The 57,671-nt window shown below is 38.7% G+C and carries 51 protein-coding genes and 4 tRNA genes (1 of these 55 running past the window's edge); 21 read left to right on the forward strand and 34 right to left on the reverse strand.

The annotated features are described in order from the left end of the window. Window positions 1-201: 201 nt before the first annotated feature. Window positions 202-768, reverse strand: a complete 567-nt coding sequence (gene gmhB / locus CBE70_RS06735) for a D-glycero-beta-D-manno-heptose 1,7-bisphosphate 7-phosphatase (protein ID WP_100158738.1) — start codon at window positions 766-768, stop codon at window positions 202-204. Between the two features lie 192 nt (window positions 769-960). On the opposite strand from gmhB, the gene metN reads away from it, so the two are divergent. From metN to proS, 6 genes are all read left to right on the forward strand, one after another. Continuing rightward, window positions 961-1,992, forward strand: coding sequence for a methionine ABC transporter ATP-binding protein MetN (gene metN / locus CBE70_RS06740; RefSeq protein ID WP_100158739.1), 1,032 nt, complete (start codon window positions 961-963; stop codon window positions 1,990-1,992). After that, window positions 1,985-2,638 (forward strand): methionine ABC transporter permease MetI, encoded by a 654-nt coding sequence (locus CBE70_RS06745; RefSeq protein ID WP_023582692.1) that lies wholly within the window; start codon window positions 1,985-1,987, stop codon window positions 2,636-2,638. Before metN ends, CBE70_RS06745 begins: the two co-directional genes overlap by 8 nt. Before the next feature lie 66 nt (window positions 2,639-2,704). Continuing rightward, window positions 2,705-3,520 (forward strand): MetQ/NlpA family lipoprotein, encoded by an 816-nt coding sequence (locus CBE70_RS06750; RefSeq protein ID WP_100158740.1) that lies wholly within the window; start codon window positions 2,705-2,707, stop codon window positions 3,518-3,520. Between the two features lie 130 nt (window positions 3,521-3,650). Next, window positions 3,651-4,061: an Rcs stress response system protein RcsF gene (gene rcsF / locus CBE70_RS06755; RefSeq protein WP_100158741.1), complete on the forward strand. Its 411-nt coding sequence runs from the start codon at window positions 3,651-3,653 to the stop codon at window positions 4,059-4,061. Next, the gene (gene tsaA / locus CBE70_RS06760) at window positions 4,058-4,765 is read left to right on the forward strand and encodes a tRNA (N6-threonylcarbamoyladenosine(37)-N6)-methyltransferase TrmO (protein ID WP_100158742.1); all 708 of its coding nucleotides are present in this window, start codon (window positions 4,058-4,060) and stop codon (window positions 4,763-4,765) included. The genes rcsF and tsaA overlap by 4 nt, the downstream gene beginning before the upstream one ends. 479 nt (window positions 4,766-5,244) lie before the next feature. Then, window positions 5,245-6,960: a proline--tRNA ligase gene (gene proS, locus CBE70_RS06765; protein WP_100158743.1), complete on the forward strand. Its 1,716-nt coding sequence runs from the start codon at window positions 5,245-5,247 to the stop codon at window positions 6,958-6,960. Between the two features lie 90 nt (window positions 6,961-7,050). Here proS and nlpE read toward each other — a convergent pair whose 3' ends face one another. After that, complete coding sequence (gene nlpE, locus CBE70_RS06770; protein ID WP_100158744.1) at window positions 7,051-7,731, reverse strand: envelope stress response activation lipoprotein NlpE; 681 nt, start codon at window positions 7,729-7,731, stop codon at window positions 7,051-7,053. 262 nt (window positions 7,732-7,993) lie between these two features. Between nlpE and CBE70_RS06775 the strand changes: the two genes are divergently transcribed. Next, the gene (locus CBE70_RS06775; protein WP_100158745.1) at window positions 7,994-8,254 is read left to right on the forward strand and encodes a Rho-binding antiterminator; all 261 of its coding nucleotides are present in this window, start codon (window positions 7,994-7,996) and stop codon (window positions 8,252-8,254) included. 33 nt (window positions 8,255-8,287) lie between these two features. Here the strand turns inward: CBE70_RS06775 and tilS are convergent, their stop codons facing one another. The 19 genes from tilS to rpsB all read right to left on the reverse strand — a co-directional run bounded on the left by tilS (window position 8,288) and on the right by rpsB (window position 30,314). Further along, a complete protein-coding gene (gene tilS, locus CBE70_RS06780; protein WP_100158746.1) occupies window positions 8,288-9,619 on the reverse strand; it encodes a tRNA lysidine(34) synthetase TilS in 1,332 nt (443 codons plus the stop codon). A 171-nt stretch (window positions 9,620-9,790) separates the two neighbouring features. Continuing rightward, entirely contained in the window at window positions 9,791-10,534 is a 744-nt protein-coding gene (locus tag CBE70_RS06785; protein WP_100158747.1) for an SDR family NAD(P)-dependent oxidoreductase, read from the reverse strand. Between the two features lie 238 nt (window positions 10,535-10,772). Beyond that, entirely contained in the window at window positions 10,773-11,732 is a 960-nt protein-coding gene (accA, locus tag CBE70_RS06790; protein ID WP_100158748.1) for an acetyl-CoA carboxylase carboxyl transferase subunit alpha, read from the reverse strand. Between the two features lie 12 nt (window positions 11,733-11,744). Further along, window positions 11,745-15,227 (reverse strand): DNA polymerase III subunit alpha, encoded by a 3,483-nt coding sequence (gene dnaE / locus CBE70_RS06795; protein WP_100158749.1) that lies wholly within the window; start codon window positions 15,225-15,227, stop codon window positions 11,745-11,747. A 21-nt stretch (window positions 15,228-15,248) separates the two neighbouring features. Further along, window positions 15,249-15,839: a ribonuclease HII gene (rnhB, locus tag CBE70_RS06800; RefSeq protein WP_006535883.1), complete on the reverse strand. Its 591-nt coding sequence runs from the start codon at window positions 15,837-15,839 to the stop codon at window positions 15,249-15,251. Next, a complete protein-coding gene (gene lpxB, locus CBE70_RS06805; protein WP_100158750.1) occupies window positions 15,839-17,011 on the reverse strand; it encodes a lipid-A-disaccharide synthase in 1,173 nt (390 codons plus the stop codon). Before lpxB ends, rnhB begins: the two co-directional genes overlap by 1 nt. A 7-nt stretch (window positions 17,012-17,018) precedes the next feature. Further along, entirely contained in the window at window positions 17,019-17,822 is an 804-nt protein-coding gene (lpxA, locus tag CBE70_RS06810) for an acyl-ACP--UDP-N-acetylglucosamine O-acyltransferase (RefSeq protein WP_088494703.1), read from the reverse strand. A gap of 3 nt (window positions 17,823-17,825) precedes the next feature. Further along, window positions 17,826-18,278, reverse strand: coding sequence for a 3-hydroxyacyl-ACP dehydratase FabZ (gene fabZ / locus CBE70_RS06815; protein ID WP_006535887.1), 453 nt, complete (start codon window positions 18,276-18,278; stop codon window positions 17,826-17,828). A gap of 123 nt (window positions 18,279-18,401) precedes the next feature. After that, the gene (lpxD, locus tag CBE70_RS06820; RefSeq protein WP_100158751.1) at window positions 18,402-19,430 is read right to left on the reverse strand and encodes a UDP-3-O-(3-hydroxymyristoyl)glucosamine N-acyltransferase; all 1,029 of its coding nucleotides are present in this window, start codon (window positions 19,428-19,430) and stop codon (window positions 18,402-18,404) included. A gap of 3 nt (window positions 19,431-19,433) precedes the next feature. Then, window positions 19,434-19,931 (reverse strand): OmpH family outer membrane protein, encoded by a 498-nt coding sequence (locus tag CBE70_RS06825; RefSeq protein WP_036934019.1) that lies wholly within the window; start codon window positions 19,929-19,931, stop codon window positions 19,434-19,436. A 92-nt stretch (window positions 19,932-20,023) separates the two neighbouring features. Further along, window positions 20,024-22,429, reverse strand: coding sequence for an outer membrane protein assembly factor BamA (bamA, locus tag CBE70_RS06830; protein WP_100158752.1), 2,406 nt, complete (start codon window positions 22,427-22,429; stop codon window positions 20,024-20,026). A gap of 39 nt (window positions 22,430-22,468) precedes the next feature. Beyond that, window positions 22,469-23,821, reverse strand: a complete 1,353-nt coding sequence (gene rseP / locus CBE70_RS06835) for a sigma E protease regulator RseP (protein WP_100158753.1) — start codon at window positions 23,819-23,821, stop codon at window positions 22,469-22,471. A gap of 9 nt (window positions 23,822-23,830) precedes the next feature. After that, window positions 23,831-24,694 (reverse strand): phosphatidate cytidylyltransferase, encoded by an 864-nt coding sequence (cdsA, locus tag CBE70_RS06840; protein WP_100158754.1) that lies wholly within the window; start codon window positions 24,692-24,694, stop codon window positions 23,831-23,833. A gap of 1 nt (window position 24,695) precedes the next feature. After that, window positions 24,696-25,397 (reverse strand): polyprenyl diphosphate synthase, encoded by a 702-nt coding sequence (gene uppS / locus CBE70_RS06845; protein WP_023582707.1) that lies wholly within the window; start codon window positions 25,395-25,397, stop codon window positions 24,696-24,698. A 283-nt stretch (window positions 25,398-25,680) separates the two neighbouring features. After that, window positions 25,681-26,874: a 1-deoxy-D-xylulose-5-phosphate reductoisomerase gene (gene ispC / locus CBE70_RS06850; RefSeq protein WP_100158755.1), complete on the reverse strand. Its 1,194-nt coding sequence runs from the start codon at window positions 26,872-26,874 to the stop codon at window positions 25,681-25,683. 192 nt (window positions 26,875-27,066) lie between these two features. After that, on the reverse strand, window positions 27,067-27,624 hold the full coding sequence (gene frr / locus CBE70_RS06855; RefSeq protein ID WP_099074409.1) for a ribosome recycling factor: 558 nt from the start codon (window positions 27,622-27,624) through the stop codon (window positions 27,067-27,069). 112 nt (window positions 27,625-27,736) lie between these two features. After that, complete coding sequence (gene pyrH / locus CBE70_RS06860) at window positions 27,737-28,465, reverse strand: UMP kinase (RefSeq protein ID WP_023582710.1); 729 nt, start codon at window positions 28,463-28,465, stop codon at window positions 27,737-27,739. Window positions 28,466-28,601: 136 nt separating this feature from the next. Beyond that, a complete protein-coding gene (gene tsf, locus CBE70_RS06865; protein ID WP_075671706.1) occupies window positions 28,602-29,453 on the reverse strand; it encodes a translation elongation factor Ts in 852 nt (283 codons plus the stop codon). Between the two features lie 135 nt (window positions 29,454-29,588). Then, window positions 29,589-30,314 (reverse strand): 30S ribosomal protein S2, encoded by a 726-nt coding sequence (rpsB, locus tag CBE70_RS06870; RefSeq protein WP_023582712.1) that lies wholly within the window; start codon window positions 30,312-30,314, stop codon window positions 29,589-29,591. A 597-nt stretch (window positions 30,315-30,911) separates the two neighbouring features. On the opposite strand from rpsB, the gene map reads away from it, so the two are divergent. From map to CBE70_RS06890, 4 genes are all read left to right on the forward strand, one after another. Next, window positions 30,912-31,709: a type I methionyl aminopeptidase gene (map, locus tag CBE70_RS06875; RefSeq protein WP_075671708.1), complete on the forward strand. Its 798-nt coding sequence runs from the start codon at window positions 30,912-30,914 to the stop codon at window positions 31,707-31,709. A gap of 159 nt (window positions 31,710-31,868) precedes the next feature. Then, the gene (gene glnD, locus CBE70_RS06880; RefSeq protein WP_100158756.1) at window positions 31,869-34,514 is read left to right on the forward strand and encodes a bifunctional uridylyltransferase/uridylyl-removing protein GlnD; all 2,646 of its coding nucleotides are present in this window, start codon (window positions 31,869-31,871) and stop codon (window positions 34,512-34,514) included. Window positions 34,515-34,548: 34 nt separating this feature from the next. Beyond that, entirely contained in the window at window positions 34,549-35,373 is an 825-nt protein-coding gene (gene dapD, locus CBE70_RS06885) for a 2,3,4,5-tetrahydropyridine-2,6-dicarboxylate N-succinyltransferase (protein ID WP_100158757.1), read from the forward strand. Between the two features lie 70 nt (window positions 35,374-35,443). Then, entirely contained in the window at window positions 35,444-35,830 is a 387-nt protein-coding gene (locus CBE70_RS06890) for a DUF3461 family protein (protein ID WP_006535910.1), read from the forward strand. 144 nt (window positions 35,831-35,974) lie between these two features. Here CBE70_RS06890 and CBE70_RS06895 read toward each other — a convergent pair whose 3' ends face one another. The 6 genes from CBE70_RS06895 to syd all read right to left on the reverse strand — a co-directional run bounded on the left by CBE70_RS06895 (window position 35,975) and on the right by syd (window position 42,142). Next, window positions 35,975-36,418 (reverse strand): flavodoxin, encoded by a 444-nt coding sequence (locus CBE70_RS06895; protein ID WP_100158758.1) that lies wholly within the window; start codon window positions 36,416-36,418, stop codon window positions 35,975-35,977. A gap of 276 nt (window positions 36,419-36,694) precedes the next feature. Continuing rightward, window positions 36,695-38,155 (reverse strand): hypothetical protein, encoded by a 1,461-nt coding sequence (locus CBE70_RS06900; protein WP_100158759.1) that lies wholly within the window; start codon window positions 38,153-38,155, stop codon window positions 36,695-36,697. A 126-nt stretch (window positions 38,156-38,281) separates the two neighbouring features. Beyond that, window positions 38,282-39,727 (reverse strand): PTS glucose transporter subunit IIBC, encoded by a 1,446-nt coding sequence (ptsG, locus tag CBE70_RS06905; RefSeq protein ID WP_100158760.1) that lies wholly within the window; start codon window positions 39,725-39,727, stop codon window positions 38,282-38,284. Between the two features lie 301 nt (window positions 39,728-40,028). Then, window positions 40,029-40,793, reverse strand: a complete 765-nt coding sequence (truC, locus tag CBE70_RS06910; RefSeq protein WP_100158761.1) for a tRNA pseudouridine(65) synthase TruC — start codon at window positions 40,791-40,793, stop codon at window positions 40,029-40,031. An 8-nt stretch (window positions 40,794-40,801) separates the two neighbouring features. Next, window positions 40,802-41,125, reverse strand: a complete 324-nt coding sequence (locus tag CBE70_RS06915; RefSeq protein ID WP_100158762.1) for a YqcC family protein — start codon at window positions 41,123-41,125, stop codon at window positions 40,802-40,804. A gap of 465 nt (window positions 41,126-41,590) precedes the next feature. Beyond that, window positions 41,591-42,142, reverse strand: coding sequence for a SecY-interacting protein (gene syd, locus CBE70_RS06920; RefSeq protein WP_198585701.1), 552 nt, complete (start codon window positions 42,140-42,142; stop codon window positions 41,591-41,593). A gap of 156 nt (window positions 42,143-42,298) precedes the next feature. Here syd and queF point away from each other — a divergent pair, with 156 nt between their 5' ends. The 3 genes from queF (at window position 42,299) to xni (ending at window position 45,358) form a co-directional block, all read left to right on the forward strand. Beyond that, window positions 42,299-43,144: an NADPH-dependent 7-cyano-7-deazaguanine reductase QueF gene (gene queF, locus CBE70_RS06925; RefSeq protein ID WP_100158763.1), complete on the forward strand. Its 846-nt coding sequence runs from the start codon at window positions 42,299-42,301 to the stop codon at window positions 43,142-43,144. 90 nt (window positions 43,145-43,234) lie between these two features. Next, the gene (gene ppnN, locus CBE70_RS06930; RefSeq protein ID WP_036913815.1) at window positions 43,235-44,602 is read left to right on the forward strand and encodes a nucleotide 5'-monophosphate nucleosidase PpnN; all 1,368 of its coding nucleotides are present in this window, start codon (window positions 43,235-43,237) and stop codon (window positions 44,600-44,602) included. A gap of 6 nt (window positions 44,603-44,608) precedes the next feature. Further along, the gene (xni, locus tag CBE70_RS06935; RefSeq protein WP_098941999.1) at window positions 44,609-45,358 is read left to right on the forward strand and encodes a flap endonuclease Xni; all 750 of its coding nucleotides are present in this window, start codon (window positions 44,609-44,611) and stop codon (window positions 45,356-45,358) included. Between the two features lie 132 nt (window positions 45,359-45,490). Here xni and rlmM read toward each other — a convergent pair whose 3' ends face one another. Genes rlmM through CBE70_RS06950 form a run of 3 tightly spaced genes read right to left on the reverse strand, consistent with a single transcriptional unit; the run spans window position 45,491 to window position 47,940 of the window. Then, window positions 45,491-46,588 carry a 23S rRNA (cytidine(2498)-2'-O)-methyltransferase RlmM gene (gene rlmM, locus CBE70_RS06940; protein WP_100158764.1) on the reverse strand — a complete coding sequence of 366 codons (1,098 nt, stop codon included), beginning with the start codon at window positions 46,586-46,588 and terminating at the stop codon, window positions 45,491-45,493. Continuing rightward, the gene (locus tag CBE70_RS06945) at window positions 46,581-46,976 is read right to left on the reverse strand and encodes a DUF423 domain-containing protein (protein WP_036913817.1); all 396 of its coding nucleotides are present in this window, start codon (window positions 46,974-46,976) and stop codon (window positions 46,581-46,583) included. The genes rlmM and CBE70_RS06945 overlap by 8 nt, the downstream gene beginning before the upstream one ends. A 43-nt stretch (window positions 46,977-47,019) precedes the next feature. Continuing rightward, the gene (locus tag CBE70_RS06950) at window positions 47,020-47,940 is read right to left on the reverse strand and encodes a transcriptional regulator GcvA (protein ID WP_023582728.1); all 921 of its coding nucleotides are present in this window, start codon (window positions 47,938-47,940) and stop codon (window positions 47,020-47,022) included. A 662-nt stretch (window positions 47,941-48,602) separates the two neighbouring features. On the opposite strand from CBE70_RS06950, the gene csdA reads away from it, so the two are divergent. Further along, window positions 48,603-49,814, forward strand: coding sequence for a cysteine desulfurase CsdA (gene csdA, locus CBE70_RS06955; protein ID WP_100158765.1), 1,212 nt, complete (start codon window positions 48,603-48,605; stop codon window positions 49,812-49,814). Between the two features lie 5 nt (window positions 49,815-49,819). Then, window positions 49,820-50,260, forward strand: coding sequence for a cysteine desulfurase sulfur acceptor subunit CsdE (gene csdE, locus CBE70_RS06960; RefSeq protein WP_100158766.1), 441 nt, complete (start codon window positions 49,820-49,822; stop codon window positions 50,258-50,260). A gap of 891 nt (window positions 50,261-51,151) precedes the next feature. Here the strand turns inward: csdE and tcdA are convergent. Both tcdA and mltA read right to left on the reverse strand, forming a co-directional pair. After that, window positions 51,152-52,000 carry a tRNA cyclic N6-threonylcarbamoyladenosine(37) synthase TcdA gene (gene tcdA / locus CBE70_RS06965; protein ID WP_100158924.1) on the reverse strand — a complete coding sequence of 283 codons (849 nt, stop codon included), beginning with the start codon at window positions 51,998-52,000 and terminating at the stop codon, window positions 51,152-51,154. Window positions 52,001-52,110: 110 nt separating this feature from the next. Beyond that, window positions 52,111-53,205 carry a murein transglycosylase A gene (mltA, locus tag CBE70_RS06970; RefSeq protein ID WP_100158767.1) on the reverse strand — a complete coding sequence of 365 codons (1,095 nt, stop codon included), beginning with the start codon at window positions 53,203-53,205 and terminating at the stop codon, window positions 52,111-52,113. 419 nt (window positions 53,206-53,624) lie between these two features. Between mltA and CBE70_RS06975 the strand changes: the two genes are divergently transcribed. The 4 genes from CBE70_RS06975 to CBE70_RS06990 all read left to right on the forward strand — a co-directional run bounded on the left by CBE70_RS06975 (window position 53,625) and on the right by CBE70_RS06990 (window position 54,006). Further along, window positions 53,625-53,701: transfer RNA gene (locus CBE70_RS06975), tRNA-Met, on the forward strand. Between the two features lie 30 nt (window positions 53,702-53,731). Continuing rightward, window positions 53,732-53,808 (forward strand) — tRNA-Met (locus CBE70_RS06980). Window positions 53,809-53,830: 22 nt separating this feature from the next. Next, window positions 53,831-53,907: transfer RNA gene (locus CBE70_RS06985), tRNA-Met, on the forward strand. Window positions 53,908-53,929: 22 nt separating this feature from the next. Next, window positions 53,930-54,006, forward strand: a tRNA-Met gene (locus CBE70_RS06990). Window positions 54,007-54,218: 212 nt separating this feature from the next. Here the strand turns inward: CBE70_RS06990 and amiC are convergent. Further along, window positions 54,219-55,481, reverse strand: coding sequence for an N-acetylmuramoyl-L-alanine amidase AmiC (gene amiC / locus CBE70_RS06995; RefSeq protein WP_100158768.1), 1,263 nt, complete (start codon window positions 55,479-55,481; stop codon window positions 54,219-54,221). A gap of 240 nt (window positions 55,482-55,721) precedes the next feature. Here amiC and argA point away from each other — a divergent pair, with 240 nt between their 5' ends. Continuing rightward, window positions 55,722-57,056, forward strand: a complete 1,335-nt coding sequence (gene argA / locus CBE70_RS07000; protein WP_099074429.1) for an amino-acid N-acetyltransferase — start codon at window positions 55,722-55,724, stop codon at window positions 57,054-57,056. Between the two features lie 73 nt (window positions 57,057-57,129). Here the strand turns inward: argA and recD are convergent, their stop codons facing one another. Beyond that, a protein-coding gene (gene recD / locus CBE70_RS07005; RefSeq protein ID WP_100158769.1) for an exodeoxyribonuclease V subunit alpha crosses the window boundary here: on the reverse strand, window positions 57,130-57,671 show its final stretch. Its footprint extends 1,369 nt past the window's final position; the window shows 542 of its 1,911 coding nt (coding positions 1,370-1,911); its start codon lies off the right edge, out of view; its stop codon occupies window positions 57,130-57,132.

Genomic DNA, 57,671 nt, shown 5'->3' on the forward strand with positions numbered 1-57,671 from the left:
CGAGGAGGTGCATTCTACATCTTCCTCATTCAGTGTCAAGCGTTTATTTTCAAGGCTTTTCACTTTTTTTCTTCGTTCTCTCAGTCAGTTCGCTTAGCGCCCTGTGCCGTGACAACGAGGACGCATTATAGGGAGTTTTCTGAGGCTGGCAATAGTTTTTTTAAAAAAAATGTTCGTTTGTTGGTAAATTAAACGAAGTGCCTATTTTTTGTGGCTTTTTAGCCATTTTGGCAATTCTGCAAGGCTATCGAGAACAAAATCTGCACACTGTTGTGCCTCTTCTGTTATCTCTTTTCCTGTGCGAACAAGAATTTTATGACCCACTCCCGCAGTTTTTGCTGCCAACATATCTTCTTTTTTATCGCCAACCATATAAGAAGAAGCCATATCGATGTTTAATTGTGCTTTTGCATCCATAAACATACCTGAAGCTGGTTTGCGACAATCACATTCTTTCTTATATTCTTCTACAGTGGCATCAGGATGATGAGGACAATAATAGATACCATCTAAATCAACACCTCTGTCTGCCAAAGACCAATCCATCCACTCTGTTAGATGTAAAAATTGATCTTCACTATAGTAGCCACGGCCAATGCCCGATTGATTAGTCACTAGGACCAAGGCATATCCCATCGCTTTTAATTCAGCCATTGCCTCAATCACGCCATCGATAAATTCAAAGTTATCAATTTCAGACACATAACCATGGTCTATATTAATAGTTCCATCGCGATCTAAAAAAATCGCAGAAATCCCCTTGCTCACAGCATTACTCCATTTAGATATTTTTATTAGTATCGCATGTTTTTTCTTATATAGAGAATGATATCCACGGCTTTCTTTCTTTATTACTCTTCAACTCTTTTTTATTGACTTAGCCGTCTAGACGCCTTAACATCTATTTTAACTCGGGCAGAATAGTCTTTATGTCCCATATCTACTTATATAAAGAAAAACATGATTAAACTGACGAATATAAACAAAGTGTTTAAGCAGGGAGAGCGTTCCATACAAGCGCTATCAAACATTAACCTGCATGTGCCACAAGGGCAGATTTTTGGTGTTATCGGATCGTCAGGAGCGGGTAAAAGTACACTTATACGTTGTGTGAATATGTTAGAAAAACCAACTTCGGGTGAAGTACTTGTTGATGGTCGTGATCTAACTAAGTTATCTGATAAAGAATTAACAAAAGCACGTCGCGGCATTGGTATGATTTTCCAACATTTCAACTTACTGTCTTCTCGTACAGTGTTTGATAATGTGGCACTACCATTAGAACTTGATAGCACACCTCGTACTGAAATTAATAAGCGTGTTAATGAATTACTTGAATTAGTTGGTTTGTCAGATAAGAAAGAGTATTACCCAGCAAACTTATCTGGTGGACAAAAACAACGTGTTGCAATTGCACGCGCATTAGCAAATTCACCAAACGTTTTATTGTGTGATGAAGCAACTAGTGCACTTGATCCAGCAACAACACGTTCTATTTTAGAATTACTAAAAGATATTAACCGTCGTTTAGGCCTCACCATTTTATTAATCACTCACGAAATGGACGTTGTAAAACGCATTTGTGATCAAGTTGCAGTAATAAGTGGTGGTGAATTAGTTGAAAGTGATGCAGTGAGTGAAGTTTTCTCTCATCCAAAAACACCTGTTTCTCAGGCTTTTATCCAATCAACACTACAATTGGATATTCCTGAAGATTACAAAGAACGTATGAAACCAGAGTGGGAGGAAGGTTTATTCCCATTATTGAAACTTGAATTTAACGGTCAATCCGTTGATGCACCATTAATGTCCATCGTTGCTCGTCGTTTTGATGCAGATATTAATATCTTAAGTTCACAAATGGACTATGCCGGCGGTGTGAAGTTTGGCGTGATGTTAGCTGAGCTACACGGTAAGAATGGTAATACTGAAAAGTCGATTGCGTTTTTAGAAGAGCATCATGTGAAAGTAGAGGTTCTCGGTTATGTCTGAAGGAATGGTTTATTTATTAATTAGTGGGATCTGGGAAACCTTAGTCATGACCTTCGTTTCAGGCTTCTTTGGTTTTGTTATCGGGCTGCCACTTGGTGTTTTACTTTATGTCACACGTCCTGAACAGATTATGGCAAATCCACCTGCTTATCGTGTTATTTCAGCACTTGTGAATATTTTTAGGGCTATCCCTTTTATTATCTTACTTGTATGGATGATCCCTTTTACTCGCTTGGTTGTAGGAACATCTATTGGCTTGCAAGCAGCCATCGTGCCATTAACTGTTGCCGCAGCACCTTTTATTGCTCGTATGGTCGAAAATACATTATTGGAAATCCCACAAGGATTAATTGAAGCATCTCGTTCTATGGGTGCAACACCAATGCAAATTATTAAGAAAATTTTATTACCAGAATCTTTACCAGGCTTGATTAACGCTGCAACCATTACACTAATTACATTAGTAGGTTACTCCGCAATGGGTGGTGCTGTTGGTGCAGGTGGTTTAGGTCAAATTGGCTATCAATATGGTTACGTTGGCTATAATGCAACAGTAATGAATATTGTGATTGTTCTACTCGTTATTCTTGTTTTTATCATTCAGTTTTTCGGCGATCGCTTAGTGAAGCTGACAACACATAAATAATTAGATTGAAGGTTTCAATTATTAAATCGAAACCTTTTAATTAACGGATCAAATAAGGGTAAATGTATGTCATTGAAATTTAAATCGCTCGCAGTCGTAAGTGCTTTAGTAGGCGCATTAGCATTAGCTGGTTGTGGTGAAAAAGAAAAAGATCCAAACCATATTCGTGTTGGTGTTATTTCTGGCTCTGAGCAACAAGTTGCAGAAGTAGCAAAACAAGTTGCTAAAGATAAATATGGTCTTGATGTAGAACTCGTTACTTTCAATGACTTCGTAATGCCTAATGAATCATTAAGTCGTGGTGATATCGATCTTAATGCATTCCAACACAAACCTTATTTGGATCAGCAAATTAAAGATCGTAATTTCAAGATTACTGCGGTAGGAAATACCTTTATTTACCCTATCGCGGGTTACTCTAAAAAAATTACTGATTTAGCTGATTTACCTGAGGGCGCTCAAGTGGCTATCCCTAACGATCCAACTAACTTAGGTCGTTCACTGCTGTTATTAGAAAAAGTAGGATTAATTAAATTAAAAGACGGTGTAGGCTTATTACCAACTTCTTTAGATATTATTGAAAATCCTAAAAATCTAAAATTAGTAGAATTAGAAGCACCTCAATTACCACGTTCATTAGATGATCAAAAAATCTATTTGGCGGTAATCAATACCACTTATGCAAGCCAAGTAAACTTAACACCAGCAAAAGACGGTATTTTTGTTGAAGATAAAGACTCTCCATATGTAAATATCATTGTTGCACGCGAAGATAATAAAGACAGTGAAAATGTGAAGAAATTTATTCAAGCTTACCAAACTGATGAAGTGGATAGTGCTGCAAATAAAATCTTTAACGGCGGTGCTGTAAAAGGCTGGTAATACGTTAAAATTTAACTTAATTATAAAAAAGGCGGACATTTGTTCGCCTTTCTCTTTTTTACTTGACTAATTTGCATTAAATTAGTGCCGTTTAATTTTTGTATAGACAATAATAAAGAGGATATTACCCATGCACATGCGCTTGCTACTTATTGGCATCATGGCGCTGTTTATGACAGGCTGTTCAATGCAAAAATCATCTGATGTTGATCAGTCTAAATTTACGGATATGCGTTTAAATAAACCAGGACAGCCCCAAAAACCCAAATCACAAACACTGCCTTCAGTGAAAATAGTTGAAAAAACAGAAGATCTACTTGGCGCGCCTTTTAAAGATCTTGGTATCGTTGCAGGTGAGTCTTGTCGTCAAACATTACAAGATCCACCAGCCAGTTTACCTATTGCTAAAAAAAGAATGGCAACAAAAGCAGCTTACAAAAATGCGAATGCCGTTTTGTTGCATGAATGCCAGATTGTCACAGGCTTAGGTTGCTATCAATCCGCTATTTGTGAAGGCACAGCTCTACTCATTACAAAATGAACACCTACCAAATGAATCCTATAGGGTATATTTCGAGCCCTTATAAAGAAAAATTTGCCGTTCCACGCCAACCTGGATTAATCCAGGATGGCGGCGGTCAACTTATTCTACATACACCTTATAATCACCCAGATGCGGTTCGAGGCTTAGAGCAATTTAGTCACCTTTGGTTAATCTTTGTTTTTCATCAAACAGCACAACAAGGTTGGCATCCTCTCGTTCGCCCTCCAAGATTAGGCGGAAACGCCAAAATTGGTGTATTTGCAACTCGCTCAACCTTTCGCCCTAACCCAATTGGTATGTCATTGGTTGAACTGAAAAAAGTAAATACAGCGAATCAGTCTGTTATTTTAGAACTAGGTAGCCTTGATTTAGTGGATGGCACTCCTATTCTTGATATCAAACCTTATTTACCGTTTGCAGAATCTCGCCCAAATGCGATTGCAGGATTTGCACAAGAAGCTCCCAACAACGAAATGCCTGTTTTCTTTTCATCGGTTGCATCAGAGCAACTGCAACACTATGCCAATGAGTACCCTCATCTTTCACGTTTTATTACCCAAGTATTACAGCAAGATCCTCGTCCTGCTTATAAAAAGGGAGAACAAAGTGATAGAATTTATGCGGTACACTTACTCGAATTTAATGTTCGCTGGCAAGTCAATGGACAACAGACACTTGTTCTTAGTGTAGAACCGCGGTAACTTGCTATTATCTTCATTGATATTGCTATCATGAATAATCTAATCTGAGAGTCATTCTCATGTCTTTAGACAAATCAGATTGAAAAAAATGTTCTGCCCCTTTTGGCAGACCTAAGTCACTGGTAGACTAGAGCGTGTTGACCTTTGATGTTCGATTTTTATTCGAATTAAAAGCATTTTAAGCAAGGCGAGAGGCTCGCCGCCTAGTGAACTAGGCTAGCGCCTCTCAACGCAGAATAAAATGAGTGAAACGTCTTTTAATCGAACCCGTAGGGCTGTCTTTATTTTTAAGTGGTCATTGTTAATGTCTATCAATGCCCAAACCCAAAATAGTTGAACATGTTGCTTGTTTTATAAATTTCTTTTGCTGTAAAAATAAGCAGCAAAGATCAACACGCTCTAAAGTCTTTCTCTAATTATATTGATGTAGACTGGCGTGACAGTCAGCCTAAGTATTTTTGTTCTAATGGAACCTAATAATGCGTACTAGCCACTATTTGCTCTCTACTTTAAAAGAGACACCTGCTGATGCAGAAATTGTCAGCCATCAACTTATGCTTCGCGCAGGCATGATCCGTAAACTCGCTTCTGGTCTTTATGATTGGATGCCGACAGGGGTTCGTGTTCTAAGAAAAATTGAAAAAATTGTTCGTGAAGAAATGGACAACGCAGGATCACTTGAGATTTCAATGCCTGTTGTTCAACCCGCTGACTTATGGCTAGAAAGTGGTCGTTGGGAACAGTATGGCCCTGAATTACTGCGTTTTTCAGACAGAGGCGAGCGCCCATTCGTTTTAGGCCCAACTCATGAAGAAGTGGTAACTGATATTGTTCGTAATGAAATTACTTCTTATAAACAACTTCCACTGAACTTATATCAAATTCAAACTAAATTCCGCGACGAAGTACGCCCTCGTTTTGGTGTTATGCGTTCTCGTGAATTTATCATGAAAGATGCTTACTCTTTCCATATCTCTCAAGAGTCTTTGCAAGAGACTTACGACAGAATGTACGAAGCTTACAGCAAAATTTTCTCACGTATTGGTTTAGATTTCCGTCCAGTACTTGCAGATACAGGCTCTATCGGTGGTAATGCCTCTCATGAGTTCCAAGTTTTAGCAGACAGTGGTGAAGATGATATTGTCTTCTCTACTGGCTCAGACTATGCAGCCAATATCGAATTAGCAGAAGCAGTAATGCCTGCAACTTCACGAGCTGCTGCAACTGAAGAATTACGTTTAGTGGATACACCAAACGCTAAAACAATTGCTGAATTAGTTGAACAATTTAATCTACCAATTGAAAAAACAGTTAAGACACTGATTGTTCATGGTACAAAAGAAAGTGGTCACCCATTAGTTGCATTATTAGTCCGTGGCGATCACGAACTTAATGAAGTTAAAGCAGAAAAATGCGCTATCGTTGCAGCACCTTTAACTTTCGCTACTGAAGCTGAAATTCGCCAAGCTGTAAATGCAGGCCCAGGCTCATTAGGTCCAGTTAATCTACCACTGCCAGTTATTATGGATCGTTCTGTCTCTGTAATGAGTGATTTCGGTGCTGGTGCAAACGTTGATGGTAAACACTATTTTGGTATCAACTGGGAGCGTGACCTGCCTGTTGCTGAAATTGCGGACATCCGCAATGTTGTTGAAGGCGATCCAAGCCCAGACGGTAAAGGCACGTTACTAATCAAACGTGGTATTGAAGTTGGTCATATCTTCCAACTTGGCACAAAATATTCAGAAGCATTAAAAGCAACCGTACAAAACGAAGAAGGTCATAACCAAATCGTTACTATGGGCTGTTATGGTATCGGTGTAACGCGTATTGTTGCTGCCGCTATTGAACAAAATCATGATGCTCGCGGTATTATTTGGCCAGATGCGATTGCACCGTTCCAAGTTGCTATTTTACCAATGAATATGCATCGTTCTTATCGTGTTAAAGAAGTCGCTGACAAACTTTATGACGAATTACGTGCTCAAGGTATTGATGTTCTGTTTGATGATCGTAAAGAACGTCCGGGTGTCATGTTTGCTGATATGGAACTTATCGGTATTCCACACACGATAGTGATTGGTGATCGTAACTTAGACAACAATCAAATCGAATATAAAGCACGTCGTAGTGATGATAAATCACTGGTCAATGTTGATGATGTTGTTGCCTTTATCAAAGAGCAACTCGCTTAATTATCAAGCCCCTTTGAGAAAATGGATTGATCGATAAATAAAAACCCGCATCAGCGGGTTTTTATTTGGAAAGAAATAATAACTAAAAACTTAGCTTCTGCCACCACGATGGTTTCCACAAGAGCCATGGCGATTAAAACGAGGCTTCTCATCTGTAACCACTAAGGCTCGGTCATATTTACCATCTTCCATTGAAGGACGAATACTGTAATAACCATTAACCTCGAGGTAAACTGGTGTTCCACCATCAACACCTGTTGAGAAATAGCCTTTTTCCAATTCAATACCACTGGCTGCGTAAACACGCCCTGATTGGCAATCTTTAAACGTACCTGCATCGGCAAAATAGGTAAATTCACCTGCAAGCTGCTTAGGCTGAACCTTAGCTAAAGTATAATTTAGTTCTGAATTAATAACGTTGCCATCAATATCAAGCATGACTAATTTATCTTCACGAGGTAAATAATAGCTCTTCTCACCATAGCTATTAGTCAATGCCAGCTTATCTTTACCTAATACCCATGTTCCTGATTCAAAGAAACTACGTTTATCATCAGGTGAACCTTGATAGCTTTGCTCCATAATATAAGAGCCATCTTGATTAACAAGAATTGTCGTGTCGATTCCAGAGCAATCGGCACAAGGCAGAATACTGTTATAAGTTTGGTCTACAATTTTTCCATCAAGTGATAAGCCAATATTATTTTGGCAACCTGACAGTACAAATAACCCTGCAGCAACGGCTGCAAATAAAAATTTTTTCCCCATCATCGGCTCCCTACATTCTGGGTACTTTTTAATAAATCATTCTCTATATGATTCTAACATTTTTTAAAATAAAAGGGGGCTATAAAACAAGCTTTAAGATAAATGCACCCATAATTGTTAATTATTTCTCAAATTACTTCGAATAAAGAACTATTTCAGAAAATTATTATAATAACTATTGTGCTCACATCGAATAACAGCATAATGATTTTATTCTGAATTATTCACTGGCGGCAACACCGCCACGAAAGAGTGGTGAGGGAATATGTCAACAAATACAGAATATCAACCAATTAACTGTGATGATTATGAGTATCTGGAGTTAGCATGCCAGCGTGGTTTAGCGCTCCATATTGAACTGCATGATGGTGGGCTTATTGAAGGTGTTGCGGATGACCTTTTCTTAAGCAAGAAAGTTGAATACCTAAAAGTCAAAACGTCTGAAGGCTCTAAAGATTTACGACTGGATGTTATTGCCAGTTTTTCTAATCCCGAACTTGGGACAATCATTATAAAATCGGAATAACCGAATAAAGAACAACCGCCAACCGGCGGTTGTTCATTCATAAGCCTTTCGCCACTCAATAGTAATAGCGTGTTCTGATGTTGCTTTTCCCTCAAAAGTAACAAATGTGTCAATAGCTGCAATTAACGTATCATTATAATAAATCAAAGGGATCCGGGTTCTACGCCAAGGTGCAACTTCAAGCTCTTGCCAAATCTTTTTACTATGTCGAGCATGTTCTCGCCCTACAATACGCAAAGATGCTTGTGTTAAACCAAAACGTACTGTGACTTTTTCATCACTTGAAGGCTTTCTGACGGTGTTTTTTCCTGTTTCAGCTACGAGTGATAAAACCCCTAATCCATTAGGTAAACATAAAGGCTCATTGAGCGACCACTCAATAATGTGATCAACTGGCTCTTTAATGATTGGAACTAGATAAAGACGCTGTTTATAGCGTCTGACTTCATCTTGATAAAATTGTAACCGAGGCTCTGCATCTTCTTTTGCTAAAACAACTTCTTGCCATAATCGCAAGATTTGTTGTCTTGATGGCATGGTTTTATTATGTTTAGCAAACCAGCGCCTCAGTAAAGCATTGCGCTTTATAACACTACAATGGGCAAGTTGTTTAATATCTAAGCTGTACTCACTGTCCATTAAACCATTAAGTTCAGAATCTAATAGTTCGTCTAGTAGTGCTTCTTGTTCGCCACACAATGCAGCACTTCGAGTTACCGCTTGTGAAAAGTGAGGCCAACGTTGAGCAAGCAAGGGCATAACACGCAAGCGTAAAAAATTGCGATCATAACGATCATCTTGATTACTATCGTCTTCTATCCAATCAAGCCCTTGTTCAGTAGCATAAATTTCAATTTGTTTACGTGTAATATTGAGTAATGGTCGAAGTAAATAACTATTCTCGAACACCATTTTGACAGGCATTGAGGAAAGTCCAGCAGGACCACTGCCTCGCTTTAAAGCCAGTAAAAAAGTTTCAGCTTGATCATCTTGGTGTTGAGCAGTCACTAACACTTGTTGTGGCTGTAAATATTGACGAAAGGCTTGATAACGCGCCTCTCTTGCCCCATTTTCAAGACCGCCCTCTTTAGGATCTACATTCACTTTTTCACTGATAAAATCGACACACCATTGCTGACAACATTGTTTACAGTGGGCAAGCCAATTATCTGCTTTGATATTTAATCCATGATGAATATAGATAGCCGTTAATTCTAAAGGCAATTGGAATTCATCACGTAAACGTACAAGCCCTTGTAATAAAACTGTGGAATCTACGCCACCACTGAAACCCACCAAAATTTTAGTGTAAGGATCAATTTGTTGTTTGATTTCTTTAAGGAGTAAGCCGTATTCCTGGTTCATTGTATCGTCATTTATCAGTGAATTCAGGTGATTATGTTAAACTTTTCTACCCGATTTTGCACGAATACAAAGCATTCCTGCAATTAATAGCATACCCAAAGATCTTAAATAGTTCATAAAAAACCAAAGAAAGCAGAATAGTGGTTATTCTGCTTTATATTAAAAATAGCATTAAGCTGTAAAACCACCATCGACCAAATAAGAGGCTCCAGTGACAAACGAAGCTGCATCACTAGCCAAGAATGCCACAACATTAGCCACTTCTTCGGGCGTACCAAGACGACCAATCGGGTGTAATGTCGCTAACTTTTGCTTATCTAATTCACGCCTATCTAATAAAGGTGTATCAATATATCCCGGACAAACCGCATTAACACGAATACCTTTGTTTGCATAATCAATTGCAAGTGTTTGCGTCAGTAATTTAACACCACCTTTTGATGCACAATAGGCAGGAAACTCGTGTTGACCAACAAAGGAGCAAATAGAACTGCAATTAACAATTGCACCTGATAGTTGATTTTTGAGCCAATATTGAATTGCTACACGGTTAATCAGAAAAAGCCCATTAAGATTAACGTCTAATACCCCTTTCCATTTTTCATATTCTAATTTATCTGCGATGTTATCAGTTAAAACACCAGCATTAGCAAAGATAAAATCCAGTCGCCCATATTTATTTACTACATAATCAATAAGTTGTTCGTTCTCTTTTTCACTTTTTACATCCATTTGTATGAATTCACCCGAAAGCCCTTTTTCTTTTAGGTATTTTTCTGCTTTTTGCCCTCGTGCTAAATTACTACCAGTGATAACAACTGATGCACCTAAGGATAAAAACTTTTCCGCAGAAGCTAATCCAATCCCGCTATTACCGCCTGTAATTATCCCAACTTTACCATTAAACGATATCATCGCTTTTTCCTCATAATGAAGTAAATGACCCTATAAAATAATAGATAGGGTTGATTATTCTTTTAGTAAAAAAGTGAATTAATATTGTTTTTGAGAGCAACTTAACATATTGATATATAATATGTTATGGTTAATATAACCTTATTTTATTGTCTCAATAAGGATAGTTTTTAGAGACAAAAAAACCCCATGTTATCAACATGAGGTTTTCTTTTATTTTTTGAATAACATTACGCTATCAGCAGTAACCGTATTCCATTAAACGTTGGTAGCGACGGTTTGTTAGCTCTTCTGATTCAAATGCATCTAACTCGTCTAAATCAGCTTTGATTTGTGCTTTTAAAGACGCTGCAATTTCATCATGGTGACGATGTGCGCCACCTAAAGGCTCAGGAATAACCGTATCAATCAGCTTAAGCTCTTTTAAACGATTTGCAGTGATCCCCATAGCTTCAGCGGCTAATGGTGCTTTATCTGCGCTTTTCCAAAGGATAGATGCACAACCTTCTGGTGAAATAACAGAATAGGTGCTGTATTGCAGCATATTCACTTTATCACCAACACCAATAGCTAGTGCCCCACCAGAACCACCTTCGCCAATAACGGTACAGATGATTGGCACGCCAAAGCGTGACATTTCACGTAAGTTACGTGCAATCGCTTCTGATTGACCACGCTCTTCAGCACCAACACCAGGATAAGCACCCGGAGTATCAATAAAAGTGATAATAGGAAGATTAAAACGTTGCGCCATTTCCATTAAACGAAGCGCTTTGCGATAGCCTTCTGGCGCTGGCATACCAAAGTTACGGCGGATTTTCTCTTTCGTTTCACGCCCTTTTTGGTGCCCAATAACCATCACTGGACGACCATCTAAACGAGCGATACCACCAACAATGGCTTTATCATCAGCATAAGCACGGTCGCCTGCTAATTCTTGGAAGTCAGTAAAAATACGATGAATATAATCCAGTGTGTAAGGTCTTAATGGATGACGTGCAAGTTGTGCGACTTGCCATGCACCAAGATCAGAAAAAATCTTACGCGTTAGCTCTAGGCTTTTTTCTCTTAAGCGTGAAACTTCTTCATCGATATTAATATCAATTTTTTCATCATGTTGGCTAACTGCGGTTAGCGAATCAATTTTCGCTTCTAACTCGGCAATTGGCTGTTCAAAATCCAGAAAATTAAGACTCATAACATTCCTATTTTAGTCAAATTCTAATTCTACCTGCTCATTACCCAGCAGAGTTCGCAGATCCGTTAAAAGCATATCTGTTGGCGTTACACGCCAAGTTGCACCAAATCGTAAACGTGCACAGGCATCATGCTTTTCAAAATAAAGGTGAACCGGTATCGTGCCTGAACGATGTGGTTCTAAAACGCCGCGAAGACGATTTAATAATTGCTCATTAATTTGCCTGTCCGATAATGAGATAGCAAGTCCTCGTGCATATTTTTCACGGGCTTCGTTGATATCCATAAGTTCGCGGACTGTCATTTTAAGCCCACCATTGAAATCATCAAAGCTGACCTGCCCTGTAGCAATTAAAATCTTGTCTTGTTCTAATAAATGTTGGTATTTATCCAATGCATCAGAAAATAACATAATTTCTAAGCGACCAGAACGATCATCTAAGGTACAAACGCCGATCCGATTTCCACGTTTCGTTGTAAATACTTTAGAAGCAAGTACTAAGCCTGCTACCTTCACCATTTGACCACGAGGTGTCGGTACTAAATCTTTTAGACGTGTTCCTGCCGCATATCGTTCAATTTCTTTTAAATAACGTGTGATCGGATGACCTGTTAAATATAAACCTAATGTCTCGCGCTCACCTTCTAAAACGACTTGGTCTGGCCATTTAGGTATATTGGCATAAGAACGCTCAACTTGTTCAGGAGCTTCAGCTAACACACCGAACATGTCTGATTGCCCTATTGCTTCAGCCTTAGCATGTTGGTCGGCGGCTTTTAATGCATCTTCTAATGAAGACATCAGAGCAGCACGATGAGGCCCCAGCTTATCGAATGCGCCTGACATTATCAGTTTTTCCATCACTCGGCGATTCAATTTTTTTGTTTCTGTCCTAGCACAGAGATCAAAAATATCTTTAAAGTGACCACCTTGCTGACGCGCCTCTACAATCGCTTCAATTGGCCCTTCACCCACACCTTTAATGGCACCAATACCATAAACGATTTCGCCTTCATCATTTACGTGGAAATGATAAAGACCGCTATTAATATCAGGAGGAAGAACCTTTAAGCCCATTCTCCAACATTCATCAACCAATCCCACCACTTTTTCAGTGTTATCCATATCTGCCGTCATTACAGCAGCCATAAATTCAGCTGGATAGTGGGCTTTTAGCCACAATGTTTGATAAGAAACTAATGCATACGCTGCTGAGTGTGATTTGTTAAATCCATAACCGGCGAATTTCTCCACCAAGTCAAAGATCCTCATAGCAAGCTCACCATCGACGCCGTTTTTAATAGCACCCTCTTCAAAAACAGAGCGTTGCTTTGCCATTTCTTCAGGTTTTTTCTTACCCATTGCGCGTCGTAACATATCCGCGCCACCTAGCGTATATCCCGCAAGAACCTGTGCAATTTGCATAACTTGTTCTTGGTATAGGATAACACCATAAGTTGGTTCTAAAACGGGCTGTAAGCTTTCGTGTTGCCACTTAACATCAGGATATGAAATCTCTTCAACACCGTGTTTACGGTCAATAAAGTTATCTACCATGCCTGACTGCAATGGACCCGGACGAAATAGAGCAACAAGTGCAATCATATCTTCAAAACAGTCAGGACGTAGGCGTTTGATGAGATCTTTCATGCCACGAGATTCCAACTGGAATACCGCGGTCGTTTCTGAACGCTGTAACATGTCAAAACTGCGTTGATCCGTTAATGGGATCGCCGAAATATCAACAGGTTCGAGTGACTTTTTAGCACGTCGGGCATTAATCATCTCTAATGCCCAGTTAATGATGGTTAGTGTTCTTAAACCTAAGAAGTCGAATTTAACAAGACCTGCGTATTCAACGTCGTTCTTATCAAATTGTGTAACGGGGTTATTTCCCTCTGCATCACAATAAAGTGGCGCAAAATCAGTGATTTTCGTTGGTGAAATAACGACACCACCTGCGTGTTTACCCGCATTACGTGTCACCCCTTCTAATTTACGAGCCATATCAATAAGAGATTTAACCTCTTCGTCGGCTTCATAAATTTCTGGTAATTGAGGCTCGGCTGCAAACGCTTTTTCCAGCGTCATACCCGGATCAGGAGGAACGAGTTTTGAAATTCTATCAACAAAACCGTAAGGGTGTCCTAAAACACGGCCAACGTCGCGAATAACGGCTTTCGCCGCCATCGTACCAAATGTAATGATCTGAGATACTGCATCCCGACCATACATTTCAGCAACGTGATCGATAACTCTATCGCGTTTTTCCATACAGAAATCGACGTCAAAGTCAGGCATCGAGACACGTTCAGGGTTTAGAAAACGTTCGAAAAGCAAATCAAATTCAAGAGGATCAAGATCTGTGATTTTCAGTGAATAAGCCACTAGTGAACCGGCACCTGAACCTCGTCCCGGGCCAACAGGAACACCATTATCTTTAGACCACTGAATAAACTCCATCACGATAAGGAAGTAACCGGGGAATCCCATCTGGTTAATTACTTTTAATTCTATATCAAGACGCTCATCATATTCAGGGCGCCTTTTTTGTCGTTCTTCAGGATCTGGAAATAAAAAGGCTAAACGTTCTTCTAAACCTTCTTGTGATTTTTTAACAAGGAAATCTTCTGTACTCATATCCCCTGTTGGGAATTGTGGAAGGAAGTATTCCCCTAAACGGATCGTGACATTACAGCGTTTAGCGATTTCAACACTGTTTTCTAATGCTTCAGGTATATCAGCAAATAATTCACACATTTCTTCTTCTGTGCGCATATATTGCTGAGGGCTATAATTCTTGGGGCGTTTGGGATCAGATAACGTAAAACCATCATGAATTGCGACACGAATTTCATGTGCGTCAAAATCATCACTGTCGAGAAAACAGACATCATTGGTTGCAACGACAGGCAGACCTTTTTCTGAAGCCAGTGCGACTGCTTCATGAAGATAAGTTTCCTCATCCGCACGGCCTGTACGAATAAGTTCTAAATAATAACTATCGGGAAAATGAGTTTGATAATACTCAAGGCACTGATCAACTAAAGCGCGATTTCCACGAAGTAGAAACTTACCCACATCCCCCATTCTACCGCCAGAAAGCAACAAGAGCCCTTCTTTATAGGTTGTTAACCACTCTTGTTTAATTGTCGGTCCAACAGCACCATAACCGTGTTTATAAGCTTCTGAAATCAGTAAAGTGAGGTTTTGGTAGCCTACATTATTACGGGCAAGAATAGTAAGATGAGCATATTCATCACCTAATAATTCTGTTTCAAGGTAAACATCAGCACCAATGATAGGTTTAATGCCAGCACCATGTGCAGCACCATAAAATTTCACTAACCCACATAAGTTAGTGAAATCAGTAATCGCAAAAGCAGGCATTCCCAGCGAAGCCACTTTCTTCACAAGAGGCCCTGTTTTTGCCAATCCATCGATCATTGAATAATCGCTGTGTACCCTAAGATGGATAAAACGAGGATCTGCCATAGTGTTTAATTACTCTGTGGATTACTTTAAATTTAAAGCACGTTTTACAGGCGCAAAACTTTTTCGATGATAGGGTGTTGCCCCTAATAAGGCTAGTTTTTCCATATGGAAAACAGTTGGATACCCTTTATGTTTAGCAAAACCATAATCAGGGTAAAGCTTATCTAACTCTTCCATTTCTCTATCACGAGTCACTTTAGCAAGAATAGAAGCTGCACTAATTTCTTGAACTAAACTATCACCTTTTATAACCGCTTGAGAGGCCATTGGTAATTTAGGGCAGCGGTTACCATCAATTAAGACCATATCAGGTGTTATTGATAATCCCGCAACAGCACGTTCCATTGCTTTCATAGTTGCCCAAAGAATATTTAATTCATCAATTTCTTCAGGTTCGGCACGACCTATCGCCCAGCATAATGCTTTTTCTTTTATTTCGTCATAAAGCGCATTACGCTTTTTTTCTGTTAGCTTTTTGGAGTCTGTTAATCCTTCGATTGGATTTGCTGGATCAAGAATAACAGCAGCGGTAACCACTGCGCCCACTAATGGACCTCGACCAACTTCATCAACTCCAGCAATAAGATTTGCTTTTGGATATACAAATTCCATTATTTCTCTACCAATTCTAATACTGCATTTGCTGCTTGCTCATCCGCATTACAACGAATGGCACTATGTAGCTGTAAAAATATCTCTTTTAATTGCCGTACTTTTTCTTCATCGGTTAAAAGAGGTAAAAGTTGTTGTGCTAACGCTGAGGGTTCACACTCTTCTTGCAATAATTCTTTGATAATTTCTCGGCCAGCTAACAAATTAGGTAACGAGACATAAGCTGTTTTAACTAACCGTTTTGCTAACCAGAAAGTAAATGGTTTCATGCGATAGCCAACAACCATAGGGCATTTTGTTAGCATGCATTCTAATGCAGCTGTACCCGATGCTAACAATGTTGCATCGCTCGCTGTCATTGCTTCTCTTGCTTGCCCATCAAGAAGTTGTATTTCAAGTTCTGGAGCCACATTTTGATGTATCTGTTCAAATTGGGCTCGTCGCTTAGCATTAACTAATGGTACGACAATATGAAGGGCGGGGATCTGCTGTTTTAGTAACTGTGCTGTTTTTATAAAATCAGCACTTAGCATCTCAACTTCAGCATGACGACTACCGGGAAGAAGTGCTAAACAAGGAGTTTCTTCAGAGATCCCTAGATGTTCACGAGCAGCTTTTTTGTCTGGATTTAAAGCTATAGCATCAGCCATTGTATGACCAATAAAACGGCAAGGAACCTGATACTTATCATAAAACGCTTTTTCAAAAGGCAGAAAAGCTAAGACAAGATCTGTCGCTTTACCAATTTTGAAAACACGTTTTTGACGCCAAGCCCACACAGATGGACTGACATAGTGAATAGTTTTGATCCCTTTTTGCTTTAAACGACCTTCAAGAGTGATATTAAAATCAGGAGCGTCGATCCCCACGAAAACATCAGGTTTTAATTCTGAGAATCGTTGAGTTAGATCTTTTCTGATCTTTAATAAGCGAGGTAATCGTTCAAGAACTTCAACGATCCCCATAACGGCAAGCTCTTCCATCTCATACCAAGCTTCGCAACCTTCAGCTTGCATAAGAGGCCCAGCAACGCCGACAAAGCGAACATTGGGATGCATTTGTTTTAGAGCGCGGATTAATCCCGCGCCCAAGATATCACCGGACGTTTCACCAGCAACTAAGCCGATAACTAACGGACTCTGAGTAGTAGATAATTGGCCTGACAAGGTCATATCCTAATTAGCGAATGATACCGCGGTTAGATTTTGCTGAGTTTTCCAGAAAATCACTGAACAGTTTGACATGCGGATTATTATTATCAGCAACCAATTGTCCAATTTCTTCACGCGCTTCTTCCAGTGTTTTACCATTACGGTAAAGTACTTTGTAAGCATTACGAATTGCATGAAGATCTTCTTTAGCAAAACCTCTGCGCTTTAATCCTTCAATATTCAGCCCATAAGGAGTCGCGTGGTTTCCTTGTGCAATAACAAAAGGAGGAACATCTTGTGCCACGCCTGAACATCCACCGACCATCACATGAGAGCCAATTTGGCAAAACTGATGAACGGCGCTCATACCACCGATAATCACAAAATCACCTAAAGTGACGTGACCACCCAATGTGCCGTTATTTGCAATAATACAACGATCACCAATGATACAATCATGCGCGACGTGAGTATTAATCATCAGTAGATTATCGTTACCAATTTTTGTGATATTGCCACCTTGGGTTGTTCCACGGTGGATAGTCACACTTTCACGGATAAGGTTTCGATCACCAATAATGACTTGCGTTGGTTCACCACGATATTTCAGATCCTGATTAACTTCACCGATAGAAGTGAATTGATAAATCTGATTATCTCGGCCAATGCGTGTGTGCCCATTGATAACAACGTGAGATTTGATATCAGTACCTTCACCAATCTCAACATTAGCACCAATGACACAAAAAGGGCCAATGCGAACATTAGCACCGATTACCGCACCCTCTTCAATAATTGAGGAAGGGTGAATTACTGCGGATTTATCTATCATAGGCTAGACCTCACGGCGGCGAGCACACATCATTTCAGCTTCGCAAGCAATTTCCCCATCAACTTTAGCGACGCCTTTAAAGCGAGCAACACCACGACGTTCTTTAATGAATTCTACCTCTAGGATCATTTGATCCCCAGGTAAGACAGGACGTTTAAAGCGAGCACCGTCAATAGCAGCAAAATAGTAGAGTTCACCAGGTTCCAGCTTTCCTACGCTTTTGAATGCTAAAATACCCGTTGCCTGTGCCATGGCTTCGAGGATCAGTACGCCCGGGAAAATTGGTTTTCCTGGAAAGTGACCTTGAAAGAAAGGCTCATTAAAAGATACATTTTTTACTGCTCTTAGAAATTTCTTTTCTTCAAAATCAAGGACACGATCAACCAATAAGAATGGGTAACGGTGTGGAAGTAAATCTAAAATTTCTTCGATTTGCAGAGTATGATTCTCACTCATTGCAATACTCTTCCTGTCTAATAAAACTGAGTCTAATTAATAATGACACGACCTGCTGTGACTCAAAAAGTGAGTTAACCCGCAGGTCGCAAAATGGGTAACATTCGTCAATGACGTATATTGTTACTTGTCGCTACTTTCTACTTGACGTTCAAGCGACTTGAGCCTTTTTTGCATTTCATCAATTCGCAACACAAGTGCTGCGGTTTTACGCCATGCTTTATTCGATTGCAGCGGAATTCCTGAAGAATAAACACCCGGCTCAGTGATAGGACGCATTACCATTCCCATACCTGTTACCGTGACTTTATCACAGATTTCCATGTGACCATTGATAACACTTGCTCCACCAATCATACAATAGCGGCCTATTTTCAGGCTACCCGCCATGATGACACCACCAGCAACAGCGGTATTATCACCAATAATGACGTTATGTGCGATTTGGCACTGGTTATCAATGATAACACCATTACCGATAACTGTGTTATCTAATGCGCCTCGGTCGATTGTAGTACATGCACCGATTTCAACACGATCACCAATTACTACTGAACCTAATTGTGGAATTTTGATCCAATTACCACGTTCATTAGCATAACCAAAACCATCTGAACCAATCACAGTACCGGATTGAATCAAACAATCTTTACCAATGATAACTTCATGATAAATAGATACATTTGCCCATAAACGGCTATTGTCGCCGATATGTGCTTTTTTCCCCACAAAACAACCGGCACCAATCACAACATTATCACCCAAGATAACATCAGATTCGATAACGGCATTTGCACCCACTGATACATTTTTTCCTAACTTAGCGTCAGGAGAAATAACAGCACTTGGATGAATATCCTGTGCTGGCTGCGGTGTTGTATCCATAATCTGCGCCATTTGAGCATAGGCAAGATACGGGTTTTTCACCACAAGCGCGGCAACGGGACAAAATGGAAGATCAGCTTCTGTTAATACAACAGCAGCAGCCTGACATCCACTTAATTTTTCACGATAGCGACTATCGGAAAGAAATGTAATTTGTTCGCTATTTGCTAGGCTCATTGAAGCAAGACCGGCGATAGTGATATCACCATCGCCGTGTAACTGTGCATTCAACTGCTGAGCAAGATCAGCTAATCGAATTGAAAACATCTATTATTTAACCTGTTTTTGAACCTGAGCAGTAATATCTTTACCATCTGCGAAATAAGGTACAGTGTTAGCATCAAGGATCACATCATAGCCTTCTTTCTTCGCTACTGCATCAACAGCGTCTAATACACGTTTCATGATTTTGTTACGTTCTTCAGCTTGACGACGGCTAAAATCTTGCTCAAAAGCTTGTGCTTTTTGTGCATATGCTTCACGTTTAGCAACCAGATCTTTCTCTGTATTTGCACGTTGTGTTGCATTCATAGTTGGTGCATCTTTTTGATATTTCTCAACAGCTGTCTGTAATGCTTTACCTAAGTTCTGCAATTCAGTGTCACGTGATTTGAATTCATTTTCCAATTGTTTCTCTACCGCATCACGGTTAGGAATTTGTTGGAGAACTTGACCGATGTTCACAACACCTACTTTATCTGCGGCTTGAACACCTGCTGACATGGTCAATGCCATTCCTAGGGCAGCGGCACATAACAATTTTTTCACGATTAAACTCCTTAAAACCAAAAATAATTTTTTGTCAGAAATCGGATGCCTTTTTCAGCATTGTGAATCAGGCATCAACTTTACTTACATCGCTACCACGTTCTACCAATATTAAACTGGAATTGCTCTGATTTATCGCCTTCGTAATCTTTTATTGGCTTAGCATAAGAGAATACTAACGGACCTAAAGGAGATAACCATTGTAACGCAACACCAGTTGAAACACGTATATTACTTGCCTTACCAAAATCTGGCATTCCTGCGGTCCAATTAGAGTTAGTGCTACTCCAGTTGGTATCCCATACTGTACCTGCATCAACAAACAGAGATGTTCTAACTGATGATGAGTATTTATCATCCACAAATGGCGTTGGTGTAATCAACTCAAAACTTGCTACAGCCATGGCATTACCACCGATAGCATCGCTAGATGGCTCACCCGGTTTTGGTGTTACAGTACCGTCTGCATTTTTCTGCAAATAAATCGCTTTAGGACCGATATTATTTGAACGGAAACCACGAACGGTACCAGAACCACCGGCATAGAAGTTTTCATAGAATGGTAATTCTTTACCACCTAAACCATCACCGTAGCCTAAACGGCCTTTAAACAGAGTTACCCAAGATTCTTTTTCATTGATTGGGTAATACGCCATACCGTCCCAAGTCACTTTGTAGTACTTGTTGTCAGAGCCAGGTACAGTCACTCGTCCACTTAAGTTACTTCTCACACCTGATGTTGGGAAGAAACCTTTGTTTAAGTTATTAAATGTCCAACCCATACTGACAGTATAGTCATCAGCATTAAACGACTCACGTTTATCAAAGCCTGGATTTTCCCCCATACTTTCTAGGTAACGCCACATTGCAACCTGCGGTTCCATACGTGACAGGCCATTATGAGTATAGCCTAAGCCAAGACGAGCTGAGTTATATTCATTAATTGGGAAGCCTAATGTACCATCTACACCATAAGATTTATTGGTATAACCTGATAAATCAGCATCATTAGCGCGGAAATCATTATAGAAAACTCGACCGCCTAAACTTACACCATTAACAGTAAAATAAGGGTCAGTTACTGATAACTCGGCATAAGTTGAGTAGTCATTTTTACTCGCATTAATGGCAACAGCATTACCTGTACCTAACCAGTTATCTTGGGTAACACCGACTTGGAAACTTACACCACTTTCAGTACCGAAACCGACACCAAAGTTAAGAGAACCTGTGTTACGCTCTTTTACGCGATAGACGATATCAACCTGATCAGGAGAACCAGGAATACGCTGAGTTTCTGTTTCAACCGTTTCAAAATAACCTAAACGATTTAAACGCTCTTTACCTTGTTCAACTAAATCACTACCTAACCATGCACCTTCCATTTGACGCATTTCACGGCGTAAAACAGAGTCTTTAGTGATGTCATTACCCGCAAAACGTACTTGACGAACATAGAAGCGGTTTCCTGCATCTACGTTTACATGCAGTTTCACGGTTTTATTTTCATCATTAATTTCAGGGTTTGTCATAACGCGAGGATAAGCATATCCATAACGACCTAACAGATTTTTAATATCATTTTCTGTTTTAGTGACTTGCGCGCCATTATAAAGAGAGCCCGGTGCAATATCGATAAGCTCTTCAATTTGTTTAGTGTAGCCCGCCGTATTACCATTGACTTCAGTATTTTCTACTGTGTATTTATCACCTTCTTTCAGGTTAATGGTAATGTAAATTCCTTTTTTATCTGGCGTTAAACTGACATTCGTCGATTCAATATCAAAACGAGCATAACCACGATCAAGATAGAAGCTTCTTAATGTTTCTAAGTCACCCGCCAGTTTTTGCTTCTGATATTTTTCATCAGCCGCTAAGTTCCACCAAGGAACATCATCACGTAATTGGAAACGGTTAACGAGCTCAGCAGTAGAAAATGCTTTATTACCAACAATGTTGATTTGCTGAATAGTTGCTGAAACACCCTCTGCAAACACGAGTTTTAAGTCAACACGATTACGAGGAAGAGGAGTAACAACCACTTTTACAGTTGCATTATATTTACCAACACTATAATAGAAATCTTCAAGCCCTTTCTCGATATTCGCTAACATTGTACGGTCAAGTGTTTCACCGATACGAATGTTAGAAGCATCAAGGTTCTGTTTTAGCATCTCTTCCTTGATTGCTTTGTTACCAGAGAAAGTAATGCTGGCAATAGTTGGACGCTCTTTTACTTGAACAATCAGAGTATTTCCGTCACGCAGGACACGAACATCATCAAAGTTTCCTGTCGCAAATAATGAACGGATAGTTCGGCTGATATCATCATTACCGACCGAGTCTCCAACCCGGACAGGCATGTTCAGTAATGCTGCACCAACGGCGACGCGTTGAAGACCTTCAAATTGAATGTCCTGAACTACGAATCCGTCTGAACCGTATGCAGTGGCGCTGCCCAGCAGCAGCGACGCTATAAGCAACTTTTTCATCGCCATCGTTGTTTTGTGTTTTCCTAACCGGTCCCTGCTTACCAATTATAAGCGAGAGAAATCATTGAAAAGTGCAAGTCCCATTAAAAGCATCAGTGCCATAATACCAATACGATAACAGAAATCTTGTACACGCTCAGATACCGGCCCTCCCTTTATCTTCTCGATAACCAGGAAAAGCAGGTGCCCGCCATCTAGGACAGGCAGGGGAAACAAGTTAATGATCCCCAAATTGACACTGATAAGCGCCATAAACATCAAATAATAAATAAAACCAGAATCAGCAGACATTCCTGCGCCTTTCGCGATAGAAACAGGCCCACTAAGGTTAGTTAATTTGACGTCACCTACGACTAACTTGCCAATCATTTTGACAGTTAAACCCATCAACTGCCATGTTTTATCAGATGCTTCATAGAGCGCCGAAAATGGGTTGTATTGCTGCATTATCAAATATTGCTCATCAGGAGGTAATATTTGCAATTGCGCACCAACTTGCCCTACTTCAGTGCCATCTTTCAGTGCAACAGCTGTCGGTGTAATATTCAACATCAACGATGAGCCGTTACGTTCAACAAGAAGCTCCAAGACTTTATTTGGACTTTGTCGAACAAAATAAGTAAATGGATGCCATGTATCAATTGGCTGACCGTCAACTTTAACGATACGATCCCCTGCCTGTAAACCCGCTTTTTCAGCAGCGGAGCCTTCCGTAACTTCAATAATCTTTGAGTCTAACCGTGCGCCAACAGGCATTATTCCTAGGGACAAGATAGGATCTTGTTTTTCAGGATCAAAATTCCATTGTTGTAAATTCAGTATATTCTCACTCTCAGAAAGAGAATTTAGATCTGAAACAACGAATGAAACCTCTTTGGCACCAATTTTACTAACTAACGCTAAACGAACTGCATTCTGATCAGGCGTTTCGATACCTGCAACGGATTTTAGTTCCATTCCGGGCGTTAATTTTGCTTGTTCTGCGATAGAATTCGGACGAATGTCTGCAATTATAGGTTTTAATGCAGGAACACCTATCATAAAAACTATCCAATAGGCGACTATCGCTAACAAAAAGTTGGCTATAGGTCCTGCGGCAACAACCGCAGCGCGTTGACCAACTGTTTTATTATTAAATGCAAGATGACGGCGCTCAGGTGCAACCTCAGCGACTCTTTCATCTAACATTTTTACATAGCCACCCAAAGGTATCCATGCGATAACAAATTCAGTGCCATGTTTATCTATTTTGCGCCAAATTGCTTTTCCAAAACCAATAGAAAAACGCTCAACATAAATACCACAGCGCCTAGCTACCCAAAAATGCCCAAACTCATGTACCGTAATTAAAATACCTAAAACGATAATAAACGCGGCAAGATTCCACAGGATACCCATTACTTACCTTTATAGTTTAAAGCCAGAAGAAATCAGAAAGACCAATCCTGCAAAGACTGGGATAGCCGCAGTCAAACTATCAATTCTATCAAGCACACCGCCATGTCCCGGTATCAATTGGCTACTATCTTTAATGCCTGAAACACGTTTAAACATGCTTTCTGCTAGATCACCAAATACCGATACGATGACAACAACGCCAGATATTAATAACAAGTTATCGGGTACTTCAGTCACAGGTGCAAAATAAGTAAATAACCACGATGCAACACCTGCCGTAATCAACCCACCAACTAACCCTTCGAGGGTTTTACCTGGGGATACTTTAGGTGCCATTTTATGTTTACCCATTAAACGACCGAAAGCATAAGCACCAGAGTCGGCAGCCCAAACTAATAACATGACATACAATAACCACCATGCGCCTGTATAAGTGTCAGTGTTATAACCCAACATACGCAGCGCCATCATGCCACAATAAAAGGGAACAATCGTCAATATACCGAACAATAGCTTAATAAAAACTGAATTTTTCCACATATTGGCTGAATTAGGATAACTTACAACTAATAAAATTGCTGCTACCCACCAAATTAAACCTGCCCACAAACCATTTTTTATCATTGGAGTGTCTAGTAGGTGGTCAAAATTAGGTAAAGAAAACTGCATAACGACTAACAATGCAGCAAAACCGATCCCTGTCGCAATACGTTTACCTTGAGAATGCCAGCCAATAAATTGTGCCCATTCCCAACCTGCTAAGCCTGATATTGCGATAATAACTAATCCAAAACCTGCTGGAGGAAGTAGAAATAGTGCAGCAATAACAATAGGGATTAAAATTAATGCGGTGATGACACGATACTTAAGCAAGTTATCCTCCCAGATTTATAGTGTCTGTTTCTGATGTAGTACCACCGAAACGTCTTTCCCGTTTAGCAAAAGCATCTAATGCATTCTGAAAAACTTGTTCATCAAAATCAGGCCATAAAACCTGTGTAAAATAAAGCTCAGCATAAGCAATCTGCCAAATAAGAAAATTACTTATACGATGCTCACCACCTGTACGAATAACAAGATCGACGTCAGGTTGATTATGCAAGCAAAGGTGTGAAGATATTGCATTTTCATTAATATCTTCGAGACTAATTTCCCCTTTTGCGAGGGATGTCGCTAATTGTTTAACGCTTTGAGTAATATCCCATCGACCGCCATAATTAGCCGCAATATTTAAATTAAGCCCTGTATTATTCGCTGTGAGTGCCACAGAACTTTTAATTCGGTCTTGTAAACGACGACTAAAACGGCTGATATCACCAATGACCGTCAATTTCACATTGTGTTTATGCAGGCTTTTCACTTCGTTATCTAAAGCAAAAACAAATAATTCCATGAGAGAACTCACTTCCTGCTCTGGTCTATTCCAGTTTTCGCTACTAAATGCATATAACGTTAGTGATTCAATCTTGTGTTTTACGGAAAAGCTAACCGCATCCCGAACTGCTTTAATTCCCGCGCGATGCCCCGTTACTCGGAGTTTCCCTTGCTTTTTAGCCCAGCGTCCATTGCCATCCATAATGATAGCAACATGCTTTGGTTTTGATGCGGATGAATCGTCACTGGATAAGTTCACTCAATTTAACCCTTTGCTAATCTGATACTGATACAGACAGTCCTCTTCGGATAACCTATGCACAAAAAAAAACCGTGTCACCCACGGCCTTTGGCAAAGCCTCAAAGTTGCTAAAGCAATAGCCTTAGTAATGAACTGTTAATTTTCATTATTGTCTTTAGTGATTCGGCAACTATACCATTAGCCAGAAAGACGAACAAACACCCTATATTAAATATAATCACCATTATACAAATTGGGTGATTATCTGATGAGTTTCTAATCTTGCTAATTTATCAATTTCTAGGACATCATTAATGCTTTGAGGCTCTGATAGGTCAAAATGTTCAACAACTTTGCGATTAATTTTAGCAATATCAGTAAATTTCACTTTTTCGTGTAAAAATGCATCAACAACCACTTCATTAGCCGCATTTAACACTGTTGTTGCCGCTTGCCCACGTTTTGACGCTTCGATAGCAAGTGCTAAACAAGGGTAACGTTGATAATCTGGACGAATAAACTCTAGAGATTGAATCTCAAAGAAATCTAATGCTTTTGCACCAGATTGAGTGCGATGAGGATAAGCCATTGAGTACGCAATTGGCGTTCTCATATCGGGCTCACCAATTTGAGCAATAATACTGCCATCACGATAGCGAACCATTGAGTGAATGACAGATTGTGGATGAATAATGACTTCCATTTCTTCTTCAGAGGCATTAAAGAAGTAACGAGCTTCAATATACTCAAGCCCTTTATTCATCATCGTTGCAGAATCAACCGAAATTTTACGCCCCATAGACCAATTTGGATGCGCACACGCTTGATCTGGCGTCATTGCATCCAGCTCTTCTAATGGCGTATAGCGAAATGGCCCGCCAGAGCCTGTTAACAAAATACTTGTCACACCTTCATTAGCTAAAGACGCATGACCTAGATTTTCTTGGATTGCTTTAGGTAAGCTTTGATAAATTGCATTATGTTCGCTATCAATGGGTAGAATTGTCGCGCCATATTTAGCAACTGCATCAAAAAAAAGACGTCCACTAGTTATCAGTGATTCTTTATTTGCTAGCAGAATTCTTTTGCCTTTTTCAATGGCTGCAAGTGTCGGTTTTAATCCTGCAACACCAGTTATAGCAGACATGACCTGATCAGCTTCATCAAGAGCTGCTATTTCATTGATCGCATGAGAGCCAGATAGAATTTCTGTTTTACAAGAGGTATTAGCGAGTAACTGTTTAAGTTGATTTGCACTTTTTTCATCAGACATCACAGCGTATTTAGGCTGAAAAGCAAGGCACTGTTGCGCCATCTTGTCTGCATTTTTTCCTGCGGCTAAAGCAAGAACCTGATACTCATCAGGGTTATTTTCAATTACGGAAAGAGTGCTAGTTCCGATAGATCCTGTTGAGCCTAATATAGTTATTTGTTTCATTTATTAATCAATCAGTATGTCTACAACGTTTTAATTAAAGAGAATTATATCAGTATGGCAAGGTAAATGAGGATTAAAGATGAAAACTTTAATAAATAATGTGACAAAAGAAGGTATTAAGCACGAATTTTCAAATAAATAATTAAAAATAATGCCGCTAAAAAGCGGCATTATCGAAAAAAGATATAAAAATTAGAATTCCATTAACTCTGCTTCTTTCAGCGCTAATGCATCATCAATTTTTTTAATAAACATGTCAGTTAACTTCTGAATGTCATCTTGTGAACGGCGTTCATCATCTTCGCTAATTTCTTTATCTTTCAGTAATGCTTTTACTTTATCATTAGCATCACGACGGATATTACGAACAGAAACGCGACCTTGTTCTGCATCACCACGAACAACTTTGATTAGGTCTTTACGACGTTCTTCAGTTAACGGAGGCAGTGGAACACGGATAATGGTACCAGCAGATGAAGGATTTAAGCCTAAATCTGATGCCATAATCGCTTTTTCAACAGCCGGTGCTAAAGTACGGTCGAATACAGTGATTGCCAGTGTACGGCCATCTTCTGCGACAACGTTAGCAACTTGGTTTAATGGCGTTGGCGCTCCGTAGTATTCAACTACAATGCCATCTAAAAGGCTAGGAGACGCACGACCAGTACGAACTTTATTAATCTGGCTTTTTAGTGCTTCAACGCTTTTATCCATGCGTTCTTGAGCATCTTTTTTGATTTCATTAATCACGTTATAAACCCTTGGGAACTGGTTATCTTCCAGTCGATATGAAATCATACCGACATAAATGAATTGGCGTACTCTAGATGTTAACGCCAAATTATACCGTTGTCTCTGTGTATTAAGCGTGAGAAATCAAAGTTCCTTCACTTTCACCCATTACAACCCGACGTAATGCACCCGGTTTATTCATATTGAATACGCGGATAGGTAAATTATGATCTCGGGCTAATGTGAATGCAGCAAGATCCATGACTTTCAATTCACGTTCTAATACATCCTGATAAGTCAGTGTTTCATAAAGTACTGCATCAGGATCTTTGGTTGGATCGGCAGAATAAACGCCGTCCACTTTCGTTGCTTTTAATACAACGTCAGCTTCAATTTCAATACCGCGTAAACACGCAGCAGAATCGGTAGTAAAGAATGGGTTGCCTGTACCAGCCGAGAAAATAACAACTCGACCGTGGCGTAATAAGCTAATTGCTTCTGCCCAACTATAGTTATCGCAAACACCATTCAGTGGAAATGCTGACATAAGGCGTGCGTTTACATAAGCACGGTGCAATGAATCACGCATTGCTAAACCATTCATTACTGTCGCAAGCATTCCCATGTGGTCACCCACAACACGGTTCATACCTGCCGCGGCAAGACCCGCGCCACGGAACAAGTTACCACCGCCAATTACGACACCGACTTGTATACCTAATTCAACGAGTTCTTTGATTTCCTGAGCCATGCGATCGAGTACGCTCGCATCGATACCGAAACCTTCTGCGCCTTGCAGGGCTTCGCCACTCAGCTTTAATAAAATTCGCTGATATACAGGTTTTGCATTGGTAGCCATGGTGTTCTGTCCTAAGCAGATTAGTTAATTGGAGGTTTTAGATAGCTTCTCTTTTTAACAAAAAAAAGCAAACAGCCAGTGGAGATTACAACAAAACAGAACCGCCATTAGGCGGTTCTGTTAACGCTAAGCGTTATTATTTGCTCATTGCAGCAACTTCAGCTGCGAAATCAGCTTCAACTTTCTCAATACCTTCACCAACTTCGAAACGAACGAAGTTGATAACATCAGCATTGTTTTCTTTCAGCAGTTCACCAACAGTTTTGCTTGGATCCATTACGAAATGCTGACCAGTCAGAGAAATCTCACCGGTGAATTTGTTCATGCGACCGATAACCATTTTTTCTGCGATTTCGCGTGGTTTACCTGATTGCATTGCGATATCCATCTGAATTTGGTGCTCATGTTCAACAACATCAGCAGGAACATCTTCAGGACGAACATATTCTGGTTTGCTTGCAGCAACGTGCATAGCAATGTGTTTGATCAGTTCTTCGTTAGCGCCTTTAGCTGAAACTAAAACACCGATGCGAGCACCGTGTAGGTAAGTACCTAATTCTTCAGCTTCTAATACAGCAACACGACGAATGTTGATGTTTTCACCGATTTTAGCAACTAATGCAGTACGTGCTTCTTCAAATTTAGCTTTCAGAGCATCGATATCGTCAGTTTTGTCTGCTAATACAGCAGCCATAACTTCTTTACCGAAAGCGATGAAACCAGCATCTTTAGCAACGAAGTCTGTTTCACAGTTCAGTTCAACCAGCGCACCGAATTTACCATCAGCAGCAACTTCTGCAAGGATGATACCTTCAGCAGCAACACGGCCTGCTTTTTTAGCCGCTTTAGCTTGACCTGATTTACGCATGTTGTCGATTGCTAATTCGATATCACCATTAGCTTCAACCAGCGCTTTTTTACATTCCATCATGCCTGCGCCAGTACGTTCACGCAGTTCTTTTACCAATGCAGCGGTAATTCCAGACATTTGTTTCTTCCTCGACTTTTCTATGGACTAGCCATAGATGTTCTCATAGCAGATGTGTAAAGGGGGCCTATTGAGGCCCCCTAACCAATATATAGCAATACCTGGTTAAATAAGGGCTCTTACGAGCATGCCTTATTATTCAGCTTCGACTAAGCCTTCTTCAGCCTGAACAGCCAGATCTTGAGAACGACCTTCACGAACAGCTGTAGCTGCAGCGGTCAGATATAATTTAACCGCACGGATTGCATCGTCATTACCAGGGATAATGAAGTCGATACCATCTGGATCAGAGTTAGTATCAACGATAGCAAATACTGGAATACCCAGGTTGTTTGCTTCTTTGATAGCAATGTGTTCGTGTTCAGCATCGATAACAAACAGAGCGTCAGGTAAACCGCCCATGTCTTTGATACCACCCAGGCTGTTTTCTAACTTACCAAGTTCACGAGAACGCATTAACGCTTCTTTCTTGGTCAGTTTGTCAAAAGTACCGTCCTGAGATTGTGATTCTAAATCTTTCAGGCGTTTGATTGACTGACGAACAGTTTTCCAGTTAGTCAGCATACCGCCTAACCAGCGGTGGTTTACATAAAACTGGTCACAGCTTTCTGCTGCTTCTTTAACAGCTTCAACGGCAGAGCGCTTAGTACCAACAAACAGGATTTTGCCTTTACGAGAAGCAATTTTGTTCAGTTCAACCAGAGCTTCATTGAACATTGGAACAGTTTTTTCCAAGTTAATGATATGAACTTTGTTACGCGCACCAAAGATGAATGGTTTCATTTTTGGATTCCAGTAACGAGTTTGGTGACCGAAGTGAACACCGGCTTGCAGCATATCGCGCATTGAAACAGTTGCCATTTTAGACCTCTATAAATTTAAATTTGGGGTTATTTCGTCCACAAATCCCATACGACCGACTCATCAGCTGTAAAGGCTAAAACCTTCACATAAGAGCACCCCGGCGTTATGTGCCGATTTGTGTGTGTAATTAACACAATTGAATGTTTCAGATTTACTGCTATTACTCACGTGGTGATGCAATAACAGAACTCCGGCGCGCTTTATACCATAAATAACCTTAAGAAACCACTATTACTTACGTTTGCCATAGGCTTATTTGGCATAAAGACACATCATTTGAACAAAGGAAAAAGCGGTATTCACGCAATGATGATAAATATTGCTCTAATATCAATTTGCTAGAAAAACACCAATAGAAAAGCGCAATATGTAAAGACAATCAGATTAAGAAGGCGTAATGTTCGTCATTATTCTCGATATCAGACAGATTGCACACATCCTCTTTATTGGCACACCTACTTTCTGCTGATATCATAAATGGTAATCAGAATTATTTCTCATCATCATTCATTTAACCTGCAATACAAAATATGAATACAACAAAGCGTGTTATCTAATTCGTATTGTGGCTTTTAATCTAGACGAAGAACTCAAATGGCTATTGTAATCAAGACAGAAGAAGATATTCAAAAAATGCGCGTCGCAGGTCGTCTTGCGGCAGAAGTTCTTGAAATTATCGCACCGTTCGTAAAACCTGGCGTAAACACCGCTGAATTAGACCGTATTTGTCATGAACATATTGTTAACGCACAACAGGCTATTCCTGCTTGTCTTAACTATCATGGTTTCCCTAAATCAGTCTGTATTTCGGTTAACGATGTTATTTGCCACGGTATTCCTAGCGAAGAAAAAATCCTTAAAGATGGCGATATTGTTAATATTGATGTCACTGTCATTAAAGATGGTTTTCATGGCGATACTTCAAAAATGTTTATCGTAGGTAAACCAACAATACAAGGTGAACGTTTATGTCGTATCACCCAAGAAAGCCTCTACCTTGCTATTAAAATGGTAAAACCAGGTATTCGCTTACGTGAACTTGGCAAAGCAATTCAAAAGTTTGTTGAAGGTCATGACTATTCTGTTGTTCGAGAATATTGTGGTCACGGTATTGGTGAAGGATTCCATGAAGAGCCTCAAGTTTTACACTACGATGCAGATGATAGCGGTGTTGTGCTACAAAAAGGCATGGCATTCACCATTGAGCCAATGGTAAACACAGGTGATTACCGTATTCGTACAATGAAAGATGGCTGGACTGTTAAAACTAAAGACAGAGGTTGGTCAGCACAATACGAACATACGTTAGTCGTTACCGATAATGGCTGTGAAATCATGACACTACGTAAAGAAGAAGAACCGTTTATTTCTGCAGTATTAGTCAACGAATAATCTTCTTTTTTAGCTAAAAATGTAAAAGCGACATATCTTTTCGAGATGTGTCGCTCTTTTTTTATTTTATTTGCTACAAAATAGCAGAATCACTAGTCAGGTTATCGTTTTAACATTAGTCTTAATGTCATAAGCAAACATTGAGAAAGAAGACGAACAATGACTAATAAAAACGCATTTCAAACACCGCCCCCTTCCCCTTTTTTGCTGACAGAAAACACCCAAAATTGTGCTGAGCTTAAGCAATCAATTGAACAATTTCAGTCTTGGTTAACAGAGGCTTTTCACCATGATGTTGATGTAGCTTTACTACTTCAAGCCCGTAGCCATTTCATTGACCAACTCTTAACGCAATTGTGGTGCTATACACAATTATCCGCTTATCCAGATCTTAGTATCATTGCGGTCGGTGGTTATGGTAGACAAGAATTACATCCACTTTCTGATATTGATCTTCTCTTTTTAAGTGAAACACCTTTATCACCAGAAGTAGAAGATAAAGTCAGCAAACTCATTACATTACTGTGGGATGTACGTCTTGAAATTGGTGCCAGTGTTAGAACAATGGAAGAATGTCTTTTAGAAGGTCTTTCAGACTTAACGGTTGCAACAAACTTGTTAGAAGCACGTCTTATTTGTGGGAATAGCTCACTTTATCAGCATTTAATTAATCACATTTTTAGCCAAGGATTTTGGCCGTCACCTGATTTTTTTGCTGCAAAAGTTGAAGAACAAAAACAGAGACATCAGCGATACCATAGCACCAGTTATAATCTAGAACCTGATATCAAAAGTAGCCCAGGTGGACTACGCGATATCCATACTCTAATTTGGGTGGCACATCGCCATTTTGGTGCTGCATCCGTTTCTGAAATGGTCAATTTTGGCTTTTTAACACCAGCAGAAGGGCAAGAGCTATTAGAGTGCCAATACACGCTATGGAAAATTCGTTTTGCACTCCATCTTGTGCTTTCTCGCTATGACAATCGCCTTTTGTTTGATAGACAACTCAACGTTGCTCAACTTTTAAATTATGAAGGTGAAGGCAATCAGCCCGTTGAAAAAATGATGAAAGATTATTATCGCGTAACTCGTCGTGTCAGTGAGTTAAATGACATGTTACTTCAGCTATTTGACGAAGCGATTCTTGCTCTGCAACCTAATGTAAAACCGCGCCCGTTAGACAATGAATTTCAATTAAGAGGTTCTTTAATTGATGTTGTTGATGACAGTTGCTTCCTTGATGATCCTATCGCTATTATGCGTCTCTTTTTACGTATGGCTGAACATAAAGAGATCACAGGAATTTATTCAACAACACTCCGCCATTTACGTTACGCTCGCCGACATTTAGTACAGCCTTTATGTGAGTACCCACTCGCACGTCAAGTTTTTATGCAGATATTACGCCATCCTCGTGCGGTTTCTGGTGCATTTGTTCCAATGCATAAACACAGTGTACTCGCGGCTTATTTCCCGCAATGGAATAATATTGTAGGTCAAATGCAGTTTGATTTATTCCATGCCTATACCGTTGATGAGCATACAATTCGTGTTTTACAAAAACTTGAAAGTTTTGGTTTTTATGAAAACCACGAACAACATCCGCTTTGTGTTGATATTTATCCCAAACTTCCTCAACTTGAATTATTACGTTTAGCTGCACTTTTTCATGATATAGCCAAAGGTCGCCATGGTGATCACTCTGTATTAGGGGCTCAAGACGTTGTTCATTTTGCTCAGCAACATGGTTTAAATCAGAGAGAATCGGCCTTAGTTGAATGGCTTGTTAGTCATCACTTACTTATGTCTGTTACAGCGCAACGACGTGATATCCAAGATCCTGACATTATTTTTCAGTTTGCATCAGAAGTAAAAAATGAGAGCCGATTGCGTTATCTTTTGTGCTTAACCGTTGCGGATATCTGTGCAACCAATAGCAGTCTATGGAATAGCTGGAAACAGAGCCTATTACGTGAACTTTTTCTATCAACAGAAAACCAGTTACGCCAAGGTATGCACTCTATTCCTGATTTACGTGAACGTATTCGCCACCATCGTTTGCAAGCACTAACTATTTTACGAATGGAACAGGTAGATGAAGATAAATTGCAAGCAATTTGGGGGCGCTGCCATGCCGACTATTTTTTACGACACACTCCTGAACAAATTGCATGGCATGCACTTGCATTAATTGAACATAATAGTGCTGAACCTATGGTGCTAATCAGTCAACAAACTGAACATGGCGGTACTGAAATCTTTATTTGGTGTGCTGATAGGCCATCCCTTTTCGCATCTGTTGCAGGTGAATTAGATAGACGTAATTTAAGTATCCATAATGCTCAAATTTTTACTAACCGCGATAATATGGCTATGGACACCTTTATTGTGTTAGAGCCTAATGGTAAACCTCTGGCGATTGATAGATATAATGCAATCCGCAATGCTCTGATCCAAGTTGTATCCGCCCCTTATAATACCAATGCAAAAACACGCTCATTACCAGCCAAATTACGCCATTTTGACGTTCCGACAAAAATTAACTTTATCGCTTCTAACCATAATAAGCGCACCTATATGGAACTATTTGCACGAGATCGACCGGGATTATTAGCAATTATTGGTAAAGTTTTTGCTGATCTTTCACTTTCATTACATGGTGCCAGAATAACCACAATAGGCGAACGTGTTGAGGATTTCTTCGTATTAACTGATAGCGAAAATAAGGCATTAAACCAAAAAATGAAGGATGAAGTCGTAGAAAGGTTGACAAAAGCCCTAGTTTCAAAGGATAAAATATAGGAACCCACGACAATACATATAGGAAATACTATTAATGCAAGCATTACAATCTATTATTGATAACGCCTTCGAACATCGTGCTGATATCACTCCAAACAACGTTGAGCCTCATATTCGTGATGCCATTAATAGCGTTATTGCACTGCTAGACAGCGGAAAACTGCGGGTCGCGGAAAAAATTGACGGTCAGTGGGTGACTCATCAATGGTTAAAAAAAGCAGTTCTGCTCTCTTTTCGTATTAATCACAATCAAGTGATAGATGGTAATGAAAGTCGCTATTTTGACAAAGTACCTATGAAATTTGCTAATTATGATCAAGCACGTTTTGAAAAAGAAGGCTTTCGTGTTGTTCCTCCCGCAGCGGTTAGACAAGGGGCTTACATCGCCCGCAACACTGTTTTAATGCCATCGTATGTCAACATTGGTGCTTACGTCGATGAAGGTAGCATGGTTGATACATGGGCAACAGTCGGTTCATGTGCTCAGATCGGGAAAAATGTCCATCTCTCTGGTGGTGTTGGTATTGGTGGCGTTTTAGAACCACTACAAGCAAATCCAACCATTATCGAAGATAACTGTTTTATTGGTGCTCGCTCTGAAATTGTTGAGAGTGTTATTGTCGAAGAAGGCGCCGTTATTTCAATGGGTGTTTATATTGGTCAAAGTACTAAGATTTATGACAGAGAAACAGGCGAAGTGCATTATGGCCGAGTCCCTGCTGGCTCTGTTGTTGTGTCGGGCAATTTACCCTCTAAAGATGGAAGCTACAGTCTTTACTGTGCTGTGATCGTAAAAAAAGTTGACGCAAAAACGCGTGGAAAAGTTGGTATTAATGAATTGTTAAGAACTATCGACTAATATAAGAACAGCGGATAGAATTAATTCTGTTCGCTATTCTTTCATTCATCTTTCTATCAGGTGCCAATATATGTACGATAATTTAAAAAATTTAGGGATCCCGCATCCTGAAGATATTGACCGCTATACTCTACGCCAAGAAGCTAACAACGATATTTTAAAAATCTATTTTCGCAAAGACAAAGGTGAATTTTTTGCAAAAAGCGTAAAATTTAAATATCCGCGCCAACGTAAAACAATTTCTGATGGTCAATCAGGACAAGGCTTTAAAGAAGTAAATGAAATCAATACTAACTTACGTTATGTTATTGAAGAATTAGATCAAATTTGCCAGCAAGACCAAGTAGAAGTCGATTTAAAACATAAAATCCTAGACGACTTGCGCCACCTTGAACATGTTGTAGCTAATAAAATTGCTGAAATTGAAGCAGATTTAGAAAAACTGACTCGTCGTTAATCAATGAGATAAAAGTCATTTTGAAAATTTAGTTAAAATAATTTTTCAGATTAATACAAAGAAATAACGCCGCTAATGAACATCATTGTGCGGCGTTATTTTTAATAAGATATTATTTTGAACATAGTGATAAGAAAATAAATATTAATTTAATAGCTTAGCCCAGTGTTCTAACCACTCTATGGCAAACATCTCAGGTTCTGCGATTTCCATACCATCAATTTTCAATATCTCACCGATACGTTTAGCTTGATGTTCTTGCAGTAGTGCTTCAAATTGCATACCACCACCACAAAAATTGTCGTAACTACTATCGCCCAACGCAATTAAGCCATAATTTAAAGCGGGTTGATATCCAACATTATCGCGTAACTCATGATATAACGGCGCAATAGTGTCAGGTAAATCCCCTTGCCCTGTCGTTGATGTAATAATTAATACGGTGGTATATTTTTGCCAATCAGCAAGTGTGCCTTCTTCATAAATATTGGCTTGATGTTTATGCTCAAGCAAAATACGCTGCGCTTCTTCAGCTACCGCCAATGCATTGCCATAAACAGTACCTACAAAAATGCCGATTTTAGCCATCATAACTACCTACTTTATACGGTTTAAAATTCAATAAACTTAGCTTGCCTAACATATAGAAATTTAACCTTTATCTCAAGCTTCAGGGTCGTTAATTACTTCATATCATCCTCTAATTCAGTAGAATAAATGAAAAAATACTTATTTTATTAATTTAATGTCTAATTTATATTTTTATATTAATATTTAAATTGATTTAATAGATATAAATCGTCATTAATTAATAACGGTTTATATCAAAACAAAGGATAAAGAAACACCACATAAGCCACATATTTACTTATTTAACAAAAGAGTATTATAAATTTTATTCCATTCATTTCTTTCTTTTGAAAAAAACCAAAATATATCATTTTTAGGTTTTGATTCCTTTAGCGTTTTTGTTATTAATTTATTAGCCCATTCGGGTAGTTTTCCACCGTTAAAAGCATCGCTATTTAGTATAATATTTAAATTTTCATGTACTTTCATTATATTGTCATGGGTTTTATTATTGATATCGAGTCGTTTCTGATATGATTTAGGAAAGAAAAACTTATATGCTTTAGAAAAAAAGCCATTACCATTCTCTAGAGAATTATTATTAATAAAAAGTAATGAAGCAATTTCATTAATATTTAATAAAACATTTTCTTTTTGAATTTCACTATTAACCCCAGCAGTATATCCTTTCAATTTATTATCCACCTCAATTAACAATGCAATTCTAAAATCACTAGTCGATTCAATGGATTTATAATATTCATTTTTTATAGTTTTTATTTTTTCTAAGCTAGATTTAAATTCTATTAATCTATGTTCATCTTCTATCTTTTCATTTGAATTTAACTGTCTAACAATATCAAATTCATTATTAATTTCGCTTTTCTTCCTAGTTAACATATCAATATTTATTTTAGATATATCTTTATAACCTAAAAAATCAACAATGTTATTTATTGCTAAAGCTACATCGACTATTTTTTTATGGCTACTTACTTTTGAATGCAATTCATTTTCAATTAATTTAATTTCATTTTCAATTTTTTTAATTTCACATAGTGTGTCCTTGATGGAAGGTATTATATCAACCTTGCAATAACTCTCCTGATTAGTTTGTATCTCATCTTCCATTTTCATAATAGATAAATTACATCCATGAAAGCCAATATTATTATTTTCATTTGAAAATATATTCAATAAATTATTACCACCATTACTCTTATTATATAAACTTTCATTAATATGATCTATTTTATAAAACTGACCTTTATGGCTTATAAAGTTATTTATAATTGGACTATCATCATTAAAAACAATTTTTTCAAGAGAACTAGCATTATAAATATTATTTTTCACTTTATTAAAAAAGCTGTCCTTTTTTTTATAGGAAAGCAAACCAGTAAATATTTTTTCGATATCACCGATATCATTAATATTTTTCACACTGATTATTTTATCTTTACTATCAAAAAAAGTTTTAACGCCTCCTGAGTTAATCCTGTCTTCCAGTTTTTTTAGATGTTTTTTATTTTTACCATGATTAGTATATTTATCAATTGAATTATCTAATTCTTTTTTTATATTATTTAATAAAAAATCCTTATCCTTATTAAGAATAAAAATATTATCATTTCCTTTTTTAAAAAAAAGTGAAATGTTATTTTTATCGAATACAGCACTCTCTCTATTTTTTTTATCATTTATATCTGTTATGGATAATATAAAACTTCTATGATTACTTTTGACGGGTAGCATGATATTTCTCCACTCTATTTAATAATTAATAGAATGGCATAGCCAGCATAAATATTATTGCAATAAAAAAACACTCCCGAGTTTTACATGGGAGTGCTTTATGATTTAGTGTGAAAATATAGTGAGCTATTTATCGTTACCTAAAGACCTCATATATTCATCCATTTCGGTTTTTAAGTTATCTGATTTAGGGCCAAAAATCGCTTGAATACCAGAGCCAACAACCACAACACCAGCAGCACCTAATCTTTTCAACTCATCACGATCTACTTTTTCAATTTCTTTAACGCCAATACGTAAACGAGTAATACAAGCATCTAAACTACTGATATTATCTTTACCACCAAACGCAGCGACTAAAGATTGTCCCATAGCACTTTTATCAGCTTGTTTCGCGTTTTTATCTTCCACTTCTCTGCCCGGGGTTTTCAGGTTTAGTTTCACGATTAAGAAACGGAAAATAGAGTAATAAGTTATCGCATAAAGTATGCCAATAATTGGGAATAGATACAGTTTGCTGCTATTGCCACTCAATACGATAAAGTCAATTAAACCATGAGAGAAACTCGTACCATCACGCATACCTAACAAGATACAAATAACAAATGCTAAGCCCGCTAAAATAGCGTGAATAACATAAAGAATAGGTGCGACGAACATAAATGAGAATTCGATAGGTTCAGTGATCCCTGTTAAAAAGGCAGTTAATGCCGCTGAAATCATGATACCGCCTACTTTTACACGATTCTCAGGACGTGCTGAATGCCATATCGCAATAGCCGCAGCTGGCAAACCAAACATCTTAAATAAAAAGCCACCTGACAACATGCCCGCAGTTGGATCACCAGCCATATAGCGAGGAATGTCACCGTGGAATACCTGTCCTGCACTATTTACGTATTCACCCACTTGCATTTGGAACGGCACGTTCCAGATATGGTGTAAGCCAAATGGTACTAATGCACGCTCTACAACACCGTAAATACCAAAAGCAACGGCTGGGTTTTGATACGCCGCCCATTCAGAAAAACGCTGGATAGCTGTACCGATAGGAGGCCAAATAAAGGCTAAAATAATCCCAACAAAAATAGCGATTAAGCCTGAAATAATAGGAACAAAACGTTTTCCGGCAAAAAATCCTAAATACTCAGGTAATTTAATTCGATAAAAACGGTTAAACATAGAGGCGGCAATAATACCAGCGATGATCCCCCCTAATACCCCTGTATCAGTAAGGTGCTGAGCCTCAATTTCTGCTGGTGTTAAACCTAAAACCCAAGGAGCAACCACAATCATGGTTTTAGACATAATGCCATAAGCCACAACAGACGCCAGTGCTGATACCCCATCATTATTGGTAAAACCTAACGCAACACCAATGGCAAAAATAAGTGGCATATTAGAGAAAACCGAACCACCAGCCTCTGCCATAACTTGAGAAACAGAAGAAGGGATCCATGAAAGATCAGCGGAACCAACCCCTAATAAAATACCGGCAATAGGCAGTACAGATACCGGTAACATCAAGGACTTTCCGATTTTTTGTAAAACAACAAATAGGTTTTTAAACATCAAGCAGACTCCCGGAATGTGGGTTTTATATGTTGTAAGTTTTTATTTGTTTAAAGTAGTGTGGGTTTTATTTCATAAACTTATCTAATGATAAGCCTTATTTATTTCACATCATAAAATAAATCGCTTAATGAATACATGATAGCTGTCACGTTTCAAACATGTGATCAGATCAATTAATAGAATTATATATTTTACAAATAGTTAAAATAGATTATAAATTTGCGCAAACCATTAAGACTTAAGTAAAAAAGCCTTAATAGTCACGTATAGAAAGTAATATTTGAAGTTAAGAAAGGAATTAAAAATGATGAGCTAAATCTTCACCATACTGCTCTAATTCAGGTCTTAATCCACGCCAACCAAATTGATTAATCAGGTGTTGCCAAGACAGATCCCATTTAGCTGTTAAGTTAAGTGGTTGCAATGTGATTGGATGAATTAAGTTTAGATGGCTTGCATGTAACATCAAGCGATGAGATTGAAAATGATTTACAACACCACGGTTTTGACGTAAATCACCATGAGCAGTATCACCAATAATTGGGTGTCGAATATGAGACATATGGCGACGTAATTGATGCTTGCGCCCTGTTTCAGGACGTAGTTCTAATAAACTAAATCGAGATGTAGGATAACGCCCAATCGCAACCTCTTTTTCAACAGTTCCTAATGGCTGGCAGTGCGTCACGCAATCTTGAATTTGTGGAGGTTGGGTTGCAAATTTATCTGCAATTTTGTCGAGTTCCTCGACTAAAGGGCTATCAATAACAGATGCTTCTTCAACGTATCCTCGGACAACAGCATGATATATTTTTTCTGTTTTATGTTGTTCAAAAGATTGAGATAGCGCCCTAGCAACATCTGAAGAAAGCGCCATTAATAGAACACCTGATGTAGGCCTATCTAGACGATGCACAGGAAAAACATGTTGCCCTATTTGATCTCTTAGTGTCTGCATCACAAACACTGTTTCATGTCTATCTAACCAACTGCGGTGAACAAGCCAACCCGCAGGTTTATTCACCGCAACAAGATGTTCATCTTGATAAATAATATCTAGCATTATCGACCTTATGATTTAAACATTGCGTCAAGTTCACGCAAATGATTGAGTAAATCAGTAACATCTCGACTCTTATCTTCTTTAAATGCTTCTTCATAATAAGGTGCGATTGCAAATGTATTAGGTAATGGTATCTCGTTTTCAATCATTGATGACAATCTCGGAATTAATACCCACTGTAACCATTCATGAGCACTCATTGTATCAATACAGAAAGGCTCAACACTTTCAAATGCTTGTTCAGTAGGAGACTCTAATTGCCATAGCTCAATGTTCTTCATCTCTTCTTCAATCAAGAGCAATTTTGCTAAAATGCGTTGTTCTGGTGTCATCATTTATCCCTTATATAAAACTTACGAATAAGGATAACATTGGGATGGAATAGCAGAAAACAAATAAAAAAATAAAAGGAGCCGAAACTCCTTTTAGACAAGAAAAATAGTTGTCTGTACAACACATGCGTCCAAGCAAAACCGTTTTTATCTATCCCTGTGATTAAGTCCGTATCCACATTAATGGAAATATCCTATTTCCTGTGTCCTTGATTACTCTACATTTTATCGGTTACCAAACAGTCCCTTAGTTGGTGGACGTAGAATGCCAATAATTGATTAGTTAAACAACCCACTAAACAAAAACAATTAAAGCGCCATAACTATAAATAAAAACAATAAGTTATTAACTTATTGCTTTACTTAAATAAATCAATTTTATTTTTATTCGTGACGTTTTTTGGTAAAAATATACACACTTTTTTGTAAGATATATCTCACAAGAAAAAAGGTTTATAGACTACATTACTCATTATATACAGCGACTAATTCTGATAGAAAAAGAGATAAATTTTCAGCCAAAACTTCTCTTTTCTTTTTACCGAACGTTTCCAGAATGACTTCACCGGAAACATTGCACACAGAAATTATTTCATTTTCCGAATCTGTGGTGCCAATAAACAATGTGGGGGTAAGTTTTAAACGCTTTTGAGTTACCAAATGACCAATAATATTTTCTTGCAAGCGAATAAAATCCTCTTCACTCCACACTTGGATCAAGCTGAAATCTACCTCTCTAAAACGAACCTGCATATCACCAGCATACTGAGTGGTAAAATAATCGTGCAATTCAGGACGAATAATAATTCCCATCGCTTTTTCAACTTTTTCTAGTTTATCTGTTCCTACAAAAGGTTGCGGTAACCAGTAAACAACTTCATCACCTGTTCTTGATATACAAATAGAAGGAACACCATAAAGATCTTCACTTGCAGGAGGTAAACCTGATTTTTCTTGCCACAAATCAACATATTTTTGCGTAAAGGTTTTTAATTCAGAGGAGATATTTTCAATCATGATTATCTGTTTTATCTATTTAAATAAGAATTTCCTTTATGTTACCTGATTATGTCACTAATTCAGAGCATCAAAAATAAAGCATTCATATACTATTGATGTTTCAATAGTATAATTAACCTTCTTTTATTTTCAGCTAAAGTTAGGATGTAAATTATGTCTTTATATCAAGGCGATAAATCTCTTGAAGCATTATCTCTGGGCAAAGAGACGCAATATCATAATCAATATGATGCCGGATTATTGCAAGGTGTACCACGTAGCCTAAATCGAGACTCACTCTCTTTAACTGCTGAAAATTTACCTTTTCATGGTGGTGATATTTGGACTATGTATGAGCTCTCATGGCTCAATAGCAAAGGCTTACCACAAGTTGCTATTGGTCATGTTGAATTAGATGCAACTACTGAAAATCTCATTGAATCTAAAAGTTTTAAATTATATCTCAATAGTTTTAATCAAACTCGTTTTGAAAGTTGGGATATCGTCGAAAAAACCTTGCTTAAAGATTTAACGACTTGTGCTAAAGGCAAAATTAATCTGACCATTTATCCACTTTCGCATTTTACATCACAACCTATTGTTGATTTTGCTGGAGAGTGTATTGATGAACAAGATATTGAAATTGATAATTATCAGTTTGATGTGCAATGGTTAAACGAATCAACAACCGATACACTGGTTGAAGAAACCCTTGTCAGCCATCTGTTAAAATCAAATTGCCTTATTACCCATCAACCAGATTGGGGATCAGTTGCTATTCAATACAAGGGTAAAAAGATTGATCGTGAAAAACTACTGCGCTATTTAGTTTCATTTAGACAACACAATGAATTTCATGAACAGTGTGTTGAGCGAATTTTCCACGATATCATGCAATTATGTAAGCCAGAGACATTAACTGTTTATGCCAGATATACGCGACGCGGTGGATTAGACATCAATCCTTGGCGTAGTAATTGTGAGTTTGTTCCAGAAATTAGTCGATTAGCCAGACAATAACGGAATAATGCCTGTATGTTAATATGATCTGTGTTATACCAAGATCAGTTGCACTTCAGTTTGTTATTTCAGGAGAAAAAGGAGTCCTACGTGATAACTCATGTCAGCCCATTAGGTTCCATGGATCTGCTTTCACAGCTAGAAGTTGATATGCTAAAGAGAACCGCAAGCAGTGATCTTTATCAGCTGTTTCGCAATTGTTCTCTCGCTGTTCTCAACTCTGGTAGCCTCACTGATAGTAGTAAAGAACTGTTATCTAAATACCAAGATTTTGATATTAACGTACTGCGCCGTGAACGTGGCGTAAAACTAGAGTTAGTCAATCCTCCTGAAGACGCCTTTGTTGACGGAAAAATTATTCGCTCACTACAAGCTAACTTATTCGCAGTGCTTCGTGACATATTGTTTGTTCACGGGCAGATCACAACAGCAAAACGTGATCTTCACCTGAACTTAGAAAATAGTACTCACATCACTAATACTATTTTCTCGATTTTGCGTAATGCACGAGCCCTTCATATTGATGAAGATCCTAATATGATCGTTTGCTGGGGTGGTCACTCTATCAACGAAACGGAATACCTTTACGGCAGAAAAGTAGGTAACGAATTAGGATTACGCGAACTCAATATTTGCACAGGCTGTGGGCCGGGTGCGATGGAAGCACCAATGAAAGGGGCTGCCGTTGGTCATGCTCAACAACGTTATAAAAATAGCCGTTTTATTGGTATGACAGAGCCTTCAATTATTGCGGCTGAGCCACCAAATCCATTAGTTAACGAACTGATTATTATGCCAGATATTGAAAAACGTCTGGAATCTTTCGTGCGAATTGGACATGGCATTATTATTTTCCCAGGCGGTGTAGGGACTGCGGAAGAATTGCTGTATCTGCTTGGTATTCTTATGTCTCCAGAAAACCAAGACCAAGTATTGCCACTGATTTTAACTGGCCCTAAAGAAAGTGCAGATTACTTTAATGTATTAGATGACTTTATCGCCAATACATTAGGCGACGAAGCTCGACGCCATTACCAAATTATTATTGATGATGCGCCTGAAGTTGCTCGTATCATGAAAAAATATATGCCTTTGGTAAAAGATAATCGCCGTAGTACTGGTGATGCTTATAGTTTTAACTGGTCAATGAAGATCAATGCTGATTTACAGCTTCCTTTTGAACCAACACATGAAAATATGGCATCGCTTAACTTAAGTACCGATCAATCACCTGAAAAATTAGCGGCTGACTTACGTCGCGCATTCTCTGGTATTGTTGCTGGTAACGTAAAAGAAGTGGGTATGAAAGCGATTGAAGCTTACGGCCCTTATAAAATTCATGGTGATCGTGAAATTATGCGTCGCATGGATATTTTATTAGCAGGCTTTGTTGAGCAACATCGTATGAAACTTCCGGGTGGTACAGCTTACCAACCATGTTACGAGATTATCAGCTAATTTATTATGATACATTTGCTGATTATTGATGCTTTAAACCTGATCCGCCGCATTCATGCGGCATCAGGTTCTTCCTGCCAGACTGTATGTGAACAAAGTGTCAACCAGCTGCTTGGTCACACACAACCTACTCATGCCGTAGCAGTCTTTGATGAAGACGACAGAGACGGTAGCTGGCGACATCAACTGTTACCCGATTATAAAGCGGGTCGCACACCAATGCCTGATGACTTGCGACAGCAATTACCTGAAATTAAAGCAATGTTACTTAATTTAGGAATACAGAGCTGGCACTCAGGCGGTGATGAAGCTGATGACGTTGCAGCAACATTGGCAACCAAAGTGGCAAGTGCAGGTTTTCGAGTCACGATTATTTCAACCGATAAAGGTTATTGCCAATTACTTTCTCCCTCTATTCGTATACGCGATTATTTTCAACGACGCTGGTTAGATTTAGAATTTATTAGAGCAGAATTTGGTGTCGAACCATCTCAACTTACCGACTATTGGGGATTAACGGGCGTAAGTAGCAGTAAGGTTGCAGGCGTTCCTGGTATTGGGCCTAAAAGTGCTACCGAGCTTTTACAAATTCACCCAGATCTAGAATCACTCTATCAGCATATTGATGATGTTCCGACTAAATGGCAAAACAAACTTATTACACATAAAGAGTCTGCATTTATCAGTCGGAAAATCACGACATTACGTACTGACATTCAATTAAACGGTAATCTACAACAGTTACGTTTAAAATAGCTAAGTTCCCAGTCGTTAAAACTCAACAAACAAATATCTTTGGATCACTAGCTCCCATTAAAAAAGGCTAAGTTTCTATTTATAAACTTAGCCTTTTATTGTCATCAATAAATCGATGTGTCTTGAACGGTTTTAGAACTCACGATCTGGTCGATAAGCAGCCCAAATATTTTGAATATGAACCGTTATCTCTTCTCTATCGTGATAAAGGTGCTTAGCTTGGATCTTAACGTTGATCCCTTTTTCTGCTAACTCTGACTTTATTTTTTCAAGGATATGAGAAACTTCCTCATAACGTTTTTTCATTGGTAGTTTTAAATTAAAGATAGCTTCGCGACACCATTCATTAGCAATCCACGTTGTCATCAACGCAGCAACTTTGGCTGGTTTTTCAACCATATCACAAACAAGCCATGTGATATTTTTAGATGTAGGTTCAAATTTAAAACCATCGACTTGGTGATGACGAACTTGTCCTGTATCCATTAACGATTGTGCCATCGGGCCATTATCAACAGCATGTACCATCATACTGCGTTTCACTAATTGATATGTCCAACCGCCGGGACATGCCCCTAAATCGACAGCTCTCATTCCACTGGCTAAACGCTCTTCCCATTCATCATAAGGAATGAAAATATGAAATGCTTCTTCAAGTTTTAATGTCGAACGACTTGGTGCATCTGATGGGAATTTTAACCGAGGAATACCCATATAAAATGCGGAATTATTGAAACTATAAGAATAGCCAACATAACAACATCCCGGTGCAATAAAAAACACATGTATAATAGGACGGCTAAAATTCTCTACTTTCAGCAAAATTTTCTCATTACGTAAATGATTACGTAATGGCACCGTAAATTTACGGCAGAATTTTAATAATTCTTTACTTTCGTTGGTGTCCGCAACTTCAACTCGAAGTTCACCCGCTTTTTCGACAACACCTTTTAGCATTCCAATAATCGGTGTAATTCTATCTTCTGGCGGTAAATCTTTAAGTAATTCACCTGTCACAAACATCTGACGAGCAAAAATTAATTCACGGAAACTCACTTCACGCGCAATCTTGTCTGCTTCACCCTCTTGGTAGCATTCAAAGATAACATAACCACTTCCCTCTTTAACACGAGGAAAACCATAAACGCCGATTTGACCTGCTTTATCCGTAATCTCAGCCGCGCACTCTTTTTCAAAACCTTGGCGACAATATAATGCAACTTTATTCATGGCGAGACGCCGGTGCCCTTAGACGCAAAGCGCCAATAAAAATTAAAGCCCAACCAATAAGAAAACTAAATCCACCAATTGGCGTAAAATAAGATAACAATCTAACTTGTGTTAGCGCCATACAATAAAGGCTACCACTGAAAAGTAGAATACCAACACCAAAGAAAATACCTGCCCAATAAAACCATAAAATGGTTTTACGCATTAACATTGCCGCGATCCCGACAAGTAATAAGGTATGGACGATTTGGTAGCGCATCGCTAACTGAATGTATTCCCAATGTTGTGGCGATAAATGAGGTGCAAGCTTATGAGTTGCAAATGCACCAAAAGCAACATAAAAGAAGCCACTAATCGCGGAAAACATAAGCAATGTACGACTATTCACTGTTTATTCCTTCCTATCTAGAAGATATTTGCCAATCACAATATTAAGATGATGTCAGTAAACCCAGCTTTTCTTGCTCATTCGCTGCTTGAGATAAAATCCATTGGCGAAAAGCCGCAATTTTACCCAATTCAGCCTGACTATCTTGGCAAACTAAATAAAATGCATTTTTACTAACAAGGACATCTGGAAAAGGTCTTACTAATCGACCTGATTCTATTTCACTACGTGCCATTACATTATTAACTAATGCAACGCCTTGTCCATGTACAGCAGCCTGTATTACCATTGAACTATGGCTAAAAATAGGCCCTTGTTGCACATTTATCTGATTTTGTATCTCTAATTGACGTACATAAGCTTGCCAATCTCGACGAGATGTATCATGTAGCAGTGTATGATAAATCAGATCGGATGGGGTTTTTAGTGGTTTTTCACCTGTAAGTAAAGATGGTGCACAAACAGGGATCAAATATTCCGCATAAAGGCGGTCTGTACGTAAACCAGTCCAATTTCCTCGACCATAAAAAATGGCGACATCAACATCGTCAGCTAGCTTATCTTCTTCTCTATCAACAGCCTGAATTCGCACATCAATTCCCGGATAAGCTTGATTAAACCCAGATAGCCGAGGTACTAACCATTGAATAGCAAAACTTGGAGAAAGGCTAACGGTAAGTGCGCCTTTCGCGCTTCGAGCTAATAATTTGCGAGTTGCCTCGTTAATTGATGAAAAGATTTCCTTAATATCGAGGTAATAACTCTGCCCTTCTTCGGTTAATAAAAGAGAGCGGTTGCGTCTTCTAAATAATTTTAGCCCAAGGAATTCTTCTAATGTTTTAATTTGGTGGCTCACTGCTGCTTGTGTCACAAATAATTCTTCAGCGGCTTTAGTAAAACTTAAATGACGTGCCGCTGAATCAAAAACCCTAAGCGCATTTAATGGCGGTAAACGTTTAGACATATTCGGTTCTTAAACCCCTATTTTGGCTATTAGTAGACCCTAACTTTCATCATTAGTTTTTTTTATGCGAAGCATTATAAATTGTCCCTTGATGATTAGCCAGTAAATACCTATAGTAAGCGCACTTCCTAAGCCGGAACGAAAAGTTGTGTAGTAGTAATACTGCAAAACTTTTGGCTTTGTGGTTGTGATGTTGTGTTTGCAAGTTGTCTGGAAATTCCAGACTTAGTAGCTGATGCTACTGTTTTTTTTCACTTCCTGTACATTTACCCTGTCTGTCCATAGTGATTTTATAGTGCACCGCCAAGGCGGTGCTTTTTTTATTCGCTATTTTTCTCTACTTTTTAATTACTCACACATACCGTTTTGATGTTTTAATCCATTTTTTATAATGAAGTTATCATCATTATTCTAAAAAACTCCCCACAAATTATCCCCGGTAAATTAAAATAAGAAAAAAGAGGATATTAATCTGATATCAGTGATTTTTTATTGAGTGAACTTTCATCATCTTAATCGTGTTATTATGGGCGCAATAAGCCATAACAAACGGATGCCCTCAGGTTTCCGTTATAAATAAATATAATTAACCGTATAATCTATACGCCCTATTTTTAACGACAAATCACGAAAATTTATTCGTCTACCAATACAGCCTAACTATGAACGTATTTTCACCTGATTTATTTCGACAACAATTTCCTGCACTTAAAGAAAAGACTATTTATCTCGATAGTGCAGCGACTGCATTAAAGCCTCTCGCCATGATAGAAGCCTCTGATGCGTTTTATCGCCATAATTTTGCAACGGTTCACCGTAGCCAATATCAGCATGCTAAAGAGACAACGCAACAATATGAGGCGACACGTCAACAAGTTGCCGAATTAATCAATAGTGTTGATAGTGATACGATTATTTGGACAAAAGGCACCACAGAATCACTCAACTTTATTGCTCAAGGTTATTTTCGCCCACGCTTACAAGCAGGTGATGAAATAATTGTTAGTGAGCAAGAACATCATGCAAACCTTATTCCTTGGTTGATACTGGCGGAACAAACAGGTGCACGAGTGATCCGTTGGGCTATTGAAGATCATTTTTTACCTTCAATTAATAGCTTAAATGCTTTAATCAATAAACGGACACGAATTGTTGCTGTTAGCCAAATGTCGAATGTGACAGGCGCTCAAATCGCATTAGATAAAGTGTCTCAATGCGTTCATCAATATGATAATTGCTTACTGGTTGTCGATGGAGCACAAGGTATTGCGCATCACCCAACAGATGTCACAGCATTTGATATCGATTTTTATGTTTTTTCTGCTCATAAACTTTATGGCCCTAATGGATTAGGTATTTGTTATGGCAAACGAAAACATTTAGAGGACATGGCACCTTGGCATGGTGGTGGAAAAATGCTAACTAACGCAACATTTGATGGTTTTACTCCAGCCCCTATTCCTCAGCGTTTTGAAGCTGGAACACCTAATGTTGCAGGTGTTATTGCATTTTCAGCCACATTAGCATGGTTAGAAAAACAAGATATGCATCAGGCTAACCAATATGCTCTTGAGCTTGCAGAAGAAGCTGAGAAGCGCCTGAGAGAGCTAAATGGGTTTATCAGTTACCGAGCTGCCAACTCATCAGTTGTTTCTTTTAATTTCGAAGGCATTCATCATAGTGATTTAGCAACATTAATCACAGAGAAAGGTATTGCATTACGCACAGGGCAACACTGCGCACAACCTCTTATTGATTCATTAAATACTTCAGGCTGTTTACGCATTTCTTTTATGCCTTATAATCAACTTTCTGATATTGATGCCTTTATTGACGCTGTTATTTTTGCGTTAACACTCTTAAAAGACGAATAATCATCATGACCAACATCACAACACAGCATCCTTTTGGTAATGAAATTACCCTAGATATCTTGCTTAATGATTTTCAAAAATCAAAAGCATGGGAAGATAAATATCGCCAGTTAATTCAACTTTCCCGCAAACTCCCTGCACTACCTAATGAATTAAAAACAACGGAAAAAGAGATAAAAGGGTGTGAGAACAAAGTATGGCTAGGTGTCGAATTAAATAATGACGGAAAATACCATGTTTATGGTGATAGTGATGGTCGTATTGTAAAAGGCTTACTGACTATTATTTTAGCCGCAGTTGAAAATAAAACGGCGCAAGAAATAGCTGATATCGATATGTTAGCGATTTTTGAACAATTAGGATTGGCTAATCAAATTAGCCAATCTCGTACTGACGGAGTGAATGCGATTATCGCACGATTAAAATCACTCACCTCTCAATCCTAACCTTAACTTAGGCTCAGAATCTCAATATATATTACAAATATATACTCTAAATAATTCAAGATGTAGCTAGGCGACAAGTGAATGAGTCGCTAGGAGCATACACAAGTATGTGACTAGTGCGAATGAACGCCGTCAACAACGCTACAGCTTGAATATATGCAAAAAAATACTCTAAATAATTCAAGATGTAGCTAGGCGACAAGTGAATGAGTCGCTAGGAGCATACACAAGTATGTGACTAGTGCGAATGAACGCCGTCAACAACGCTACAGCTTGAATATATGCAAAAAAATACTCTAAATAATTCAAGATGTAGCTAGGCGACAAGTGAATGAGTCGCTAGGAGCATACACAAGTATGTGACTAGTGCGAATGAACGCCGTCAACAACGCTACAGCTTGAATATATGCAAAAAAATACTCTAAATAATTCAAGATGTAGCTAGGCGACAAGTGAATGAGTCGCTAGGAGCATACACAAGTATGTGACTAGTGCGAATGAACGCCGTCAACAACGCTACAGCTTGAATATATGCAAAAAAATACTCTAAATAATTCAAGATGTAGCTAGGCGACAAGTGAATGAGTCGCTAGGAGCATACACAAGTATGTGACTAGTGCGAATGAACGCCGTCAACAACGCTACAGCTTGAATATATGCAAAAAAATACTCTAAATAATTCAAGATGTAGCTAGGCGACAAGTGAATGAGTCGCTAGGAGCATACACAAGTATGTGACTAGTGCGAATGAACGCCGTCAACAACGCTACAGCTTGAATATATGCAAAAAAATACTCTAAATAATTCAAGATGTAGCTAGGCGACAAGTGAATGAGTCGCTAGGAGCATACACAAGTATGTGACTAGTGCGAATGAACGCCGTCAACAACGCTACAGCTTGAAGTATGACGAGTATTCGCTACAGCTTGAAGTATGACGAGTACGTTGGGCTTTTGCTAACATCTTCTTCAATACATAAGACACCGCGATAAACCCAAACGATGCCGTTACCATCGTCACTGCACCAAAGCCGGCTGAACAATCCATTCTTTTCACACCATCCGCCGTACTTTTTGCCGCACAAACTGTACCATCGCCTTGTGGATAAACGAGTTGCTCTGTTGAGAAAACACAATCGATCCCTAATTTTCCCTTACTATTTTTTACGACATTAAAATCAGATTTCAAACGCTCTCTTAATTTAGCCGCTAAAGGATCTTGAATTGTTTTTGCTAAATCAACCACTTGGATTTGTGTTGGATCAATTTGCCCACCAGCACCACCCGTTGTGATCACCGGAATTTTATAACGGCGACAATAAGCTAACAATGCAGCCTTTGGCCTTACGCTATCAATTGCATCAATGACATAATCAAAGTTGTTATTCATCATTTCAGCGACATTATCAACCGTGACAAAATCATCAATACTGGTCACTTTGCATTCTGGATTGATTTCTAAAATACGCTGTTTCATTACATCGCATTTAGGCTGCCCCACGCTTTCTTTCAACGCATGTATTTGACGATTAGTGTTAGTCACACACACATCATCCATATCAATTAAGGTAATAGCACCAATTCCACTACGTGCTAATGCTTCAGCAGCCCAACTGCCGACCCCACCTATACCCACGACACAGATATGAGCCTGAGCAAAATAAGACAACGCTTTTTGCCCATAGAGTCGCCCTATTCCAGAAAAACGTTGTAAATATGAATCTGATAATGAATTTTGCATAATGCGATAACAACCTAAATAACAGAAATAATCATGGCTATTAATATCAATAGCCATGTCGTTTGCATAATTTTACCGTTAATAACGAGCTGATAAATAGTAAATCGTTTTTATGACGAAGGATTTAATAAGTTAAGCTGTGATTTTTTTAATACCCAAACACGTCCGTAATGATTATAAAAACCTGCCATATGACCAGCATCTTTACCAATCCCATGATAAATATCGAAATGATGCCCTTTAATTGCCCCACCTACATCTAATGCCACCATTAAACGCATTTGATATTCGCCTGTAAAACTACCTGTATTATCAAGTACAGGAATTTCAGCGAGCAACACCGTTCCGGCAGGAATAATACTTCGGTCGGAAGCCACAGAGGCAAGTGCAACAAGTGGGATAGCACTAGCGCCTCTAACAGGTGTGAAAGGCTCTGGTTTGAAAAAAACAAATGACGGATTTTCTTCTAATAATTTTCTTACTTCAGCATCATTGTGCTTATCAGCCCAATCTCTAATAGCAAGCATCGACATATCTTTTCTTTCTACTTCACCATTATCAATAAGTACTTTGCCAATACTACGGTAAGGGTGTCCGTTTTTTCCTGCATAACCAAAGAACGTTAAAGGTTTACCATCACCAAAATCAACATAACCACTTCCCTGAACTTCCATCATAAAATTATCCATAATGGAGTTACTGTAAGCTGCAATTAAAGATTGGCTTAATGCACCATTATAAATAGCGGCACGAGACGGCAACTTTGAACGGCTATTAGCTGGCATTTTATAAAGAGGATATTGGAATTCACCTTGTTGCGTTAAACGGGCTTCAAGAACAGGTGTGTAATATCCAGTAAATTGAACATTACCGTAATTATCAACGCCCTCCATTTGAAATGCAGAAAGATTGAATTGGCGTAATTGGCGAGTATCAGCACCTGATCGTAACCAGTTTTCTACCGCTTGATAAGTTTCTTTATTGCTATTGTATAAACGGGATGATGTTTGGTTTATCTGGCTTACTTGTTGTAAGTAATCAGGGCCATTAATCGGTGTACCTTGTGTATTTGGCGAACTTACCTCAATGAGATCTTGTTTAAGCTTTCCATCTTTATACTGTTGCCCTTGCTCTGTCGGACGATGACATCCAGTCAAGGCAAGCGCTAACATACCTAAAATTAACGATTTTCGCCAAGTAACCATTTTTTTCCCGCTTAATAACTAAATTTGAGTGCTGATTTTGGATGAGAAAGATACCAAAGCCAAATCAATAAAGATAATGAATATATACTCTAAATCATTCGAGTTGCAGCTAGGCGACAAGCAAAGATATCCCGATGGGCATACTCATGTATGTGATTCGGGTAGCTGAGCGTAGCCAACACCCCTACAACTTGAAGGATGACGAGTATACATGTTGTACCTGCATTCTATTATCACCCAATCAATATGACTTTTAAACATCAAGTATATACTCTAAATAACTTGATGTATGACGAGTATAACTGCCTAAATTTGCATCTTGATGTGTTATTTCTGACCGTTTTTAAAAGAAAACTGTAAAAATTTCATAAAAAACTTGCAACTCGGCAGATCCTGAGTATAGTGCCCCTCTGTGGAGACGCGGGGTGGAGCAGCTTGGTAGCTCGTCGGGCTCATAACCCGAAGGTCGTCAGTTCAAATCTGGCCCCCGCAACCAATTCACAAAGCAGTAAGTTATAGTATCAGTCGCGGGATGGAGCAGCATGGTAGCTCGTCGGGCTCATAACCCGAAGGTCGTTGGTTCAAATCCAGCTCCCGCAACCAATTCTATAAACAACAATTCAGTCGCGGGATGGAGCAGCATGGTAGCTCGTCGGGCTCATAACCCGAAGGTCGTTGGTTCAAATCCAGCTCCCGCAACCAATTCTATAAACAACAATTCAGTCGCGGGATGGAGCAGCATGGTAGCTCGTCGGGCTCATAACCCGAAGGTCGTTGGTTCAAATCCAGCTCCCGCAACCAATTCCTCTTCAAGATTTCCTCTTATTTACTTTCTCTCTTAATTTACAAGCCTAATCATATTTCTTATAGATTTACTACGTTAAATTTCTTTTATATCAATAACGCATTGTATTAAATAGATTTATTGTGCTGAAACCACAATAAAAAACGCCAATAGAAAGCACATGATATCGGCTTTCTATTGGAATATAAGAAAAGGGTATGGAGAGAGATTAGCTACGATCAGCTAAGGTTAATTCACCACCATTGGCAAAATAAGCTTTGATCCCTTTGAAGATAGATTCGGCAATTTGTTGCTGGAACTTGGCTGTTTTCAGCTTTTTCTCTTCTTCGATATTACTGATAAAGGCCGTTTCAACCAGAATTGACGGAATTTCTGGTGCTTTCAATACCGCAAAACCTGCCTGATCGACTTTATTTTTATGCAGTTTATTAATCCCACCCATGAGCTTAAGCACTTCGCTACCAAATTTTAGGCTGTCATTAATCGTTGCAGTTTGCACAAGATCTAACATGGCGTGATCAACATAGCGATCGCCGCTTTTACTCACCCCACCAATTAAGTCAGACTCATTTTGTGTTTGAGCAAGGTAGCGTGCTGTATTACTGGTTGCGCCTGTTTTTGATAATGCAAAAACAGATGAACCTCTTGCAGAGCGGTTTGTAAACGCATCAGCATGGATAGAGACAAATAAATCTGCCTGCATTTTTCGCGCTTTAGCAACACGTACTGTCAATGGAATAAAGACATCTTCATTACGTGTCATATACGCTTTCATTTTGGCATCTTTATCAATAAGCGTTCTTAAGCGGCGAGCAATTTGTAAAACCACATCTTTTTCACGCGTTTTATATTTACCTATAGCCCCCGGATCTTCACCACCATGACCTGGGTCTATCATAATAATAATCGGTCTATCTCGCCCTGCTCTACCCGGTTTACGGGTGTCGGTTTGTGCTGGAACTGCTTGTTGTAAATCACCGTCGTTATATTCACGCAATAGTGCTAAGAGAGGATCATCTTCAGTATCAGCCCCATGACTTGGGTAGAAATCTAGCACCAAGCGGTTTTTAAATTCGGCCACAGGTTTAAGCGTAAACATTTGTGGTTGTACAGGCGTTTTTACTTCAAATACCAGTCGTACTGTTTTAGGTGTATTTTGACCAACCCGAATAAGTTTTAAATACGGATCACTAGTCTGAACCTGATTAGCGACACCTTTCAGTGCGCTATTAAGTTGAATACCTTCTAAATCCACCACAATACGCTCAGGATTTGATAATGCAAACTGGCGATATTTAAGTGGTGTGCTGGATTCTATAGTCACGCGAGTATAAGTCGAAGCAGGCCAAACCCTGACAGCAACAATAGATGCAGTGGCAGCAAGACCAACAGGACTAACACTTAACAATAATAACGCGCCAATTCCTTTAACAAGACGACGACGAGTTTGATTGTGCTCAGAATGACTCATGAAAATATTCCAAAAAAACGATTAACGTCAATAAACTCTAAAAAGAGATAAAAAAAGTTAAGAACAAAAAACTTTACCCAATCCACACTTCACTGTCACTTAAAAACAGCACAATTACTCACTTTTACACGAATATTCTGCCTTCAGGGAAAACAATAAGATAGGATTTTACTTGCCATTCCTCCCCAAAAAGAATAAAAATACATTAAATGCGAATAAAAATTCACTTGAGAGGGTTTTATGAAAGAGCGTAGCACCGAATTGGTCGATGGATTCCGCCACTCGGTTCCGTATATTAATGCACATAGAGGCAAAACATTTGTCATTATGCTGGGTGGCGAAGCCATTGCTCACGAAAACTTCCCATCTATCATTAATGATATTGGGTTGTTACACAGCCTAGGCATTCGTTTAGTGGTTGTTTATGGCGCTCGCCCACAAATTGATACTGCTCTTGAAGTACAAAAAGTATCTCCGATTTATCATAAATATACGCGCATCACAGATAGCAAAACCTTAGAAATCGTTAAACAAGCTGCGGGCACATTGCAACTTGATATTACGGCTCGCCTATCAATGAGTTTAAGCAATACTCCATTACAAGGTGCGCATATTAATGTTGTTAGTGGTAACTTTGTTATCGCACAGCCATTAGGGGTTGATGATGGCGTTGATTATTGTCATAGCGGAAAAATTCGTCGTATCGATGAAGAAGCTATTCATCGCCAGTTAGACAGTAATGCTATTGTATTAATTGGGCCAGTTGCCGTGTCTGTTACGGGTGAGAGCTTTAATCTCACCTCAGAAGAAGTGGCAACACAGCTTGCGATAAAACTTAAAGCACAAAAGCTGATTGGTTTTTGCTCATTCCAAGGTGTTATCGATGAAGAAGGTCACATTGTTTCTGAACTGCTGCCTAATCAAGCTGAAGATAAAATTCGAGAGCTACAAACAGAAGGTGATTACCATTCAGGCACAGTAAGATTCTTACGGGGCGCGGTTAAAGCCTGTCGTCGTGGTGTAGAGCGCAGCCACTTATTAAGTTATCAATCTGATGGTGCGCTTATTCAAGAATTATTCTCTCGTGATGGTATTGGTACTCAAATCGTCATGGAGAGTGCAGAAAAAGTTCGTAGAGCAAATATTAATGATATTGGTGGCATACTCGAACTTATTCGCCCATTAGAACAGCAAGGTATTTTAGTCAGACGTTCAAGAGAACAATTAGAAATTGAAATTGACCAATTCACTATTATTGAACGCGATAATATGACTATTGCATGCGCAGCGCTCTACCCTTACCCATCAGAAAAAATTGGTGAAATGGCTTGCGTTGCTGTACATCCAGACTATCGTAGCTCTTGTCGTGGTGAGGTTTTGCTACAACGAATTTCAGCACACGCTAAACAATTGGGGTTAGAAAAGCTATTTGTTTTAACAACTCGTAGCATACACTGGTTTCAAGAAAAAGGATTTGAACCTGCTGAGATTGATAAACTACCAATTGAAAAACAAGCCCTTTATAATTACCAACGTCGTTCTAAAATTTTGATTTTAGACTTACATAAAGAGTAATTACCAAATACAAAAAAAGACAGGTATCCCTCTCAATGTCTGTCTTTTATTATTTTCCATTATTAACGAATAGCTAATAACGTAATTTATCAATTAATCCACTTCGACGTTGAATACGCGTTTGTATTGCCATTTTCACCATAGACTCTGATGCATAAAGAGAAAGCTTTTGTTTAGCACGTGTTAATGCGGTATATAACAATTCTCGACTAACAACAGGTGAAAATTTATCAGGGAGTACTAACGCTGTATGGGTGAATTCAGAACCTTGTGATTTATGCACTGTCATTACATACGCAGTTTCATGTTGCGGTAATCGGCTAGGTTGGATCGCTTTCAATTTTCCATCCGGTAGTTGGAAAAAAGCTTTCATTTCATCTTCATCGTTATTGAGCATAATGCCAATATCACCATTAAACAGACCTAGCGTACTGTCATTTCGTTGGATCATAATGGGACGTCCAATATAATCACTTTGATAACTATTTGTAGGACGGCGGATCAATCGCTGGCGATGCAATAACATTTCAATTCTGTCATTTAAACCACTCACACCAAAAGGGCCTTCTCTTCGTGCGCACAATAAACGGTATTGGTTAAATGCATTAAGAATAA

The sequence above is a fragment of the Proteus columbae genome, assembly GCF_002777965.1.
Taxonomy (GTDB): domain Bacteria; phylum Pseudomonadota; class Gammaproteobacteria; order Enterobacterales; family Enterobacteriaceae; genus Proteus; species Proteus columbae.

Coding starts and splice junctions, on each gene's coding strand:
- dnaE (WP_100158749.1), bottom strand. CDS start 15,227: ATGGCAGATCCTCGTTTTATCCATCTTAGGGTACACAGCGATTATTCA.
- CBE70_RS06950 (WP_023582728.1), bottom strand. CDS start 47,940: ATGTCTAAACGTTTACCGCCATTAAATGCGCTTAGGGTTTTTGATTCA.
- amiC (WP_100158768.1), bottom strand. CDS start 55,481: ATGAGTCATTCTGAGCACAATCAAACTCGTCGTCGTCTTGTTAAAGGA.
- lpxA (WP_088494703.1), bottom strand. CDS start 17,822: ATGATAGATAAATCCGCAGTAATTCACCCTTCCTCAATTATTGAAGAG.
- lpxB (WP_100158750.1), bottom strand. CDS start 17,011: ATGACCTTGTCAGGCCAATTATCTACTACTCAGAGTCCGTTAGTTATC.
- ispC (WP_100158755.1), bottom strand. CDS start 26,874: ATGAAACAAATAACTATATTAGGCTCAACAGGATCTATCGGAACTAGC.
- CBE70_RS06745 (WP_023582692.1), top strand. CDS start 1,985: ATGTCTGAAGGAATGGTTTATTTATTAATTAGTGGGATCTGGGAAACC.
- rcsF (WP_100158741.1), top strand. CDS start 3,651: ATGCACATGCGCTTGCTACTTATTGGCATCATGGCGCTGTTTATGACA.
- queF (WP_100158763.1), top strand. CDS start 42,299: ATGTCTTTATATCAAGGCGATAAATCTCTTGAAGCATTATCTCTGGGC.
- bamA (WP_100158752.1), bottom strand. CDS start 22,429: ATGGCGATGAAAAAGTTGCTTATAGCGTCGCTGCTGCTGGGCAGCGCC.
- metN (WP_100158739.1), top strand. CDS start 961: ATGATTAAACTGACGAATATAAACAAAGTGTTTAAGCAGGGAGAGCGT.
- rpsB (WP_023582712.1), bottom strand. CDS start 30,314: ATGGCAACTGTTTCAATGCGCGATATGCTGCAAGCCGGTGTTCACTTC.
- syd (WP_198585701.1), bottom strand. CDS start 42,142: ATGATTGAAAATATCTCCTCTGAATTAAAAACCTTTACGCAAAAATAT.
- argA (WP_099074429.1), top strand. CDS start 55,722: ATGAAAGAGCGTAGCACCGAATTGGTCGATGGATTCCGCCACTCGGTT.
- CBE70_RS06750 (WP_100158740.1), top strand. CDS start 2,705: ATGTCATTGAAATTTAAATCGCTCGCAGTCGTAAGTGCTTTAGTAGGC.
- tcdA (WP_100158924.1), bottom strand. CDS start 52,000: ATGCAAAATTCATTATCAGATTCATATTTACAACGTTTTTCTGGAATA.
- nlpE (WP_100158744.1), bottom strand. CDS start 7,731: ATGATGGGGAAAAAATTTTTATTTGCAGCCGTTGCTGCAGGGTTATTT.
- pyrH (WP_023582710.1), bottom strand. CDS start 28,465: ATGGCTACCAATGCAAAACCTGTATATCAGCGAATTTTATTAAAGCTG.
- CBE70_RS06785 (WP_100158747.1), bottom strand. CDS start 10,534: ATGATATCGTTTAATGGTAAAGTTGGGATAATTACAGGCGGTAATAGC.
- ptsG (WP_100158760.1), bottom strand. CDS start 39,727: ATGTTTAAAAACCTATTTGTTGTTTTACAAAAAATCGGAAAGTCCTTG.
- tilS (WP_100158746.1), bottom strand. CDS start 9,619: ATGAACCAGGAATACGGCTTACTCCTTAAAGAAATCAAACAACAAATT.
- CBE70_RS06915 (WP_100158762.1), bottom strand. CDS start 41,125: ATGACACCAGAACAACGCATTTTAGCAAAATTGCTCTTGATTGAAGAA.
- proS (WP_100158743.1), top strand. CDS start 5,245: ATGCGTACTAGCCACTATTTGCTCTCTACTTTAAAAGAGACACCTGCT.
- glnD (WP_100158756.1), top strand. CDS start 31,869: ATGACTAATAAAAACGCATTTCAAACACCGCCCCCTTCCCCTTTTTTG.
- rlmM (WP_100158764.1), bottom strand. CDS start 46,588: ATGAATAAAGTTGCATTATATTGTCGCCAAGGTTTTGAAAAAGAGTGC.
- xni (WP_098941999.1), top strand. CDS start 44,609: ATGATACATTTGCTGATTATTGATGCTTTAAACCTGATCCGCCGCATT.
- CBE70_RS06895 (WP_100158758.1), bottom strand. CDS start 36,418: ATGGCTAAAATCGGCATTTTTGTAGGTACTGTTTATGGCAATGCATTG.
- mltA (WP_100158767.1), bottom strand. CDS start 53,205: ATGGTTACTTGGCGAAAATCGTTAATTTTAGGTATGTTAGCGCTTGCC.
- CBE70_RS06890 (WP_006535910.1), top strand. CDS start 35,444: ATGTACGATAATTTAAAAAATTTAGGGATCCCGCATCCTGAAGATATT.
- map (WP_075671708.1), top strand. CDS start 30,912: ATGGCTATTGTAATCAAGACAGAAGAAGATATTCAAAAAATGCGCGTC.
- uppS (WP_023582707.1), bottom strand. CDS start 25,397: ATGGATGGCAATGGACGCTGGGCTAAAAAGCAAGGGAAACTCCGAGTA.
- accA (WP_100158748.1), bottom strand. CDS start 11,732: ATGAGTCTTAATTTTCTGGATTTTGAACAGCCAATTGCCGAGTTAGAA.
- csdA (WP_100158765.1), top strand. CDS start 48,603: ATGAACGTATTTTCACCTGATTTATTTCGACAACAATTTCCTGCACTT.
- rnhB (WP_006535883.1), bottom strand. CDS start 15,839: ATGGAATTTGTATATCCAAAAGCAAATCTTATTGCTGGAGTTGATGAA.
- rseP (WP_100158753.1), bottom strand. CDS start 23,821: ATGGGTATCCTGTGGAATCTTGCCGCGTTTATTATCGTTTTAGGTATT.
- lpxD (WP_100158751.1), bottom strand. CDS start 19,430: ATGTTTTCAATTCGATTAGCTGATCTTGCTCAGCAGTTGAATGCACAG.
- tsf (WP_075671706.1), bottom strand. CDS start 29,453: ATGTCTGGAATTACCGCTGCATTGGTAAAAGAACTGCGTGAACGTACT.
- CBE70_RS06900 (WP_100158759.1), bottom strand. CDS start 38,155: ATGCTACCCGTCAAAAGTAATCATAGAAGTTTTATATTATCCATAACA.
- dapD (WP_100158757.1), top strand. CDS start 34,549: ATGCAAGCATTACAATCTATTATTGATAACGCCTTCGAACATCGTGCT.
- tsaA (WP_100158742.1), top strand. CDS start 4,058: ATGAACACCTACCAAATGAATCCTATAGGGTATATTTCGAGCCCTTAT.
- CBE70_RS06775 (WP_100158745.1), top strand. CDS start 7,994: ATGTCAACAAATACAGAATATCAACCAATTAACTGTGATGATTATGAG.
- csdE (WP_100158766.1), top strand. CDS start 49,820: ATGACCAACATCACAACACAGCATCCTTTTGGTAATGAAATTACCCTA.
- truC (WP_100158761.1), bottom strand. CDS start 40,793: ATGCTAGATATTATTTATCAAGATGAACATCTTGTTGCGGTGAATAAA.
- fabZ (WP_006535887.1), bottom strand. CDS start 18,278: ATGAGTGAGAATCATACTCTGCAAATCGAAGAAATTTTAGATTTACTT.